The sequence below is a fragment of the Nocardiopsis sp. NPDC058631 genome, assembly GCF_042716955.1.
GTDB lineage: Bacteria > Actinomycetota > Actinomycetes > Streptosporangiales > Streptosporangiaceae > Nocardiopsis.
The window spans coordinates 1-54,870 of sequence record NZ_JBHXQY010000031.1 but is presented as its reverse complement, the minus strand read 5'-3'; the positions used below and the strand labels follow the sequence as shown (position 1 = coordinate 54,870).

At 72.5% G+C, this 54,870-nt stretch carries 53 protein-coding genes, 2 pseudogenes and 2 CRISPR repeat arrays (1 of these 57 only partly in view); of the genes and pseudogenes, 15 read left to right on the top strand and 40 right to left on the bottom strand.

Annotated elements, in window-relative coordinates:
- The 8 genes from cas6e to ACFWTE_RS13040 all read right to left on the bottom strand — a co-directional run.
- Positions 1–16 carry the 5' end (the start) of a type I-E CRISPR-associated protein Cas6/Cse3/CasE gene (cas6e, locus tag ACFWTE_RS13075; protein WP_378779563.1) on the bottom strand. Its footprint begins 731 nt before the window's first position, so the window shows 16 of its 747 coding nt (coding positions 1–16); it begins with the start codon at positions 14–16; its stop codon lies beyond the left edge, outside the window.
- Positions 16–735 carry a type I-E CRISPR-associated protein Cas5/CasD gene (cas5e, locus tag ACFWTE_RS13070; RefSeq protein WP_378779561.1) on the bottom strand — a complete coding sequence of 240 codons (720 nt, stop codon included), beginning with the start codon at positions 733–735 and terminating at the stop codon, positions 16–18. Before cas5e ends, cas6e begins: the two co-directional genes overlap by 1 nt.
- Positions 732–1,919 (bottom strand): type I-E CRISPR-associated protein Cas7/Cse4/CasC, encoded by a 1,188-nt coding sequence (gene cas7e, locus ACFWTE_RS13065; RefSeq protein ID WP_378779560.1) that lies wholly within the window; start codon positions 1,917–1,919, stop codon positions 732–734. The genes cas5e and cas7e overlap by 4 nt, the downstream gene beginning before the upstream one ends.
- Before the next feature lie 145 nt (positions 1,920–2,064).
- The gene (casB, locus tag ACFWTE_RS13060) at positions 2,065–2,706 is read right to left on the bottom strand and encodes a type I-E CRISPR-associated protein Cse2/CasB (RefSeq protein ID WP_378779558.1); all 642 of its coding nucleotides are present in this window, start codon (positions 2,704–2,706) and stop codon (positions 2,065–2,067) included.
- On the bottom strand, positions 2,703–4,424 hold the full coding sequence (gene casA / locus ACFWTE_RS13055) for a type I-E CRISPR-associated protein Cse1/CasA (RefSeq protein WP_378779557.1): 1,722 nt from the start codon (positions 4,422–4,424) through the stop codon (positions 2,703–2,705). Before casA ends, casB begins: the two co-directional genes overlap by 4 nt.
- Positions 4,414–7,320 carry a CRISPR-associated helicase Cas3' gene (gene cas3, locus ACFWTE_RS13050; RefSeq protein WP_378779556.1) on the bottom strand — a complete coding sequence of 969 codons (2,907 nt, stop codon included), beginning with the start codon at positions 7,318–7,320 and terminating at the stop codon, positions 4,414–4,416. Before cas3 ends, casA begins: the two co-directional genes overlap by 11 nt.
- A 178-nt stretch (positions 7,321–7,498) precedes the next feature.
- A CRISPR array of direct repeats spans positions 7,499–9,602; the repeat unit is 28 nt; unit sequence GGTCCATCCCCGCGTGCGCGGGGAGCAG.
- A gap of 123 nt (positions 9,603–9,725) precedes the next feature.
- Positions 9,726–9,911, bottom strand: coding sequence for a DUF397 domain-containing protein (locus ACFWTE_RS13045; protein ID WP_378779555.1), 186 nt, complete (start codon positions 9,909–9,911; stop codon positions 9,726–9,728).
- A 2-nt stretch (positions 9,912–9,913) separates the two neighbouring features.
- Complete coding sequence (locus ACFWTE_RS13040) at positions 9,914–10,753, bottom strand: helix-turn-helix domain-containing protein (RefSeq protein WP_378779568.1); 840 nt, start codon at positions 10,751–10,753, stop codon at positions 9,914–9,916.
- Positions 10,754–10,917: 164 nt separating this feature from the next.
- On the opposite strand from ACFWTE_RS13040, the gene ACFWTE_RS13035 reads away from it, so the two are divergent.
- The 3 genes from ACFWTE_RS13035 to ACFWTE_RS13025 all read left to right on the top strand — a co-directional run bounded on the left by ACFWTE_RS13035 (position 10,918) and on the right by ACFWTE_RS13025 (position 12,873).
- Complete coding sequence (locus ACFWTE_RS13035) at positions 10,918–11,859, top strand: Scr1 family TA system antitoxin-like transcriptional regulator (RefSeq protein WP_378779554.1); 942 nt, start codon at positions 10,918–10,920, stop codon at positions 11,857–11,859.
- Between the two features lie 112 nt (positions 11,860–11,971).
- Positions 11,972–12,502, top strand: coding sequence for an ATP-binding protein (locus ACFWTE_RS13030; protein ID WP_378779553.1), 531 nt, complete (start codon positions 11,972–11,974; stop codon positions 12,500–12,502).
- Positions 12,499–12,873 carry a hypothetical protein gene (locus tag ACFWTE_RS13025; protein ID WP_378779552.1) on the top strand — a complete coding sequence of 125 codons (375 nt, stop codon included), beginning with the start codon at positions 12,499–12,501 and terminating at the stop codon, positions 12,871–12,873. Before ACFWTE_RS13030 ends, ACFWTE_RS13025 begins: the two co-directional genes overlap by 4 nt.
- Before the next feature lie 249 nt (positions 12,874–13,122).
- On the opposite strand, the gene ACFWTE_RS13020 is transcribed toward ACFWTE_RS13025, so the two are convergent.
- The 6 genes from ACFWTE_RS13020 to ACFWTE_RS12995 form a co-directional block, all read right to left on the bottom strand.
- The gene (locus ACFWTE_RS13020; RefSeq protein ID WP_378779551.1) at positions 13,123–13,947 is read right to left on the bottom strand and encodes an SAM-dependent methyltransferase; all 825 of its coding nucleotides are present in this window, start codon (positions 13,945–13,947) and stop codon (positions 13,123–13,125) included.
- Between the two features lie 367 nt (positions 13,948–14,314).
- Positions 14,315–15,247, bottom strand: coding sequence for an aldo/keto reductase family oxidoreductase (locus ACFWTE_RS13015; RefSeq protein ID WP_378779550.1), 933 nt, complete (start codon positions 15,245–15,247; stop codon positions 14,315–14,317).
- A gap of 49 nt (positions 15,248–15,296) precedes the next feature.
- The gene (locus ACFWTE_RS13010; RefSeq protein WP_378779549.1) at positions 15,297–15,632 is read right to left on the bottom strand and encodes a transcriptional regulator; all 336 of its coding nucleotides are present in this window, start codon (positions 15,630–15,632) and stop codon (positions 15,297–15,299) included.
- Complete coding sequence (locus ACFWTE_RS13005) at positions 15,622–16,092, bottom strand: hypothetical protein (protein WP_378779548.1); 471 nt, start codon at positions 16,090–16,092, stop codon at positions 15,622–15,624. The genes ACFWTE_RS13010 and ACFWTE_RS13005 overlap by 11 nt, the downstream gene beginning before the upstream one ends.
- A 280-nt stretch (positions 16,093–16,372) precedes the next feature.
- Positions 16,373–17,353, bottom strand: coding sequence for a DUF6924 domain-containing protein (locus tag ACFWTE_RS13000; protein WP_378779547.1), 981 nt, complete (start codon positions 17,351–17,353; stop codon positions 16,373–16,375).
- Positions 17,354–17,690: 337 nt separating this feature from the next.
- Positions 17,691–18,936: direct repeats of the CRISPR family, unit length 29 nt; unit sequence GGGTCCATCCCCGCGTGCGCGGGGAGCAG.
- Between the two features lie 283 nt (positions 18,937–19,219).
- Positions 19,220–19,816, bottom strand: coding sequence for a TetR/AcrR family transcriptional regulator (locus ACFWTE_RS12995; RefSeq protein ID WP_378779546.1), 597 nt, complete (start codon positions 19,814–19,816; stop codon positions 19,220–19,222).
- Between the two features lie 252 nt (positions 19,817–20,068).
- Here ACFWTE_RS12995 and ACFWTE_RS12990 point away from each other — a divergent pair, with 252 nt between their 5' ends.
- The gene (locus ACFWTE_RS12990) at positions 20,069–21,031 is read left to right on the top strand and encodes an alpha/beta hydrolase family protein (RefSeq protein ID WP_378779545.1); all 963 of its coding nucleotides are present in this window, start codon (positions 20,069–20,071) and stop codon (positions 21,029–21,031) included.
- Between the two features lie 65 nt (positions 21,032–21,096).
- On the opposite strand, the gene ACFWTE_RS12985 is transcribed toward ACFWTE_RS12990, so the two are convergent.
- The gene (locus ACFWTE_RS12985) at positions 21,097–21,579 is read right to left on the bottom strand and encodes a hypothetical protein (RefSeq protein WP_378779544.1); all 483 of its coding nucleotides are present in this window, start codon (positions 21,577–21,579) and stop codon (positions 21,097–21,099) included.
- 20 nt (positions 21,580–21,599) lie between these two features.
- Positions 21,600–23,072 carry a helix-turn-helix domain-containing protein gene (locus tag ACFWTE_RS12980; protein ID WP_378779543.1) on the bottom strand — a complete coding sequence of 491 codons (1,473 nt, stop codon included), beginning with the start codon at positions 23,070–23,072 and terminating at the stop codon, positions 21,600–21,602.
- A 308-nt stretch (positions 23,073–23,380) separates the two neighbouring features.
- On the opposite strand from ACFWTE_RS12980, the gene ACFWTE_RS12975 reads away from it, so the two are divergent.
- Both ACFWTE_RS12975 and ACFWTE_RS12970 read left to right on the top strand, forming a co-directional pair.
- On the top strand, positions 23,381–24,514 hold the full coding sequence (locus ACFWTE_RS12975) for a protein-L-isoaspartate(D-aspartate) O-methyltransferase (protein ID WP_378779542.1): 1,134 nt from the start codon (positions 23,381–23,383) through the stop codon (positions 24,512–24,514).
- Positions 24,515–24,604: 90 nt separating this feature from the next.
- Entirely contained in the window at positions 24,605–25,096 is a 492-nt protein-coding gene (locus ACFWTE_RS12970; RefSeq protein WP_378779541.1) for an ATP-binding protein, read from the top strand.
- 114 nt (positions 25,097–25,210) lie between these two features.
- Here the strand turns inward: ACFWTE_RS12970 and ACFWTE_RS12965 are convergent, their stop codons facing one another.
- Positions 25,211–25,915, bottom strand: a complete 705-nt coding sequence (locus ACFWTE_RS12965) for a TetR/AcrR family transcriptional regulator (RefSeq protein WP_378779540.1) — start codon at positions 25,913–25,915, stop codon at positions 25,211–25,213.
- A 109-nt stretch (positions 25,916–26,024) separates the two neighbouring features.
- On the opposite strand from ACFWTE_RS12965, the gene ACFWTE_RS12960 reads away from it, so the two are divergent.
- Positions 26,025–26,390 (top strand): VOC family protein, encoded by a 366-nt coding sequence (locus ACFWTE_RS12960; RefSeq protein WP_378779539.1) that lies wholly within the window; start codon positions 26,025–26,027, stop codon positions 26,388–26,390.
- Positions 26,391–26,434: 44 nt separating this feature from the next.
- A complete protein-coding gene (locus ACFWTE_RS12955) occupies positions 26,435–27,295 on the top strand; it encodes an alpha/beta fold hydrolase (protein ID WP_378779538.1) in 861 nt (286 codons plus the stop codon).
- Between the two features lie 85 nt (positions 27,296–27,380).
- Here ACFWTE_RS12955 and ACFWTE_RS12950 read toward each other — a convergent pair.
- Positions 27,381–27,485, bottom strand: a pseudogene (locus ACFWTE_RS12950) (RNA polymerase subunit sigma-70); the annotation flags it as partial.
- 237 nt (positions 27,486–27,722) lie between these two features.
- On the opposite strand from ACFWTE_RS12950, the gene ACFWTE_RS12945 reads away from it, so the two are divergent.
- Positions 27,723–28,772: an NAD(P)-dependent alcohol dehydrogenase gene (locus ACFWTE_RS12945; protein ID WP_378779537.1), complete on the top strand. Its 1,050-nt coding sequence runs from the start codon at positions 27,723–27,725 to the stop codon at positions 28,770–28,772.
- 108 nt (positions 28,773–28,880) lie between these two features.
- On the opposite strand, the gene ACFWTE_RS12940 is transcribed toward ACFWTE_RS12945, so the two are convergent.
- Positions 28,881–29,441, bottom strand: a complete 561-nt coding sequence (locus ACFWTE_RS12940; protein WP_378779536.1) for a CGNR zinc finger domain-containing protein — start codon at positions 29,439–29,441, stop codon at positions 28,881–28,883.
- 280 nt (positions 29,442–29,721) lie between these two features.
- Between ACFWTE_RS12940 and ACFWTE_RS12935 the strand changes: the two genes are divergently transcribed.
- The 5 genes from ACFWTE_RS12935 (at position 29,722) to ACFWTE_RS12915 (ending at position 33,545) form a co-directional block, all read left to right on the top strand.
- Positions 29,722–30,174: a VOC family protein gene (locus ACFWTE_RS12935; RefSeq protein WP_378779535.1), complete on the top strand. Its 453-nt coding sequence runs from the start codon at positions 29,722–29,724 to the stop codon at positions 30,172–30,174.
- A gap of 77 nt (positions 30,175–30,251) precedes the next feature.
- A complete protein-coding gene (locus tag ACFWTE_RS12930; protein WP_378779534.1) occupies positions 30,252–31,190 on the top strand; it encodes a pyridoxamine 5'-phosphate oxidase family protein in 939 nt (312 codons plus the stop codon).
- The gene (locus ACFWTE_RS12925; protein ID WP_378779533.1) at positions 31,187–31,384 is read left to right on the top strand and encodes a ferredoxin; all 198 of its coding nucleotides are present in this window, start codon (positions 31,187–31,189) and stop codon (positions 31,382–31,384) included. Before ACFWTE_RS12930 ends, ACFWTE_RS12925 begins: the two co-directional genes overlap by 4 nt.
- On the top strand, positions 31,381–32,652 hold the full coding sequence (locus ACFWTE_RS12920; RefSeq protein ID WP_378779532.1) for an FAD-dependent oxidoreductase: 1,272 nt from the start codon (positions 31,381–31,383) through the stop codon (positions 32,650–32,652). Before ACFWTE_RS12925 ends, ACFWTE_RS12920 begins: the two co-directional genes overlap by 4 nt.
- Positions 32,653–32,759: 107 nt before the next feature.
- Positions 32,760–33,545, top strand: a complete 786-nt coding sequence (locus ACFWTE_RS12915; RefSeq protein WP_378779530.1) for an SDR family oxidoreductase — start codon at positions 32,760–32,762, stop codon at positions 33,543–33,545.
- A 106-nt stretch (positions 33,546–33,651) separates the two neighbouring features.
- Here the strand turns inward: ACFWTE_RS12915 and ACFWTE_RS12910 are convergent, their stop codons facing one another.
- The 5 genes from ACFWTE_RS12910 to ACFWTE_RS12890 are packed head-to-tail and all read right to left on the bottom strand — an operon-like array spanning position 33,652 to position 39,188.
- Complete coding sequence (locus tag ACFWTE_RS12910; protein WP_378779567.1) at positions 33,652–34,398, bottom strand: DUF1295 domain-containing protein; 747 nt, start codon at positions 34,396–34,398, stop codon at positions 33,652–33,654.
- 56 nt (positions 34,399–34,454) lie between these two features.
- The gene (locus tag ACFWTE_RS12905) at positions 34,455–35,804 is read right to left on the bottom strand and encodes a class I SAM-dependent methyltransferase (RefSeq protein ID WP_378779529.1); all 1,350 of its coding nucleotides are present in this window, start codon (positions 35,802–35,804) and stop codon (positions 34,455–34,457) included.
- On the bottom strand, positions 35,801–37,069 hold the full coding sequence (locus ACFWTE_RS12900) for a class I SAM-dependent methyltransferase (RefSeq protein ID WP_378779528.1): 1,269 nt from the start codon (positions 37,067–37,069) through the stop codon (positions 35,801–35,803). Before ACFWTE_RS12900 ends, ACFWTE_RS12905 begins: the two co-directional genes overlap by 4 nt.
- Positions 37,066–37,827 carry a DUF1365 domain-containing protein gene (locus ACFWTE_RS12895; protein WP_378779527.1) on the bottom strand — a complete coding sequence of 254 codons (762 nt, stop codon included), beginning with the start codon at positions 37,825–37,827 and terminating at the stop codon, positions 37,066–37,068. The genes ACFWTE_RS12900 and ACFWTE_RS12895 overlap by 4 nt, the downstream gene beginning before the upstream one ends.
- Complete coding sequence (locus tag ACFWTE_RS12890; RefSeq protein ID WP_378779526.1) at positions 37,824–39,188, bottom strand: NAD(P)/FAD-dependent oxidoreductase; 1,365 nt, start codon at positions 39,186–39,188, stop codon at positions 37,824–37,826. Before ACFWTE_RS12890 ends, ACFWTE_RS12895 begins: the two co-directional genes overlap by 4 nt.
- 316 nt (positions 39,189–39,504) lie before the next feature.
- Between ACFWTE_RS12890 and ACFWTE_RS12885 the strand changes: the two genes are divergently transcribed.
- Complete coding sequence (locus ACFWTE_RS12885) at positions 39,505–40,983, top strand: bifunctional phosphatase PAP2/diacylglycerol kinase family protein (RefSeq protein ID WP_378779525.1); 1,479 nt, start codon at positions 39,505–39,507, stop codon at positions 40,981–40,983.
- Between the two features lie 38 nt (positions 40,984–41,021).
- Here ACFWTE_RS12885 and ACFWTE_RS12880 read toward each other — a convergent pair whose 3' ends face one another.
- The 16 genes and pseudogenes from ACFWTE_RS12880 to ACFWTE_RS12805 all read right to left on the bottom strand — a co-directional run.
- Positions 41,022–41,474 (bottom strand): hypothetical protein, encoded by a 453-nt coding sequence (locus ACFWTE_RS12880; RefSeq protein ID WP_378779524.1) that lies wholly within the window; start codon positions 41,472–41,474, stop codon positions 41,022–41,024.
- 192 nt (positions 41,475–41,666) lie between these two features.
- Positions 41,667–42,278 carry a DeoR/GlpR family DNA-binding transcription regulator gene (locus ACFWTE_RS12875; protein WP_378779523.1) on the bottom strand — a complete coding sequence of 204 codons (612 nt, stop codon included), beginning with the start codon at positions 42,276–42,278 and terminating at the stop codon, positions 41,667–41,669.
- 662 nt (positions 42,279–42,940) lie between these two features.
- Positions 42,941–46,168: an OmpA family protein gene (locus ACFWTE_RS12870; RefSeq protein ID WP_378779522.1), complete on the bottom strand. Its 3,228-nt coding sequence runs from the start codon at positions 46,166–46,168 to the stop codon at positions 42,941–42,943.
- 16 nt (positions 46,169–46,184) lie between these two features.
- Positions 46,185–46,586 carry a TadE/TadG family type IV pilus assembly protein gene (locus ACFWTE_RS12865; protein WP_378779521.1) on the bottom strand — a complete coding sequence of 134 codons (402 nt, stop codon included), beginning with the start codon at positions 46,584–46,586 and terminating at the stop codon, positions 46,185–46,187.
- Positions 46,583–47,017 (bottom strand): TadE/TadG family type IV pilus assembly protein, encoded by a 435-nt coding sequence (locus ACFWTE_RS12860; RefSeq protein WP_378779520.1) that lies wholly within the window; start codon positions 47,015–47,017, stop codon positions 46,583–46,585. Before ACFWTE_RS12860 ends, ACFWTE_RS12865 begins: the two co-directional genes overlap by 4 nt.
- The gene (locus ACFWTE_RS12855; RefSeq protein WP_378779566.1) at positions 47,014–47,340 is read right to left on the bottom strand and encodes a TadE/TadG family type IV pilus assembly protein; all 327 of its coding nucleotides are present in this window, start codon (positions 47,338–47,340) and stop codon (positions 47,014–47,016) included. The genes ACFWTE_RS12860 and ACFWTE_RS12855 overlap by 4 nt, the downstream gene beginning before the upstream one ends.
- Positions 47,341–47,378: 38 nt before the next feature.
- A complete protein-coding gene (locus ACFWTE_RS12850) occupies positions 47,379–47,588 on the bottom strand; it encodes a hypothetical protein (protein ID WP_378779519.1) in 210 nt (69 codons plus the stop codon).
- 27 nt (positions 47,589–47,615) lie between these two features.
- Positions 47,616–48,509, bottom strand: a complete 894-nt coding sequence (locus tag ACFWTE_RS12845) for a type II secretion system F family protein (RefSeq protein ID WP_378779518.1) — start codon at positions 48,507–48,509, stop codon at positions 47,616–47,618.
- Positions 48,506–49,396: a type II secretion system F family protein gene (locus ACFWTE_RS12840; protein ID WP_378779517.1), complete on the bottom strand. Its 891-nt coding sequence runs from the start codon at positions 49,394–49,396 to the stop codon at positions 48,506–48,508. Before ACFWTE_RS12840 ends, ACFWTE_RS12845 begins: the two co-directional genes overlap by 4 nt.
- Positions 49,384–50,742: a CpaF family protein gene (locus ACFWTE_RS12835; protein WP_378779516.1), complete on the bottom strand. Its 1,359-nt coding sequence runs from the start codon at positions 50,740–50,742 to the stop codon at positions 49,384–49,386. The genes ACFWTE_RS12840 and ACFWTE_RS12835 overlap by 13 nt, the downstream gene beginning before the upstream one ends.
- Positions 50,739–51,509 carry a hypothetical protein gene (locus ACFWTE_RS12830; RefSeq protein WP_378779515.1) on the bottom strand — a complete coding sequence of 257 codons (771 nt, stop codon included), beginning with the start codon at positions 51,507–51,509 and terminating at the stop codon, positions 50,739–50,741. Before ACFWTE_RS12830 ends, ACFWTE_RS12835 begins: the two co-directional genes overlap by 4 nt.
- Positions 51,509–52,180, bottom strand: coding sequence for an SAF domain-containing protein (locus ACFWTE_RS12825; RefSeq protein ID WP_378779514.1), 672 nt, complete (start codon positions 52,178–52,180; stop codon positions 51,509–51,511). The genes ACFWTE_RS12830 and ACFWTE_RS12825 overlap by 1 nt, the downstream gene beginning before the upstream one ends.
- A gap of 21 nt (positions 52,181–52,201) precedes the next feature.
- A complete protein-coding gene (locus tag ACFWTE_RS12820; protein ID WP_378779513.1) occupies positions 52,202–53,062 on the bottom strand; it encodes a hypothetical protein in 861 nt (286 codons plus the stop codon).
- Positions 53,056–53,523: a hypothetical protein gene (locus tag ACFWTE_RS12815; RefSeq protein WP_378779512.1), complete on the bottom strand. Its 468-nt coding sequence runs from the start codon at positions 53,521–53,523 to the stop codon at positions 53,056–53,058. The genes ACFWTE_RS12820 and ACFWTE_RS12815 overlap by 7 nt, the downstream gene beginning before the upstream one ends.
- A 489-nt stretch (positions 53,524–54,012) precedes the next feature.
- Entirely contained in the window at positions 54,013–54,186 is a 174-nt protein-coding gene (locus ACFWTE_RS12810; protein WP_378779569.1) for a hypothetical protein, read from the bottom strand.
- A gap of 62 nt (positions 54,187–54,248) precedes the next feature.
- Positions 54,249–54,479 (bottom strand): annotated as a pseudogene (locus ACFWTE_RS12805) (DeoR family transcriptional regulator); the annotation flags it as partial.
- Between the last annotated feature and the right edge of the window lie 391 nt (positions 54,480–54,870).

Below are 54,870 nucleotides of genomic sequence, written 5' to 3'. Positions count from 1 at the left end.
ATCGGGTGAGGTACATCAGCTGCCTCCCAGTGCGGACACGGGGTCGTGGTCGGGGGGTGCGGTGCGGCGGACCGTCGGGTTCGGCACGCGGACCGACCCCGGGCTCACCGACCGCAGGGCGTAGCGCCGGTGCAGGGGGTTGAAGCTCAGCGGCAGGTCCCGCAGGGAGTCCGCCCGGGTCTGTCCCGGCTCGGCGTCGACGAGGGTGCTGAGCTCCACCCGTTCCTCTCCCCTCCAGCGGCGCTGCCGCTGGAACCACCGGGCCGCCTGCCAGGGCGTCTGCTCCAGAACCTCCTCGACCGTGCCCTCAACCGGGGCGCCCAGGTCGACGGGCCGCGCGGGCGGGCAGGAGCGCCTGCCCAGGTAGGGCAGGTACACGGGGTTGCGCACGGCCCGGTACAGGTCGGCGACCAGCTCGGAATCGCCCTCGACCGCCGCCACGAACACCGCGTCGGACAGGTAGTAGCGCTCCGACACCGGCATGGACACGCCTGTGACCAGGTGTTTCGCGGTCTGGTAGTCGCGGACGCGCACGCCCGGCTGGTCCACGCGCACACCGAACCTCAGTGCTGCCAGGTCGGAGAGGTCGGCGGTGCGGTCGCGTCCGAGGGCGGCGGCGAGCAGGCCGAGGACCCCGCTCTTGGTGGGCGCGTGCTCGGTGCCGCGCCTGGCGAACCGGGACGCCGAACCCCACGACTGGAGCGGGCCCGCCAGGACGAGGGGCAGGGCACTCATGCCGTCGGCGCCTGACGCTGGGCCACCGCCGCGCCGACCTGGGAGACCAGCTCGGGGAGGGAGACCACGGAGCCCAGGCCGGAGAGCTTGGCGGTGCGCTCCCCCACCTGCACGACCCAGGTGTCCACGCCGTCCTCGGCGCCGTAGGCGCGCTCGACCTGGGAGACGTGGTCGGCCAGGCGCGCGCTGGCCTCGGCCACGTGCCCGGACGCGGCGGTCACCGGCTCCTCGAACGCCCCCACGAAGCTGATGGGCCGGGAGTCGCGCAGCTTGACGACGACCGCGTCGGGCAGGGTGTGGTTGCCGAAGGTGTTGATCTTGCCGGTGGGCAGCGACTCCACGAACCCGCGCACGAACGCCTCCACGGCGCGGCGCAGCGGTTCGGTGACGGGCTCGTCCTCGCGCAGCCCCTCCCCCAGGTTCTTGCGGAGCAGGTCCACGTCCACGGCCGCGTACCGGTACAGGGTCGCGGAGTTGAACTCGACGGTGCCGATCATGCCAGCGCCGGTGTCCTCTTCCGGGTTCTGGTCGTCCACGGCCGTGTAGTAGTCGGACTCGTTCTCGACGGCGTGGACGCTGATGGCGTGCGCGACCTGCGCGGCGGCATCCACGTTGATGTCGGCGCCGTCGGCGACCATCCGCCCGAACAGGGCGATGTCCACCGAGTGGCGGGTGTCGGCGACGGACTTGGCGCGCGCCTTGTTGTCCTTCTCCTTGAGGAACGCCTTGATGTCCTCGCGTCCCTCCAGGGCGAGTGCGGCCAGGCCGTCGCGCTGGCGGGCACTGAGGAACATCAGGTACGCGGACTCGGGGGCGGGCTCCTTGTCGCCCTTCTTCTTGGCGGCGTCGGCCTTGCGCTTGGGCACCTCGATCTTGGAGCCGGTGGCGGTCTGCACGGTCTCCGCGGCGAGGGTGAGCGCCTCGGCCTCCTGCACGGAGGGGTCGAGTTCGCGGATGCGGGCGGCGATGAGCTCGGCGACGCGCTTGGTCCTGGTGCCCAGTTCCTGGGGGTCGAGCAGGGACTCGAAAGCGATCCTGGTGGCGCGCTTCCACGCCTGGCTGGAGACGCGGGACCGCTTGACCCCGCCGTAGACGGCGGTCTTGGGGGCGCCGGTGTCGTCGCGGTTGATGTTGCTGGGCGGCACGGTCTGCAACACGTGCACGTCGAGAATGGTGCGGCTCATGGTGTGTCCTCGTCGTCTTGTCGGTGCCCGTCAGGGCACGTGGGAGGGGCGTGGCGGGAGGGCGGGGCCCGGCGCGGGGCGGGGCCTGGCGCGGCCCGCGCGGGTCGGCGCCGGTCCCCGTTCCGGGTCGGGGCCCGGTTTTTTGTCAGGCGGGGGTGCCCGGTTCGGCGTCGGGCGGCGTGTCGTCGGTCTGCTCGGACCGGTAGGCCTGGAAACCGCGCCCCCATGCCCGGCGCACCCGGGCGGCACCGGCCGGTGTGCGGGCGTCGTGGAGCTGGTCGGCCAGGAGCCCGTAGTCGAGGGGGATGTCCTGGGCGCGCAGGAGGCTGACGATGCCGCGGAGGCGGTCCAGGCGGGTGGCGTGGTCGGCGGCGCTGCCGGCCTGCACGAACCTCTTGCGCAGTGGTTCGTCGATGTCGCCGCCGGGCATGAGGCGTCGCACCGCGCCGCCGAGCCCGCTGCCCCGCTTGTGCATGCCCCGTTCCCTCTTGGACTGCTGGTGCAGCGCGTAGAGGGTGAGTGCCTCGTGGGCGGCGGCCTCGGCTGCTTCGGTGCGCGGGTCCTGCGGTGCGAACGCCTCGTAGAAGCGGTGGTCCAGGGTCAGCCCCACCAGTTCGGGGACCGCCTCGATGGGCTTGCCCGCGCCCCGGCGCAGCTTGGCCAGGGTGGCGACGGCCGCGGAGAGGTCCTTGAGGTAACCACCCTGGAGTTCTCGGACGCGCTCGTCCACGAGCGCGCCGACCTTCCTGAGGTCGGGCACGTGGGCGGTGGTGTTCGCGGTGGTCACTGCGGTGCCTCCGGGTCGTCGGGGGTGGCCATGGGGAGTGCCTTGCGCAGGCCTGAGCGGAAGCGCAGGTCCGCGCGGGAGGCGTTGAGCCAGACAGAGCCGTTCTTGGCGGCGACGACCCGGCCGGTCCAGGCGGCCTCGGTGGCGGAGCCGAGGAGGTCGTCAGCGACACCGGACACGACCAGGCGTGCCGTGAGCTGCCACTGGCGGCGCTGTTCGCCCGGGTAGAGGGGGTCGTCGGAAGGTTCCAGGTCGCGCAACCACTTGCGGAAGGGCTCGTCCAGCGCGGCGAAGCCCCGGTCGCGGGCGGTGGCCCGGGGAGCCTCGGTCTCCGCCCCCGCCGCTTCGGCCAGGGCGGTGGCCAGGTCGCCCAGGACCATGACCGCCTCCTCGGCGTCGTTGACCGCGTCGACCGCCGTCTGGCCGAGGGAGCTGTCCTGCTCGTGCAGCAGGACCACGGGCATGGCGACGGTGTCGTCCACGATCTCGTCGATGACGGACTGCTGGGTGCCGTAGACCGCGCCGACCAGGCGCGTACGGATGAGGAAGTCCTTGTCCAGTGCACCCTCCACGGTCAGGCGCGCGATCCAGTCCAGGACGCGCGGCCGCACGATCTTGGCGGCCTCGCGTCGCTGTTCCGCTCCCCGGACCTGGCCGGTGACCAGGGCTCCGAGCCCGCGCCAGGCGCTGCGGGCGGGGTCGTGGTCCCGGGGCAGGTAGACCTGTTCCTCACCGAGCTTCTTCTCCTGGGCGGGGCTGCGCCGCCATGCGGTCATGGGCTCGCGGTCGTGCTTGTTGCGCGGGGTGAGGGGGTCGCCGTAGGCGAGCAGGACCCCGTGGACCGCGTCGCCGTCGTGGTGCAGGCGGACGCGGCGGCTCTGCCAGGTGTAGAGGTCACGCAGGCCGTGGGGCCGGGTCTGGGCCTGCGCTCCCGTCAGGGCCTCGGCGGTGGCGGGCTCATGGCGCCAGGCGGGTCGGTCGTCGGGCCGAAAGCGCAGGTTGTCGGTGTCGCGGGGCAGCAGGTTGAGAAGAAGTGTCGCGCGCAGATCGTCGCCCTCCACGAAGACCCCTCCGAGGTTCCCGGCCCAGCCCACCCCCTGCGGGTAGACCTTGCCGCCCTTGACCCGGGGGTCGCCCACCACACCGGACTTGATCCCGGAGGTGTCGTAGGCGTGGGCGTGCAGGAGCCAGCGGGCGGCCTCGGCGAAGCCCAGGCGCTGGGCACCGTGCGCGCGCATGGTGAAGAAGCGCGCGTTGTTGGGCACGTCGGCCACGATCGGGTCCAGCGCGGAGTACTCGCCCTTGGCCGTGCGCAGGTCCGGGACCTGCAGGAAGGGGGTGGAGGGGTGCAGCAGGTCGAGGCGGCCCCGGTGTTCGCGCAGGTAGTCGCGGACCCGGTCCGCCGGGATGTCCCCGTCACCGTCGTTCCACAGCTGCGCCCAGTCCTCGATGTCCTGCGGCCCGTCGAGCGCGTCGTGCAGGACGGCCAGGAGCAGCCGCAGGAGGGCGAAGTCCTGGGTGGGCACGTCCCCGACCAGGCGCCGGACCTGCGAGGCCTGCTCGAAGACCTCGGTGAGGGAGAGTTCGGCCTCGGTGCCGTCGAGCCGCTGGACGGGTATCCACGGTCGGCTCGTCAGGTCGAAGGCGGCCGGGGGCGGGTGCGGCGGGGACGCCTGTGGCGGCGGGGGTGACGCTGACCCGGAGGCGTCAGTCGGCACGGTGGACCTCCAGTCCGTCGGTCGGGGTGTAGTGGAGTCGGAATCCGGCCAGTTCGGCGCGGTCGTCCTGGTCCAGGAAGAGGACGAGTTCACCGGCGACCCAGTGGGCGTCCTTGGTCTGCCAGGCGAGGACGACGTCGGCTTCGAGTTCGGTGATGGCCTGGTCCAGCTCCTTGGGGAAGGTGAACTGGTAGGGCAGCCGCAGAGCGGAGGCCGCGAGAGCCCGCGCGGCGGCGGGCGGCGGCGCGGTGCCGGTGGGCAGGGCGAGCCCGCCCCGCCCGTCGGCCAGCCAGGGGACGGTGGTCACGGTGCCGTCGGCGGCCCGGCGGGCGACCAGGACCTCCAGGCTGTCGCGGGTGTCGCGGACCTGGGCCTTTCCGGCCTGGGTGTCGTCGGCTTCGCCGACCCCGGCCTCGACCCAGCCGATGAGGGCCCGGCCGTCCCGGGCGGCCGGTTTGAGCAGGAAGGTCTGCGCCTTCTCGCCCTTGCGCGCCTGCTCGGTCTCGTGCGCGTCCAGGGCCCGGGCCATCGCCTCCTCCCAGGTGAGGGGGGCGGTGGCCGCGTCGTCGTAGGCGTCCTGGACCAGGGGGCTGATGTCGTCGGGGAGACGGACGGTGCGGGCGGTGTCCCCTTCCGCGGCCTCGGCCTCCAGACGGGTGCGAAGGACCGCGAGGGAACGCAGGAGGGCGTGCTCGCCGTAGACCGTCCGCGATCCCCGCACGGGCTTGGGAGGCACTTCGCCCCAGTCCACGCCGGTGACCAGGCAGCGGGCCCGGCGCACGCGTTCGGGCCGCTCGCTCTGGTGCTGTCCGCGCGGGTGGCGGTGCAGGCGCCCCATGCGCTGGAGCATGAGGTCGACGGGGGCGAGGTCGGTGACCAGGAGGTCGAAGTCCACGTCCAGGGACTGCTCCACGACCTGGCTGGCGACCACGATGTGGCGGGTGGGGCGCTTTCCCACGAGTTCGGCGACCTTGGCGGGCGGGCCGTAGTCGGCCACGAGCGCCTCGTCGTTGGCGGCGCGGTCCAGGGCGAGGAAGCGCGAGTGCGTGACGGTGACCGTGTCGGCGCCGAAGTGGGCGCGCAGGTGCGCGGCGGCCTCGTGGACGCGCGCGACGGTGTTGCGCACGACCAGGGCGCAGCCGCCGCCGGCCAGGGCGTGCTCCAGTCGGGCGGTGAGCGCGCCGAGGTCGTCGGACAGGGGTTCCACGACGACGTCGGTGGCCCGGCCGGAGGCGGCGGGGGCGTGCAGGCGCGGTTCGGCACCGGTCTCGGCGGTGGTGATCAGGGGGTAGGCGCGGGCCTTGCCGATCTCCTCGTACCCCTCCCCCGACGTGCCGGTGTAGGCCTCGGCCAGCTCGCGCCTGCGCCGGGCGGGCAGGGTCGCGGAGAGGACGACGACGGGGACGCCGTACCTGCCGAGCCAGGACAGGGCGCGGTCGAGGTAGGCGTTCATGTACGTGTCGTAGGCGTGGGCCTCGTCGATGACGACGACCTTGCCCGCCATGGCCAGGTGGCGCAGGGCCAGGTGCTTGCTCTTGAGACCGGTGAAGAGGAGCTGGTCGACGGTGCCGACGGCGAAGGAGGAGAGCATGCCCTTCTTGCGCCCCCGGAGCCAGCGGTGGGCGGTGAGGGCGGCGGGGGTGTGGGGCGTGTTGCCGGGGCCCTCGTCGGCCGCGTCGCGGTCGGTGTCGGTGGCCAGGCGGCGCCCGCCGCCCATGAGCTGGGTGAACTCCTCGTTCAGGTGCGCCTTGGAGTGGGCGAGGAACACGGAGGCGGCTTGGGCGGGCATCCCGGGGAGGTGGTCGAGCCAGGTGAGGTAGCGGCCGAACATGGCGTTGCTGGTGGCCATGGTCGGCAGGGCGACGAAGCAGCCGCCCGCGCCGGAGCGGGCCGCGAAGATCTCGGCGACGGCGAGGGCCACCTCGGTCTTTCCCTCGCCCATGGGGGCCTCGACGATCATCAGCCCGGGGCCGGACATCTGCCGGGCGGCCTCGACGGCCTGCTCCTGGACGGGGCGAACGGTCGCGCCCTCGGGGAGGGCGAAGCGTTGGGCGAAGAGTTCGGCCGCGGTGCCCTCGGGTTCCTCGGCCTTCCACTGCGCGGGGAGGTCGAGGAGGCGCCAGGCCTCCCTGGTGCGCTCGGGGTCGGTGCCGCGCTCGCCCGGGAAGTAGGGGAAGAAGTCGGGGTTGCTGGCGATCCAGTCCGCGACGATGACGAGGGCGGTCAGCAGGACCTGCACGGTCTGCGGAAGCTTGAGCGACTTCCAGTCGCAGAGGCGGTCGACCGCTCCGGTGATCCGGACGGCGGTGTCCAGGAGTTCGGTCTGGGCGCAGATCCAGGCGCTCTCGTGGCCGGGGGTGCGCAGAAGCTGGGGGTGCTTGTCGAGTTCGGCTATGGCCGAGTAGCCGGGAGGGACGCCGTGGTGGCCGCCGGCGACGATGGTGAGCTGGTGGGTGTCGCGGGGCTTCCAGCCGTGGTGCTCCACGAGCCAGTCCCGAAGGATGAGCTGTCCGGCCAGGCCGTGGGGGGCGAGGTTGCGGTCGGGCATCTGCTTCTGGAGGGGCATCTCCAGGCCCTCACGGCGCATGTCGTCCGCGAGGTGCTCGACCTGGCAGGCGAAGGCGGGGGTGGCCTTGCCGATGTCGTGGGTGGCGGCGAGCCAGACGGCCAGACAGCGGGCGTCGTCGGCTCCCCGGGGCAGGACATCACCGATGTGGTCGCGCACCTGGGCGGGGAGCCATGCGTCCCAGAGCTTGCCCGCGACGGCGGCGCTGTCGGCCATGTGGCGGTGGAGCGGAAGCCAGCCGTCGGAGTCGCGGTCGTGCTTGGCCCACACTGCGCGAGCGGCCGGGGACAACGTGTCAGCCCAGGCCACGGGCTTGACGTGAAAGGTCATGCCGGATATTCAACCGAACTTGCGGTTGATCTCGCGGCGTTTTTCGAACATTGTTCCGACCGAATGCGGTCAGTTGTTACTCACGGGTTCTGCCGCGAAATTGGGACTCTTGTGGTATTTGGTACCACCCTTTGCAGGCGCGCCAGAGGTCACAGGGGGTGGTGGCGGGGGATGGGTGGTGACGATCCCCGCAGACGCGGGGAGCAGGTGGAGCTGCCCGGCGGTACCGTCTGCGAGCTGGGTCCATCCCCGCGTGCGCGGGGAGGCAGGTCGACGTGCCCGAGTCGCGGCTCATCAAGCGGGGTCCATCCCCGTGTGCGCGGGGAGCAGCCCATCCATCCGTGGCCGAGGCCATGGTGCAGGGGTCCATCCCCGCGTGCGCAGGGAGCAGTTCTCACCCCACCCCGGCCGGTGGCCTGTGGCGGGTCCATCCCCGCGTGCGCGGGGAGCAGACGCACGATTTCGGGGTCTACGCGGAAGGGGCGGGTCCATCCCCGCGTGCGCGGGGAGCAGGGCCAAAGCGCGCAGCGGGTGGCCACCCGCGGGGGTCCATCCCCGCGTGCGCGGGGAGCAGATGTCCCACAGGCCGGAGAAAATCCCGATGATGGGTCCATCCCCGCGTGCGCGGGGAGCAGCGCCCACGTGGCCAGTTCCGCCAGGGAGAGCAGGGCCCATCCCCGCGTGCGCGGGGAGCAGTCGCCAGCGCCTTCTTGTTGCCCATGGCCAGGGGGTCCATCCCCGCGTGCGCGGGGAGCAGTGGGCCGCCCTGGTCGACCGGGGCGTGGTCGGGGGTCCATCCCCGCGTGCGCGGGGAGCAGGTACTGAAGGCGGAAGCGCTCGGTGAGCTGTCGGGTCCATCCCCGCGTGCGCGGGGAGCAGCCCCCTCAGGGACACGGAGACAGGGGCGGGACGGGTCCATCCCCGCGTGCGCGGGGAGCAGGACGGCCCGTTCGCCAACCTGGACCAGGTGCGGGGTCCATCCCCGCGTGCGCGGGGAGCAGCCTTCGGGTCGGGCGGGCTGGGGCCGTGTGGTGGGTCCATCCCCGCGTGCGCGGGGAGCAGAACTACGTCGAGTTCCGCGCGGAAGCGATCCCGGGTCCATCCCCGCGTGCGCGGGGAGCAGGAAGACGTGAGAGTCGGAAGCCAAAGATCCCGGGGTCCATCCCCGCGTGCGCGGGGAGCAGTTCCCATTGACCCAAACCAGTTCCCATGTCCAAGGTCCATCCCCGCGTGCGCGGGGAGCAGTACGTCTCTTGTCTCTTGGAACGACGTATACGGGGTCCATCCCCGCGTGCGCGGGGAGCAGCTGACGACAGTGATGTCGCCGTCGTCGGTGACGGGTCCATCCCCGCGTGCGCGGGGAGCAGGTCGGCGCGGACAGGGCCGAGGACGCGCCGAGGGGTCCATCCCCGCGTGCGCGGGGAGCAGCCGGGGCGGCCGTCGCGGACGACGTGCATGTCGGGTCCATCCCCGCGTGCGCGGGGAGCAGGCGGCACGCTTGACCGCTTCGGCGACCTCGGGGGGTCCATCCCCGCGTGCGCGGGGAGCAGTCCTGGCCGGAGCCCGCCCCGTAGACGATGTAGGGTCCATCCCCGCGTGCGCGGGGAGCAGACATGCGAAAACCCCGCTTCGAACGAGGCGGGGGGTCCATCCCCGCGTGCGCGGGGAGCAGCGCACGCGGAGCGTGGTCTCCGAGATGACCTCGGGTCCATCCCCGCGTGCGCGGGGAGCAGGGAGACAAGAGTGCCGGCGGCAAGGCGGCCGTGGGTCCATCCCCGCGTGCGCGGGGAGCAGTGCGTCAGTGCCTCGCGCGCGCGTGCGCGCGGGGGTCCATCCCCGCGTGCGCGGGGAGCAGGTCGTGGTCGCCCTGAGTGCCCACTCAGCGTTGGGTCCATCCCCGCGTGCGCGGGGAGCAGTTCATCCTGCCATTTCTTCCGGAGCTTGTAGCTGGTCCATCCCCGCGTGCGCGGGGAGCAGTGAACGCTATCAAGCCTGCCGTGGACGGTATTGGGTCCATCCCCGCGTGCGCGGGGAGCAGAAGAACCTGGGGTCCAACCTCCAGCAGTTGACGGGTCCATCCCCGCGTGCGCGGGGAGCAGTGCCCGACCTTCGTTCCCGGGCCCTGACCGCCAGGTCCATCCCCGCGTGCGCGGGGAGCAGATGTCGTTGAGGATGGCTGCTCGGGTTTCGTCGGGTCCATCCCCGCGTGCGCGGGGAGCAGAGGACATCGGGACCATCGCCGAGACCGCCGTCGGGTCCATCCCCGCGTGCGCGGGGAGCAGACTCAATGACCTGGCAACTTACCAGCGGAAAACAGCCGATTTTGCAACTTGTCGAGAACCAGACATCAAGCGCACCGACACCCATACGTCAACTTTTTCAACATAAGACAACAAAATCACCCCTCAACCGCCCTCCCGCACATCACGAATGAAGGCATCCCATTCCCTGGCAGGGAAGGCCAGGAAACCGAGCTCCCGATGCTTGGTGTCTCGCACCGCCGTGGCGTCGCCCAGGTCGGAGACCTCCACGCAATTGGACGAAGTTCCGCTGTAACTCGACGTGAACCAGGTCGCGGCGTGCGGCTGCATTGCTACTCCTTCTCCAGGGCCCGGGTGGCTCCTTCCAGGAAGCTGATCGTCTGCGTCGGACGCCAGGCATCCGCGAGCAGGCGCTCGAACACTTCCTCGTGACGCCCCACTGAGCCCTGATCGTCCCAAAAGAGACTTGTGTTATCAGTGACAGTCACCAGCACCGTCAACTCATCCAGGGTGAGCAGGGTGAAGTTGCCGATCTCCAGAGCCGCATGGGCACCCGCCTCGAACGGCAAGACCTGGAGAGTGACGTTCGGCCGCTCCGCAGCCCGGATGAGATGGCGGACTTGCTCAGCCATCACCTTAGGGCCACCGACAGTGGTACGGATCGTGGCCTCACTGACGATGGCCCACAGGCGAGCCCCATTGGCCGACCATGCCTCCTGTCGGCTGAGTCGAACTCGCACCCCGGCGTCGACAGCCTCAGGCAGCGCGCTGGGCATAGTGCCCTTGAAGAGGGCACGCACGTAACCCTCGGTCTGTAGAAGGCCAGGAATGAGAACCGGTTCATACGTGCGTAGACGCTGCGCAGCGCTTTCGAGGCCGATGTAGGTGCCGTAGTCCTCAGCGACACCATTGGACTGCCACCAACCAGAGGAGCGGGCTTCCTTGCGCATGCCGAGGAAGCGCTGGATGACCTCCGGCTTCAGCTCGTAGTACTCCAGCAGGCGCTCAAGGCTGCCTGGCCCAGGGACCACGCCTTCCACACCTGGCGTCTCCCAGCGAGACACAGTGGAGACGTTGACCCTGACGGCTCTAGCCACGTCAGCAAGCTTTCGATCTCCGCGCAATTTGCGCATCTCGGTAGCAAGCTGCCATTGAGCGACAGTCGGACTCATAGTCATACAGTCCATAGTGCCTTGCCTGCAGAAGACCCACAAATAAAGCAAGGAATTCTTAGATGCGGATTGCATCTGCGGATTTCATAGGCTCTACTTGTCATCAGCCTCAACCTCTCCGTAACGAGCGAGGCGCATGTCTTCCACGGCACAGGAGGTACGTCATGGCTGCAATCCGTCAGACACGGACCGGAGCGCCCGACACGGAGGCTTCACTGAAGCGGGTCTCGGGATGGGCTCGGTACGGCGAGCGGGTGCGGGCGGCGCGGGAGCGGCTCGGTATGTCCGTCGAGGACCTCGCGAAAGGGGCCCTGACGTACCCCGACCTGGTCCACGACATCGAGACCGGCTCCTCCGAGCCCGACAGCAAGGTCATCCGTCACCTGGACAAGGCCCTGGAGGCGGAAGGCGTCCTGTGGGACGCCTGGGCGCAGACCCTCCTCAGCTCCCGGTTGCAGACCGGGGCGACCGTGGCCGACCTCCTGTTCCAGACCTACCAGGTCCGCCACTACGCGCCCCTGGTCCTGCCCGACGGCTACCTCACCAAGAAGTACGCCCGCGCCCTGCTCCGGGCGGAGCGCCCGATGGAGTCGAGTTCCTTCCTCACGGACCGCCCCGCCGTGCGCGAGATCTCGGGACTGTTCTCCGGAGCGCCCTACTACTACCTGATCGTCGACGAGGCCGCCCTCACCCGACCCGTCGCCCCACCGGAGGTCATGCGCGAACAGCTGTCCCACCTGCGCGATCTCGCCAGGACGGACAGTGTCACCGTCCACGTCATCCCGGAGGGCACGGCACCCCACCCCGGCCTGCGCGGCGCGTTCTGGACCCTGTCCTTCTCACCCCGGCACAACCTGGCCTACGCCCCGCTCCCCCACGGCCCTGGCCACCTCGTCACCGACGCCACCCAGGTCAAGAGCTACGGCGACCTCTTCGCCACCCTCCAGGGGGTGTCCCTGTCCGCCGCGAGTTCCCTGCGGATCCTGGAGCAGGCCGCCGAACGCTTCCCGGACAGGCCCGAACCGCGCGCCCTCACCACCGGCTCCGCCACCGACCGGACCGACCCCTCCGCCCACACCGCTTCGAACACCACTTCACCGGCCTGACAGCCGCTTGCCCACGTGTCCCTGACCGGACACACGAATGCCCCGGCGGGTGATGACAACACCCCCAGGGCTCGGCCAGCACCCATTTGTTCTTAACCAAGGAGATGCCGACATGACCATTGTGCCGCAGCCCCCTACCGCCTCCCCCACACCCGCCGCACCCGGTCCCCGCTGGGAACCGCGCCTCTACGCCGGAACCCTGGCGACCACCAGCCATGTCCGCTCCGATCTGCGCGCCGACCTGGCCCGGCTCGCCGGGATCGGCTCGGACCTGGTGGAGACCGTCGTGCTCTGCGCGAGCGAGATGTTCGCCAACGCGGTCGCCCACTCGCGGTCGGGCGAGGACGAGGGGCGGGTCATCCGTACCCTGGCGGTTCCCGCAGCTTCCCGGGCCGGGGCCGCTCTGCGCCTGTCCGTCATCGACGACGGCGCCCGGGGCAGCAGGCCCCGGATCCCCCGCCAGCGCACCCCGCAGGAGTGGCAGGACGCCGAACGCGGTCGCGGCCTGCTGCTCGTCGACCACCTGGCCACGGCGTGGGGAACCCGCCGGGTGGTGGACTTCCCCTTCTGCGAGGGCCTGGGCACCGTGGTCTGGGCCGAGTTCGCCCTCGACGCCTCTGCGATGAGCGGAGATGCCCGATGAGCGCGTCCGCCCCACCCCTGTCCATCGGGATACGCACGGTCCTGGACGCGCCACGGGGTCATCGCTTCTCCCGCCCCCAGCACCCGCCCGCCCAGACCAGGGAACAGCGTCTTCTCAACCAGATGCGGGGCAACCCCAGGGTGGACTACCGCCTGCGCCACGGTGTCCTGCCCGCCTGGATGGAGACCCACGACGCCCGGCTCACGCAGTCCGCCCGGGTCTCCCGGTCCGCTGCCCGTCCGCCTCTCCCCCGTCCCCGTTCCCACCGCCGGGTTCGCGAGGGCGGAGGGCTCGGCCTGGCCCTGTGCTGCCACACCCTGGCGGCGGCGCTCGGGGCCTTCGCCCACCACGTGCTGTCGCCCCTGCTCTGACGGCACCTCATCCGTACTCGCGGGCCCGGGGCCCACGAGCGCCGGAAACCGCTGGGCTCTCCATGGACCTTGCGAAAGGGAGGAGTCCGCCACCACGAGGACCGCTCCACGACAAGGCCTCCCCGGGCCGGATTCGCATCCGCCGGGGAGGCCTTGTCGTGTTCGGGGCCGACCGGTCAGGGGCTCGCGTCCGGTCCCCCGAGCGGGCGCCATTCCCTCTCGGGAACGGGCCGGTGGCGCCTCAGCGCATCACGGCTTGCGCGCCACCCCGCCGTACTGGTCCATGCCGCGGCGGGTGCCGACCTCGATGGGGGCGGGGCGCCACAGGGGGCAGGGGACGACGCCGGGCTCCAGCAGCTCCAGGCCCTCGAAGCGGGCCGCGATCACCTCAGGGCTGCGCAGGAGGTAGGGGACCGCACCCTGCTTGTTCCCGACCTCGATGGCCGCGTTGTAGGCCTCGCTGGTGTTGGAGCCGTCGTAGCTGGCCAGGTAGCTCCCCGACGGCAGGGCGTCCATGAGCCGGCGGACGATCGGCACGATCTCGTCCTCGGGGACGTGGCCCAGGATTCCCATCAGCATGAGCGCGACGGGCTGGTCGAAGTCCAGGGTCTGCGCGGCCTGTTCGAGGATCCTGTCGGGGTCGCGCAGGTCGGCGTCGATGTAGTCGGTGACCCCCTCGGGCGTGCCGACGAGGAGTGCGCGCGCGTGCGCGAGCACGAGCGGGTCGTTGTCCACGTAGACCACGCGCGATTCCGGGGCGACCGACTGGGCGACCTCGTGGGTGTTGTTGGCGGTGGGCATCCCGGTGCCGATGTCGAGGAACTGGCGGATGCCCGCCTCGCCCGCCAGGTGCGTCACGACGCGGATCAGGAAGTCACGGCTGGTGCGGGCCAGGTCCCTGATCTCGGGGAAGAACTCGGCCACCTGGTCGCCGGCCTCGCGGTCGACCGGGTAGTTGTCCTTGCCGCCCATCCAGTAGTTCCAGATCCGGGCCGAGTGGGTCCGCGTGGTGTCGATCTGCGGGGGCCGCTCGGAACCCGGGGCGGAAGTGGCAAGGGACGGGTCGTCAGTCATCGGAACATCTACCTCTGTACGCAGGGGGCCGCCGCAAAGTTGAGAATCCAGCGTTCACACTCCTGGAATCCCACTATTAGCCGGGATCTAGTGGCACTGATGATAGACGACACGACCCCCTGACGAGCCGAGGCGCGGCGCCCGGCACCTGCGATTCATGCCGGTGTGGCAGGGCTTTTGGGGCCTGTACACCGGCGCCCCGCTCTCGCTCCCGATCACCTCCCGATCACCTCCCGCGCCCGTCGCGGCGCGGGCGCGGGAACGGAGGCGTCGATCGTGCGCGGGAGGCCGGTCGACCGCCGGAGCGGCCTCCCGAACGGACGGGCAAAAGGCACTGCACCCGTTCGGCAGGCCGCTGCGTGTGGACCTACGGGACGGTGTACCCGGCGGCGCGGAACACCTCGTACCACTCGGCCCTGGTCAGCGGCACGTCCGAGCCCTGGGCGGCGGCGGTGACGCGCTCGGGCGTGGTGGTGCCGATGACCACCTGCATCTGCGCGGGGTGCCTGGTGATCCACGCGATCGCGATCGCGATCGGCGGCACGCCGTACTTGGCCGCGAGCCGGTCGATGACCGCGTTCAGCTCGGGGAAGCGCGGCGAGCCGAGAAACGGCCCGTCGAAGAAACCGGCCTGGAACGGGGACCACGCCTGCATGGTGATGTCGTGCAGGCGGCAGTAGTCGACGAGGCCCTCGTCGCGGCTGAGGGACTGGTCCAGCCCCTGCATGTTCGCGGCCACGCCCTGGGCGATGAGTGGGGCGTGGGTGACCGAGAGCTGCACCTGGTTGGCCACGATCGGCTGCGTCACGTAGCGGCGCAGGAGGTCGATCTGCCTCGGGGTGTGGTTCGAGACGCCGAAGGCGCGGACCTTGCCCGCGTCGGCGAGCTCGTCGAACGCGCGTGCCACCTCCTCCGGTTCCACGAGTGCGTCCGGGCGGTGGAGCAGCAGGATGTCGATGTAGTCCGTGTCGAGCGCCTGCAGCGATCCGTGCACGGTCTCCATGATGTGCTCGTAGGAGAAGTCGAAGTACGGACCGTCGGGGACGATCCCGGCCTTGGTCTGGATCACCAGCTGTTCGCGCTCGGCGGGGCTCAGCCGCATCGCCTCGGCGAAGCGGCGCTCGCAGCCGTGCGGCTCGCTGCCGTAGACGTCGGCGTGGTCGAGAAAGGTGATGCCCGAGTCGATCGCGGTGCGTACGAGGGTGCGTACCTCCTCGTCGCTCTTCTCCTGGATGCGCATCAGGCCGAGCACCACGTTGGGTGCGGTGATCTCGGTGCCGGGCAGAGTGAAGGTCTTCATCGTCAATTCCCTATCACGTGCGGGAGGCGGAGGGTGTGTGCGCCCTGGCTCAGCCGTCGTGGCGATCGACGGAGGGAGAGAGCCGCCCCTCCGCCAGGTCGCGCAGTGCGGCCAGATGGGCGTCGAAGGCCCGCTTCCCGGCGGAGGTCAGGGAGACCGTCGTGGTGCGGCGCGCGTCCTCACGGGAAGGCGACGCGGACTTGGCGGTGCGCACGTAACCGAGATCGGCCAGGCTTCGGATCGTTTTGGACAGGTTGGCCTCGCTCAGTCCCAGAGCCGAGCGCAGAACCGCGAAGTCGGCGCTGTCGACCGGGCGCAGCAACCCGCAGATGCGCAGGCGGTTGGGCGCGTGGATGGCCTCGTCGAAGCGGGGGTCAGCGGCCACTGCGCAGCTCGGTGTCGTAGACGCGGTCGTAGACACGGCATCCGGCCAGCATCGTGACGTAGGTGAGGCCGGCGGTGACGGCCACCCATGGCTTCCCCTCGAAGAGAGCCAGTGCCAACGAGGCCACGAGCAGCACCGCCACGAGTGCGCCGAGCACGAGCAGCACCCCCAGGCTGCGGGGTCCGGCCGTGCGGCTGATCGCCAGGCCGGTGCGCTTCTGGTAGGCCAGCACCAGGAAGACCAGGGCGATGCTTGCGGCGGCGACGACCATGAGCTGCACGAAGGGTGTGGGGGAGGCAGGGGCGGCGACGATGACCGTGGTGATGGCCGCAAGAGCCGGATAGAACCAGGGTGGCGTGACGATGTGGTCGGCCAGGGCGGAGCGGTCGGTGTTCAGGGAGTCGAGGGCGGCTTGGGCGTCCTTCGGGGTTCTGCCGTGGGGCGACTCATGACTTTCCATGGAGTTAAGCGTTTCACTTTCCTGCGAGTTAAGCAAGATCGGGACCGCCTTGGTCTGACGGCCACCCCCTCCCGTCTCAGGGCAGCGGTCAGCGCACCTTCGGGGCAGGCACGAAGGAGAGGGTGGTCCGGGGAGGAGCGGTCTTCCGATCGAGGGCGGCCGGTGAGCTCCGACCGGGCCCATCCCCGCGTGCGCGGGGAGCAGTTCCAGGCCCCGGACAACTCGGCGTCGACGTGCGCGTGCCGGTCAGCCCGTCGCCGTTTGCGGGCTGATCACCGCCCTAGCCGCTGATGGCCTTCAGGGTTTCGTCATCCATGAAGTCCTCGATGTCCATGTTGCCGATCGCGAGGTTGACCGCCATGTTCCCGACCTGGTCGGGGGCCAGGCGGAACGCACACCCGATTCGGCCCTCCAAGGGCACGACCAGGACGGGGTGGCCGGGGTCGCGCATGGTGGCCCCGTCCGCGATCATCACGAAGTCCGGCTGCCCGGAGTCGTCCGGGCTCTCGCGCAGCACCGCCAGGACCTGTTCCGGGGTGGCGCCCTCGAATACCGAGTCGTGCACCGTGTCGATGTAGTCACTGAAGTCGTCGATGGGGTTGCCGTCACCCGGGCGGTATGTCATTTCGAGGAGCGTTTCCCAGGCGGTGTCGTCGCTGAAGTCGGTGCGCACGATCAGGCCCTCGTTCTCCTGGGTGAGCAGGGGAAGGGGGCGGGCCGGGGGCGTGTAGCGCGGGACGGGGTCCAGCCTCTCCAGGTAGGCGCCTACGGGGTCGGGCAGGCCGGCCTCCCATTCATCGAGGTCCTCGCCCTCTTCGGGCTCCCATTCAGGGGCGATGGGCGACCACTCATAGAAATCGTCGAAGGTGCTGTCCACGTCGTTGAGGTGCAGTACCAGGTAGGTCAAGGCGGCTTGGAGAGGAGTGATCCGGAACAGGTACAAGTCGTCATCACCGTCGTCGCGGAACGCCCGCAACGGGCGCGAATGCGGAGTGGCCGCGGTCCGCTCGGTGGCCATCAGGACCAGGTCGGGGACCCACGTCCCGTCTTCGCGCAGAGCCTCGCGCACCTCCTCGGGGGTGGCGCCCCGCCAGGCAGGATCGTCCACCACCACCAGACGCCGGGGAATGATCTCCTCCTCCGGCGCGAGGGCGGGTGCACCGTCGCCCGAACCTGGGGTGACCAGGCCGGGCAGTTCGCCCATGCGGTGGAGCACGTCGCGCCAGGCGGCGTCGTCGTTGTCGGTGCGGATCAGCAGCATGCCAGGCACCGGGGTGCCCTCATCGGCCGGAGGTAGGGGCAGGGCGGGACGCATCAGGGGTACCTCGCAGTGGGTGACGGACAGATCGTTCGTTTCTATCCGCCCGGACCGACAAAAAGCCGCTCCGCTCCGCCCTGCCGCTCGACGCGGTTCTGCCCTCAGGGCCCTTGCCCCGTCGCGGCTTGCCCGGTCTACGTGCCGCTGTGCCCTCGACCGCGCGGCTCCGGACCGGTTCTGCCGCAGAATCTCATGGACATTCCCTGGCCGCGTGCCTCGTGGGTGTTCCTTGAACACGCGAACGAGTGTTGACGCTTCTGATCGACGTCATCACTGATGGGTCCATCCCCGCGTGCGTGCGGGGAGCAGCGAACTTTGCTTGACAACTGGCGGAATCTATGGGGTCCATCCCCGCGTGCGCGGGGAGCAGAGGACGGCGGCGAACGGGTTGGTGGTGCCGTAGGGTCCATCCCCGCGTGCGCGGGGAGCAGCTCCGTCGGCGCGGGCAGCACCTCCTTGCCTGGGGGTCCATCCCCGCGCGGGGAGCAGCGCAGCACCGGGCGCGTTCGCGGGCGGCGGCGGGGTCCATCCCCGCGTGCGCGGGGAGCAGACGAGGGCCGCGTCCACGTCCGCCCCAGGCGCGGGTCCATCCCCGCGTGCGCGGGGAGCAGACCTGGGTGTTCTCCGCCAGGATCGCACCGACGGGTCCATCCCCGCGTGCGCGGGGAGCAGGGCGCTCCGCTCGACCAGGGCCTGGGTGCCGCGGGTCCATCCCCGCGTGCGCGGGGAGCAGTCGCTGTTGACGCTGATGGTGTCCAGGGGCTCGGGTCCATCCCCGCGTGCGCGGGGAGCAGTTCGTAGGACCGAGTCCCGGCACCGTGATCGTGGGTCCATCCCCGCGTGCGCGGGGAGCAGCGCGGCGCGGCCACCGGCGACGGCAAAACGACGGGTCCATCCCCGCGTGCGCGGGGAGCAGCCTTCCTCAGTGAGGCGCAGGGGCGCGGCAACAGGTCCATCCCCGCCTGCGCGGGGAGCAGCTGCGCAAGATCCGCAACATCAACCAGGCCGCGGGTCCATCCCCGCCTGCGCGGGGAGCAGCGGAGTCTCCGGAGTCGCCCGGCGGCGGTGGCGGGTCCATCCCCGCCTGCGCGGGGAGCAGCCAGTGACGCCGTTGATGATTCCGTTCACGATAGGTCCATCCCCGCCTGCGCGGGGAGCAGTCCTCGTGGGCGGTGCGGATTCTCAGGGTCATGGGTCCATCCCCGCGTGCGCGGGGAGCAGCTGTTCCCCATCCCCGAGGGCGACCCCGCCCCGGGTCCATCCCCGCGTGCGCGGGGAGCAGGCAGTGTTGCTAACGTGCGGTTGTTTTCGCGCAGGTCCATCCCCGCGTGCGCGGGGAGCAGTATCCGGTCCATATTCGCCGTCAACACCGTACGGGTCCATCCCCGCGTGCGCGGGGAGCAGTGCATCAACAGAGTTCGTTTCTACGGATTCGAAGGTCCATCCCCGCGTGCGCGGGGAGCAGCAACAACGAATACGCCCGTAAGTACGGCCATAGGGTCCATCCCCGCGTGCGCGGGGAGCAGACTCCATGACCTGGCAACTTACCAGCGGCAAGCGACCGATTTTGCAACTTGTCGAGAATCAGCCATGAGGCCCACAAGAACCCAAAAGGGACACACTGGCGACGCGAACCCCAACCGACGAAACCGGGCCTCAACCATTCTCGCGCGCACCGCCTCTGTCACACATCCTCTTCCACACGTCGTCCATGGAAGCGCCCCGGCCCCCGGCCCCCGGCAGACACGTTCGGCTCACATCAGCCTCAACTCAACGCACACCGCGACTCCCCCGCCCTGCCCGTGGGCCTCAGGAAGCGTCCGGTTGCTGGAGCCCCTGGAGGAGCAGCGCTACCAGTCTGCGCGGATCGTAGCGCGGGTCGCCCTCGGATCCGATGCAGAGGTTGCCGACGCCGCGCATCAGTTCGTAGGCGCCCACGCCCGACCTGACCTCTCCCGCCTCGACCGCAGCGCCGAGCAGCTGCTCGGCGACGGGCAGCAGCCGGTCGAGGAAGTAGGTGTGGAGCGCGGTGAAGCCGCTGCTGTCCGGTTGCAGCGTGTTGGCGAGTCCGTGCTTGGTGACGAGGAAGTCGACGAACAGGTCGATCCACTGGCGCAGAGCCGACATCGGGGAGTCGGCCTCGGCCAGCAGGGCCGGCCCGGCTTCGGCGCAGGCTTCGACCTGGTGGCGGAAGACGGCGACCACGAGGTCGGCCCGCGTCGGGAAGTGGCGGTAGATGGTCCCCATCCCGACCCCCGCCCTGGCGGCGATCTCGCGGATCGGCGCGTCGACGCCCGAGGTCACGAACACCTCGGCGGCGGCGGCCAGGAGCTTCTGCTGGTTGCGCACCGCGTCGGCCCGCTTGCCCGGCCCCGGCGCCTTCCCTGCGTTGTCCGCTGTGGGCATCACACCCTCCTTCCTTCCTCCAGCCGCCAATGAAGCAGAGCGGCGTTCCGCTTGCAAAACGGAACTCTGCTCCGTATATTAAGCGGAGCGACGTTCCGCTTGCTTATACCCTACGTCGGAACCAATCCGCCCGACCCGCACCCCTCCCGACCCGCACCCCTCCCGACCCACACCCCTCCCAGCCCACGCCCCACCGGCGCCACCAGAGCGGCGGCCGGAGCTTCCGGCAAGAACCGAAGGACAGGACACACCATGAGTTCAGCGGCCTCCACCCGCGTCACCGTCGACCCGCCCGCCCCCGTGCTGTCGTTCGGCCCCGTGGTCCTTCCCGTCCCCGGGCGCCCCGTGGTCCTGCAGGTACGTGTCACCGCTCCCGCGAGCGGGACCGACCTGCCGGTCATCCTCCTCTCCCACGGCCACGGCTTCTCGAACAACCTGTCCTCGCTCAACGGCTACGGCCCCCTCGCCAACCTCTGGGCGGCGCTGGGCTTCGTCGTCGTCCAACCCACCCACCTCAGCTCCAAAACACTCCAGCACGTGCTCGCGGACACTCCGAGAGAGCCCATGTCCTGGCGCTCACGCGCCGAGGACATGACCCACGTCCTCGACCGGCTCGACGTGATCGAGAACGCCGTGCCGCAGCTCGCCGGACGCGTGGACCACGGCAGCGTCGCCGTGGCCGGGCACTCGCTCGGCGGCTTCACCGCTGCCCTCCTCCTGGGCGCCCGCGTCACGGACCCCGATACCGGGGAGGAGGTGGACCTGGCCGAGCCGCGGATCGGGCAGGGGGTCCTGCTGGCCGCGCCGGGCAGGGGCGGCGACGCCCTGACCGGCCCCATGGTCGAGCGGATTCCGGTCATCCGCAGCATCGACTTCTCCACGATGGCCACGCCCGCGCTGGTCGTGGCCGGCGACAAGGACGACCCCCGGCACTTCACGGACATGGGACCGGACTGGTACGCCGACCCGTACCACCTCGCCCCCGGGCCCAAGACCCTGCTCACCCTGTTCGGCGCCGAGCACGGACTCGGCGGGATCGCCGGGTACGACGCCGCCGAGACCACGGACGAGAACCCCGAGCGGGTCGCCGCGCTCGGGCGGCTCTGCGCCGCCTACCTGCGCAGCCGGTTCCGGCCCGGTGACGACGCGTGGCCCAGGGCGCAGGAGGCACTGACGGGCGGCCCCGACGGGTTCGGACAGGTCGAGTCCAAGTAGCGGAGGACGGGCCGGGTCCCGCGCGGGGCCCGGCCGGGGTGGACTCCGGCCGGGTCCCGCGCGAACTAGTCCCGGCTGGCCCCCTCGGGCCAGATGACGTTGACCGGGAGTCCCCGCTCCGTGGCGACGCGCACCGCGTCCGCCGTCCCTCCCCCGCCTCCGGAGGGTTGGCCGTCCCACACCGCGAAGAGCATGTCGACCCCGCCGAGCACCGCCTCGTTGGCGTCCTCGTAGGCTCGGCGTCCCGCGGTCAGGTGGCGCATGTACCGCACCATGTGCGCGCGGACCAGCAGTCCGTCGAAGCCCTCGCGGTTCTCCGGCTTGACCTTGGCCTCCCGGTAGTCGGCCGAGGGCAGGACGACCTCCAGGGTTCCCCCGGCGGCGAGGACCTCCTCCGCGAAGAGCTGGTCGGCGCCGCGCGCCAGGCAGGAGACGCCGATGAGGTCGTCGTCGTTGTAATCTTCCAGTGCGTCCACCAGGGCCTTTCGTACCAGTTCCGCACTGTCAGCGGAGAGGTTCGAGTGGCCAGTGATTCCGATCCTTTTCACTTGTTACCATTCCTTTCCGTCTACTGGGCAAGCAGAGTACGCGATAATTCGTCACGCGTTTCGGCCACGGCGGGCTCACGGTGGAAGGCGGCCGACTCGGTGTACCAGTCGTGTATGCGCCGGCGCACCCTCCCCGAGTCGAGCGAGCGCTGGATCGCCGCGGCCTGGCGGACGACCCGCACCGACTCCTCCGGTTCGTCGAGCAGCAGGTAGGTGCGCCCGAGCCCCACGAGGTCGAAGGCCCGGCTGCGTTTCTTGGCCGGGTCGCGCAGCCGGAGCGCCCGGCCGATGTGCTGGGCGGAGGCCTCCGCGAACCTGCGCCGTGCCGCCCCGTCGTTCTGTCCGCCCGCGAGGTCGCGGTAGCGGGCACCCACGACCCCGGACAGTTCGGCGCGGTCGAAGTTGCGCGCCCACTCCGGGACCTCCCCGCCCTCTCCCCCGTCGAGCAGTTCCTCGGCCTGGGAGACGGTGCGCCGGTAGGCCTCGGTCCGGCCCATCCGGGCGTACGACCAGCCCTCGCGGGTGCGCAGCATCGCCAGCACCCGTTCGGGGGCGCGGTGGGCGTGGGCGCTGTCCAGGGCCAGCCGCGAGATGTCGAGGGCGTCGTCGGGACGGTGGAGGTCCAGCATCTGGCGGGCCATGTCGGCGAGTACCCCGACCCCGTACAGGCGGTGTTCGGGCCCCGCCTGGTGGATGGCCCGCAGGGAGAACGTGTAGTACTTCTGCGCGGTGGGGTGGTCCCCCGCGTCGTAGGACATGGCCGCGACGATCTTGGACAGTTCGGCCATGACGGCGAACAGTCTCGCCTGGACGGGTGCCGGCTGGGTCTCCTCGACCAGTTCGGACACCTCCGAGAGCTGTCCGATCACGGCCTTGCGGCGGATGCCCATCCGCCACCGGTCGTCCCAGTGGCGCAGCGCCACGGTTGCGGCCTCGATCCTCCCCAGTTCCGATTCCCCGATGTTGCTCGGCCCGTGGCCGGAAGTGGCCAGTGCGGGGAGCAGCCAGTGTTCCAGTACTTCCGTCAATGTGGCGCCCATGATGAGAGCGCCACCGACCGCGAAAGCATCCCTGCGTTTCATCAGATCCCTCAGCGTGATCTCGGCGATGTCCTGCGCTGTTCTCGGCGCAGACCACAATTCGTCCATGCCGTGCGCTGAAGAGCCTGTACCCCGATCCGCGCCGATATCGCCCCCTTCCGATTCGGAGAGGCCGAGAACGCGTCGGGCGTCGGTGGGCATGGACAGCCCGTCGGCCACCCGTTGCCAGGTCCGCAGGGCGGTCACCGAGCGCCGTCCGGACATGATCGCGCTGACGTGGGGCTGTGCGAGGTCGGTGGCCGCGCCGATCGCCTGCTGGCTGGCGCCCGTGTACTGCCTGACCAGGCGCAGCAGAGCCCCCGCGTCCTGGTCGGCGAGGGATCGGCGCACGTCGGCGCGGGACCAGAAGGAGGGTGGCGGGGTCGGTCGGGGGGTGACCGGTAACTCGGGCATTCATACCGCCGGTGTATATCGGCTCGGAATTCCAGGGGCAGGGGCGGACGGCGTTACATCTCCATAGACATCCTTACCCGGAATCGCTAGCCCCCGAAATGGGCGGAAGACCCTGTTTCCGTCTTCTTCGACGGTGCCACGAGGAGCGTGATCATGAATCCCACCCCCCACAATGGTCACAGGAGGAACGTCGACGGCCACGAACCCGGGGCCGTCGTTTCCCCCACGGGCACCCGCGTCGTTTCCTCCACCTGCGCCTATCCCCTTCCGCCCTGTGGCGAAGGCGCCGATTCCGGCGGGGTCGACCGGTGATCCCCGCGCACAGGAGACTCGTCGCCCGCCTGTCCGTGGACGGCGATCTGACCCCCGCGTGGCGGCGGGCGTTCGAGATGGTGCCGCGCCACCTGTTCCTGCCGGACGTCATCGAGGGGGGCGGATCCCCTGTGGACCGGCGCGAGGACGAGCCGGGGTGGTGGGAGGCCGCCTACGCCGACCTCCCGGTGGCCGTCGGGGTGGGAGGGGGCGCCCGGGAGGGCCCCGCCCATCCGGTGACGGACTCGCCGGCGCCGTCGGGGCTGGCGCGGGTGCTGGACCTGCTGCGGGTCTCCCCCGGTATGAGGGTCCTGGAGGTGGGCACCGGGACGGGCTACGGCGCGGCGCTGCTGTCGTACCGGCTCGGGGACGACGCCGTGACGTCGGTGGAGATCGACTTCGCCCTCGCCGAGAACGCCCGGGTCTCGTTGATGGCCGCCGGGTTCGCCCCTCTGGTGGTGAGCGGGGACGGCACGCAGGGCTGGGCGGCGCGGGCCCCGTTCGACCGGGTGCTCAGCTGTGTGGCGGTGCGCCGGGTCCCCTACTCGTGGGTGGCGCAGACGCAGCCCGGCGGGCGGGTGCTGACCACGTGGACCAACTCCTTCCACGACGGGGTCCTGGTGGACCTGGAGGTGGGCGCGTACGGCACGGCGCGCGGGCCGGTGGTGGGGAGCGGGCACGCGGGGGCGCGCCCGGTCCGCGACCCCCTGTCCATGGTGGAGACCTACGTGCGCCCGGACTCCGATTTCACGGTCACCCGGACGCGTCTGGGGCCGGAGGAGCCGATCCGGAACCCCGACGGTGCGTTCGCGGTCGGGGTGCGGATGCCCACGGTGGTGCACCGGACGCGGTTCGCCGCGGACCCGGCGGACCCGCGGTACACGGTGTACCTGATCGATCCGCACACGTGGTCGTGGGCGTCGTGGCACATCGACCCCGAGCAGCGGGACAGCGGGTACGAGGTCCGCCAGCACGGTCCGCGGCGGCTGTTCCACGAGCTGGAGGCCGCGCACGAGCTGTGGGTGGAGGCCGGCCGCCCGGAGCGCACCCGGTTCGGCCTGACGGTGTCCTTCGACCATCAGCTGGTGTGGCTGGACGAACCGCACGCCGTGTTCGCGTCCAGCCGGTAGCCCCCCGCCGGGAGGGGCTCTCCGTCCCGGCACGTGTTCGACCGCCCCCAGGGCCACTGCCCGAAGCACCGCTCCAGAGGGAGAAGCCGCATGTCCATCACGCCGTACAGCCCGCAGACCGCCGCACCCGGCTGGAGGTGGAGTCCCCGTGTGTACCCTCGCGTCCCCACCGGGGCGAGCCGGGTCAGATCCGAGCTGCGCACCGACCTGGAGCTGCTCACCGACGTCACGGAGGACCTGGTCTCGGACATGGTGCTCTGCGCGAGCGAGATGTTCTCGAGCGCGGTGGAGCACGTGGGGCCCGACCCCCGGGGGGGCCGTATGCTCCGCACGCTGACCCTGTACGGGGTGCCCGACCGCGGGTCGGTGCTGTGCCTGTCGATGGTGGGTGAGGGTGCGCGCAGCGCTGTGCCGCAGTTCCCGTGCGAGGGTCTGCCGGGGGTGTGGCCGGATGTGTCCCTGGGTCAGGGGCTGGTCCTGATCGACCGCCTCTCGGAGCGCTGGGGTACGCGCCGGGCCCTGTTCCCCGACGAGGGGGTGGGCGCCGCGATCTGGGCCGAGTTCACGGTGCCCGCGCAGTGACACGGACTTTCCCAGCGCTTCCGGGCGTGCCGGAGCCACCGGTCGGCGGAGCCGGACTCGGTGGCGGCAGGGGCTCCGGGCCGGCGCGGCCCCGCCGGTAGCGCCGCCCGGCTGCTACCGCGGAGCGTGTCCCGCCCCGGGTCCGTACGCCGCGAGGAAGACCCGCACGCCGTCGGCGGCGTGGCGTCGAAGCTCCTGCGGGGAGGGGATGGCCTCGTCCCCGAGCAGCATGGCCCGGTTGACCGGTTCGGCCATGACGAGCCAGTTGAAGTGGGAGGCGGCGGTCCGCGGATCGTCCACGGTGAGGCGGCCCTCGTCGGCCAGGCGCTCGAACAGGGCGGCCATGGAACGCATGGCGCGCGCGGGCCCGCCCTCGTGGAGGACCCTGGCGAGTTCGGGGAACCGGGGCACCTCGCCGATGACGAGGCGGCGCAGCCGCATCAGGTCGGGGGTGAGCACCACGGTGAGCTGCCGGTACGCGTACTCGCGCAGGTACTGGGCCAGGTCGTCGCCTCGGGCGGGCTGGGGCAGCTGGTCGTGGACGGTGTCGCCCGCGCCGGAGGTCATGCTGGTGACGATCTCGACGAACAGCGCCTCCTTGCTGCCGAAGTGCTTGTAGACGGTCTGCTTGGACACCTCTGAGAGCGCGGCGATCTCGTCCATGTTGGTACCGAGGTAGCCGCCCCGGAGGAAGACCTCCCGCGCCGCGTCCAGGATGGCCCGGCGCTTGCGTGCCGAGCGGCCCCGGCCGCCGGTCGCCCCGGGAGGGTTCTGTGTGTCCGCCACCGTCGTGCGACCGCCCGTCGTCGAAGTCGTCATGGTTGACCCATTGGTACTGCACGGTCTAGTTTGGTGCAAGTGCGGTACTGGACAGTCTAGTTTGCTTCCGGTTCACCGCGGAGAACCGTTTCGAGGAGAGGTGACGACGGTGCACGTACAGTTCGCGGAGCTTCCCGTGTTCGACCAGGACCGGGCCAAGGCGTTCTACACCGGCAGGCTCGGCTGCCGGGTGGTGGCCGACGCCCCCATGGGGGACGACGGGTGGCGGTGGATCGAACTCGGCTTCCCCGGTGCGGCCACGTCCCTGCACTTCGTCCGGCGCGCCGACGAGGCCCACTCCCCCGAACCCGTCATGGTGCTGGTGGACGAGGACGTGGCGGGGACGGTCGCGGCGCTGGAGAAGCAGGGGGTGGAGATCGTCACCGCACCGCAGGAGGCCCCCTACCAGCCGGGGCTCACCGTCGCCGAGTTCCGTGACAGCGAGGGCAACCGCATGGTGGTCAGCAGCACGTGACCGTTCCCGCGCTCCCAGCCGTCCTTCGAGGAGGAGACCCAGCCATGTCGACGCACGAACCCGAGGTCCGCACACTGAAGGTGCCGGGCGCACGCATCCACCACGAGGTGCGCGGCTCCGGCCCCGTCCTGCTGATGATCCCGGGCGGCCCGCAGGACGCCGGGGTCCTCGCCGGGATCGCCCGGCTGCTCGCCGACCGCTACACGACCGTCGCCTACGACCCGCGCGGCAACTCGCGCAGCACCCTTGACGGCGAACCCGTCGAGCAGCGGGTGGACGTGCACGCCGACGACGCGGCCCGCCTGGTCGAGGAGCTCGGCGGCGGCCCCGTGGACGTGTTCGGCACCAGCGGCGGCGGACAGGTCGGGCTCGCCCTGACGGCTCGCCGCCCCGACCTCGTGCGCGTTCTGGTCGCCCACGAACCGGCCTGTGTGCCCGTGCTCGACGACCCCGCCGCGGCCGAGGCCAGGGACCGCCACGTCTACGAGACCTACCTCCGCGAGGGTGTCGACGCGGCGATGGGCGAGTTCCTGGGGCTGAACGGCCTGGACTCCGGCGAGGAGGCGGAGGGCGAGGGCCTGTGGGGCCATGACGCGCCCCCTCCCGGCGAGGAGGAGCTCGCGACGTTCGAGCGGGTCAGCGGGAACTTCGACTACTTCCTGCGCCACGGACTCCTGCCGATCTCCCTGTACCGCCCCGACGTGGAGGCCCTGGCCGGGGGCGCGCCGAGGGTGGTGGTGGGGCTCGGCACGGGGTCCGAGGGCGAGCTCATCCACGACATCGGGCTCGCGCTGGCCGCACGGCTGGGGTCGGAGCCGGTGGCCTTCCCCGGCGACCACCTGGGGTACGAATCGCACCCGGACGAGTTCTCGCAGATCCTGCACCGGGTGCTGAGCCGGGACTGAACGCCCTGGGCCGTCCCGCGCGCCGGGGTGCGCAACGGCCCCGGTCGCGGGACGCGTGGGTGCGGTGCCCAGTTCCGGGAACGGGCGGTTCCGGCCAGGGCACCTCCGGGCGTTCGGCGAGCTCTCCGTCGGGTGAGGAGGGGCCGCCGAGCCCGGTGGGCAGCGGACGCCTGCGGCGCCGCTCCATGGCGGCGCTTCTCCTCGCTGAGCTGGATGGTCTGGACGAGGTTGCCGTCGGGGCCCTCGCCCGTACCGATCCGGTCGGGGCTCAGGACTCATCGGGCGGGTCAAGAACAACGAACGCTTTTCGGGACGTTCATTGGCAGACATCCCCAACCCGCGTTGATAACGTCGAGCGGCCGATCGGACACGGAGAGTCTCACCCGTGGGCGCCGACGTGTCCCTACGACAGTTGGGGGAGCACCCTATGCGAGCCGTGGTCTTCGAGAACTACGAGCAGTTCCCGTCACTCACCGACGTCCCCAGGCCCTCGCCCGGCCCGGGGCAGGTCCTCCTCCGGGTGGCCGGGGCGGGCGCCTGCCACTCCGACGTGAGCGTCTACCGCCATTTCAAAAAGGGGCAGGCGGGTGCGCAGAAGCCCCCGTTCGTGCTGGGCCACGAGAACGCCGGATGGGTCGAGGAGCTCGGTGAGGGCGTGAGCGAGCGCGTGAAGGTCGGTGACGCCTACCTGGCCTACGGGCCGATCGGCTGCGGCCACTGCCGTAAGTGCGCCAAGGGCCAGGACACCTACTGCGAGAACGTCGCGACCATGCCCTACCTGGCGGTCGGGCTGGGCCGCGACGGCGGCATGGCCGAGTACGTGACCGTGCCCGCCCACCACCTCGTCCCGCTCGGCGACGCCGACCCGGTGGAGGCGGCGCCGCTGTCCGACGCCGGGCTGACCCCGTACCACGCCGTCAAGCAGGCGTTGCCGCACCTGAACGGCGGCGGGCGCCATGCCCTGGTGATCGGCCTGGGCGGGCTGGGGCAGATCGGCGTGCAGATCCTGCGGGCGCTGACCGGTGCCACCGTGATCGCCACCGACGTCAAGCCCGAGGCCCGTGCCCGGGCGGAGCAGAGCGGGGCGGTCACCGTCGGGGCGGGCGACCGGCAGGTGGAGCAGATCCGCGAGATCACCGGAGGCCGGGGGGTGGACGCGGCCTTCGACTTCGTGGGCATCACACCGACCATCGCGACGGCGGCATCGTCGCTGGCCCAGGGCGGGAGCCTGACGGTGGTGGGCATCGCGGGCGGCACCCACGAGTTCTCGTTCTTCACCAACCCCTACGAGTCCTACCTGACCAACAGCTACTGGGGCACGGTGGAGGACCTGTGGGAGGTCGTGGACATGTACCGGGCGGGGCAGATCCGCCCGGAGGTGGAGCGGTTCGCCATGGAGGACGCCCTGGAGGCGTACCGGAGGCTGGAGGCGGGGGAGGTCGCCGGGCGGGCCGTCGTGGTCCCGAACGCGGGCTGACCCCCGCAGGGGTCCGCCGGGAGGGGGCGGTGCCGGGGCGTTCGCCCCGGTACCGCCCCCTCCCACTGGGCCGGGCCCCAGCACCCGGCCCCCGGCATCCGCGCCGGCTCAGCCCGTTGTGCCGCCGTCCCGTTCCCGGGCGTGGTGCCGGGCGGCCTTCGCCCGGTTCCCGCACCCGGCCATGGAGCACCAGCGCCGGGTGCCGTTGCGGGAGGTGTCGTAGAAGCGCAGGACGCAGGCGTGGCCGGCGCAGCGGCGGATGCGGTCGGGGGCCGCGGAGAGCAGGTCGAGGTAGTCGGCCGCCGCCGACCAGGCCGGCGCCCAGGCGGGGTCGTCGAAGCGTGTGACGGCGTCCGCCCGGTCCCCGTCCAGGAACCGGTACACGGCGCCGTGGCCGAGCACCCGGTTGAGGACGGCGGCGGCCTCGGGGTCGGGGTCCCCGGGGGTGTCGGCGAGGCGGGCGAGCGCGTCGCGGGTGAGGAGAAGGTTCTCGCGCGCGGCTTCGTCGGCGGTGAACCGGTCGGCCCCTCCGATCTCCCCGAACCACTGGCGGAGACCGTCCAGGGAGTCGAGCAGGTCGTGGTCGGTGCCGCCCGCGACCCAGCGGGTGTTGAGCAGGTCCATCGCGAGCGGTTCGCCCACGAGCGGGCGTGTGCGCCCCGGTTCCATCGTGTACCCCTCCGTGTGGTCCGGTCGGCCCGTCCGGCGGTTGCCCGCCGTGCGGGGCGGGCGCGGTCGGGCCGGTCGTGTTCGCCGGGACGGGGCCGGGCGCCGCCGCACCCGCCTCGGTGCGCCGGACCGGCCCCGTCGTCGTTCCCGCTATGTGTACCACCCACCAGCACTAACCCTTGAAATCTATTTCAAGGGTTGCACTTTGCGCAACTAACCCTCTACTGTCGCTTTTGGCGGTTACATCTTCGTGCCGCCACCGACAGGAACGGGGTGCGCCATGGCGCCGACCATCAGCAGGACCGGCCACGTGGGCCTGAACGTCACCGACCTCCGCCGCTCGCTGGACTTCTACCTGCGCGTCCTCGGTCTGGAGACCATGGGCGAGGGGACCGAGGAGGGGCGCGAGTTCGCCTTCCTCGGGCACGAGGGCACGATCGTGCTGACCCTGTGGCAGCAGAGCGGCGAGGCGTTCCGCAAGGACGTCGCCGGACTGCACCACCTGTCCTTCCAGGTGGACACCGTGGAGGAGGTCCGTGAGACCGAGGTACGGCTGCGCGAGACCGCCGTGGAGTTCGCCTACGACGGCGTCGTCCCGCACGGGGAGGGCGCGGAGTCCGGCGGCGTGTTCTTCTACGACCCGGACGGCATCCGGTTGGAGATCTACGCACCCACCGGGGCCGAGAGCGCCCAGGCACCCGTCGCCTCCGCCCCCACCTGCGGGTTCTTCTAACCGCACGTCTACGCGGCATCCATCCCACGCGGTGCTCCCCCACGGGGGGCACCGCCCCACTCCTGGAGGAGAAGGGCATGACCTACCACCGGGGAGAACGAGAGGTCCAGGCCAGGGCCGCCCTGTCCGACCGGGCCGCGTTCTCCGAGGGGGCCGTCGGCGACGCGATACCCGACGTCGCCGCCGAGTTCCTGGCCACGCAGCCCCTGCTCGTCGTGGGCGCCGCCGACGACCGGGGCGACCTGTGGTGCTCACCGGTCACGGGGCCGCCCGGGTTTTTGCGGGCCCGCGAACCGCGCACCCTCGACGTCGGCGCGACCCCGCACACCGGCGACCCGCTGGCCGGGGTCCTCGGCCGGGCGGCCCCGCCCGTCCCGGTCGGGGCCCTGGCCATCGAACCCGCCACGCGTCGGCGCATGCGGATCAACGGCACCGCGAGCCCCCGCGGCGGCGGGCTGCGGATCGCCACGGAGCAGGTGTACGCCAACTGCCCCAAGTACATCCAAAAGCGCGAGGTCCTCCCCGCGTCCCCGTGGAGGGCCGGGCCCCGGGACGGGGGCGGGGCGGGCGACCCCGCGCGGTCGCAACGTCTGACCGGCGGGCAGCAGGACCTCCTGAGGCGGGCGGACACCTTCTTCGTCGCCACCGCGAGCGACACCGGTGACACCGACGCCAGCCACCGGGGCGGCGCCCCCGGCTTCGTGCGGGTGCACTCCCCCACCCTGCTCAGCTGGCCCGACTACGTCGGAAACGCCATGTTCATGACGCTGGGCAACCTGGCGCTGAACCCGCGCGCCGGCCTGCTGGTCCCCGACTGGGAGACGGGCGGCCTCCTGTGGCTCACGGGGAGGGCCCGCGTGCTGTGGGGCGAGGAAACGGGTGAGCGGACGGTGGAGTTCGCGGTCGAGGGGGTGGTGGACGCGGTGTCCGGAGGGCTCCTGTCCCCCGGTGTTCCGCAGTACTCCAAATTCAATCCGCCGGTCGGTCCGGCGGCGGTCACGGGAGGGGTCCGATGAGGGTTCGTGTCGACAGGGCGTCGTGTGAGAACCACGGGCAGTGCGTGTTCGCCGCCCCCGGGGTCTTCTCCTTCGACGACGACGAGGAACTGCTGTACGAGGAGTCACCCGGCCCCGAACACGGGGAGGCGGTGGCGCGGGCGGCGCGGAGCTGCCCGGTCCGGGCGATCACGGTCGGGGAGGGCGCGGTATGAGGGGACGGCAGGGGCCGGGCGCAGCGGTCGTCGTGGTGGGCGCGGGCCTGGCGGGGCTGCGCGTGGCGACGGCCCTGCGGGAACGGGGCTTCGGCGGGCGGATCACCCTGGTGGGCGACGAGCCCCATCTGCCCTACGACCGTCCGACCCTGTCCAAGGACCTGTTGACGGGGCGCCGGACGGAGGCGCAGAACGCGCTCCCCCTCCCCCCGGACCTGGACGCGCGGTGGCTCCTGGGAAGGTCCGCCGTGGGCCTGGACCGGGCCGCGCACCGGGTGGCGCTGGACGACGGCTCCGTCCTTGACTACGACGGTCTGGTGGTCGCCTCCGGCGCCTCGGCCGTCCCCTGGCCGGGCCCCGGCACACCGCCCGCCGGGGGAACGCACCTGCTGCGGGGGCTGCGGGACGCGCGCGGCCTGCTGCGCTCGCTCGAACACGGCGGCCCGCTGCTGGTGGTGGGTGGCGGGTTCCTCGGCGGGGAGGTCGCCTCGGCCGCCCGCGCCCTCGGGGTCGCGGTGACGCACGTGTACCGGGCACGGCTGCCCCTGGAACGGGCGGCGGGGCCGGTGGTGGGCGGGTTCGTCGCCCGCGCCGGCGCCGCGGCCGGGGTGGACGCACGGCCGGGGACCTCGGTGGCGGGTTTCCTGGGCGGCCGGGTGCTGGAGGGCGCCGTCCTGTCCGACGGGACCCGGGTGGCGGCGGGGGCCGCCGTCCTGGCCCTGGGGGCGAGGGCCGACACCGCCTGGCTGGACGGCTCGGGGCTGCGGTCGGCTCCGGACGGCTCCCGCGCGCTGGTCGTCGACCACCGGCGCAGGCCGCTGGCCGACGACGGCACCCCGGCGGACGGGATCGTGGCGGTGGGCGACGCCGCGGCCTCACCCCACCCGTACTCGGGGGACGGCGCACCCGCCCACCTGGCCCTGGGCCACTGGAGCGAGGCGGTCGACCACGCCGACACGGCTGCGGCGACCCTGCTCGGACAGGACGCGGCGGCGGGGACCGCGGTGCCCTCGTTCTGGTCCGACCAGTTCGGGCTGCGCCTGCGTTCGGTGGGGCTGCCCCGGCTGGCCGACCGGGCCGAGGTCCACGACCACGACCCCGCCCGGGGAAGGCTGGAGGTTTCCTACCACCGGGGCGGGCGCCTGGTCGGCGCCCTCACCGCGAACCGGACCTCGCGGCTGGCCGCCTACCGCGACCGCCTCCGTGAGGAGTGGTCCGGCCCGGACCGGGAGCTTCTGCACGCCTGCCGGGCGCCGGGCTGTGTCTGATCCTCCTGAGGGCCCACCGTGCGCGGACTGGGCGACCCCCGGTTTCGCGGCGGGCGCGGTCTGCTGCCAGGATGCCGTCAGCACTGGTAGGAACCGTGAGGAGAGACATGGATCTGGGGATCGCGGGAAAGGTCGCTCTGGTCACCGCGGCCAGCTCCGGCCTGGGACGGGCCATCGCCGTCGCGCTGGCGGCCGAGGGCGTGCACGTGGCCGTGACCGGCCGTGACCGGGAGCGCCTGGAGGCCACCGTCGCGGCGTGCACCGAACACGGCGTGTCCGCGCTGGCGGTGGAGTGGGACCTGGCCGACCACGGGGGCGCGGCCGGGGTCGTGGACCGGGTGGCCTCCGTCCTCGGCCCGGTCGACATCCTGGTCAACAACACCGGCGGCCCGCCGCCCACCTCCGCTCTGGGCCAGGACGCCGGGGTGTGGGAGGACATGTACGGGTCCATGGTCCTGCCCGTCATCCGGCTCACCGACGCCGTGGTCGGCGGGATGCGCGAACGCGGCTGGGGCCGGATCATCACCAGCACGTCCTCCGGGCCGATCACGCCGATTGCGAACCTGGGGATCTCCAACACGCTGCGGGCCTCGCTGCACGCCTGGTCCAAGACGGTGTCCAACGAGGTGGCGGCGGACGGGGTGACCGTCAACGTCATCGTCCCGGGCCGGATCACGACGCCGCGCACGGACTCGCTGGACCGGGGCCGCGCCGAGCGCGAGGGCCGCCCGTTCGAGGACGTGCGGCGCGATGCGAGCGCCCAGATCCCCGCCGGGCGCTACGGCAGCACGGAGGAGTACGGGGCGGTGGCGGCGTTCCTGGCGAGCCGCCAGGCCGCCTACGTCACGGGTTCGACGGTCCGGGTGGACGGCGGGCAGATCCCGTCGGTGTGATCCGCCGGGCGGCGGCCGTGTCCCGGCCGCCGCCGAGGAGCCCGGGGCGCGGCCCGGACACGCTGCCCGTGTGACGCCGGGACCGCGCACCCCTGCGGTCACCGCACTACGGTGCCCCGCCGCTCCCGGGCCGCTTCGGCGGCAGGGGGACGAAGGCACTGGTGCGCTCGGCGTACTCGGCCCATCCGGGCCGCCCCGCCATGTGCTCGTCCAGCAGCCGCTGGCCGGACCCCCGGGTGAGCAGGTAGGTCATCACCAGCGGCGCGGGCAGGGTGAGCAGCACCCACCACGAGCCGCCCGCGGCGACCAGGAACAGCCCCCACCACACGCAGGCGTCACCGAAGTAGTTCGGGTGGCGGGTCCACGCCCACAGCCCCCGGTCCATGATGCGGCCCCGGTTGGCCGGATCGCGCTTGAACCGGGCCAGCTGGGCGTCGCCGACCGTCTCGAACGCGAACCCCGTCAGCCACAGGAGCACGCCGAGGGCGGTCGTCCAGCCGAGCGGGGCCGTGGTGTGCGCGGCTGTCTGGACCGGCAGGGAGATCAACCAGACCAGGGCGCCCTGGAGCAGGTAGACGATGCGCAGAGCGTAGAGGTCGGGGTTGCCGGGGGCTCTGGCGAGGAGGCGTTCGTAGCGCGGGTCCTCGCCCCCGCCCCGCCCGCGCAGTCCGATGTGGACCGCCAGGCGCCCGCCCCACACCACGGTGAGTCCGAACATGAGCCAGGCGCGGGCCGGGTCACCGGTCGCCGTCAGGGCGCTGACCGCCGCGACCAGGGCGAATCCCGCACCCCAGGCCACGTCCACGACACTGTGGCGTCCGGCGCGCAGCCCGATGGCGAAGGTCGCGAGCATGAGTGCGGCCACGGCCGCGGCGGACACGGCCAGGGTGGTGAGAAGTGCGGCGGTGTTCACCGCAGACCTCCGGCGCGGGTGCCGGTCCGGTCCGGGCCGCCGGTGGGGCCGGGGCGGTCGGGCCGCACGGCCACGATCTGGTCCACGCCCATGCTCCCGTCCTCGAAGGCCAGCGCTCCCCCGGCCAGGTAGAGCCGCCACACGCGCGCGGACTCCGCGCCGACGAGCCCGACCAGCTCCTCGAACCGGCGCTCCAGCTCGGCCGACCAGGCGCGGGCGGTGCGCACGTAGTGCTCGCGCATGGCCCGGACGCCCCGTACCTCCAGTCCGGCGTCCTCCAGCAGGCCGACCGTCTCCCCGAGCGGGCGCATGTACATGTCGGGCGCGATGTAGCGCTCGATGAACGCTCCCCCGCCCGGACGCGGACCGCGCCGGGACATCTGCTGGACGAGCAGGCGTCCGCCGGGCCGCAGCCGCGTGCGCAGGGCACGGGCGAAGGGCGCGTACCCGTCGCGCCCCACGTGCTCGCCCATCTCGATGGCTGCCACGGCGTCGAAACCGGTGTCGGCGACCTCGCGGTAGTGCTGGAGCCGGACGTCGACCAGTCCGCCCAGGCCCTGTGCGCGGGCGCGTTCGGTCACGTGGTCGCGTTGGCGGGCGGACAGGGTGACGGCGGTGACCGCGACCCCGTGGTGCCGGGCTGCGTGCAGGGCGAGGGAGCCCCAGCCGCAGCCGACGTCGAGGAGGCGGTCCCCCTCGGACAGGCCGAGTTCGGCGCACACGAGTTCGAGTTTGTCGCGTTGGGCGTCGGCGAGGGTGTAGCCGGGGTCGTCGCTGGTCCAGTACGCGCACGAGTAGGCCATGGACTCGTCCAGGAGGAGTTCGTACAGGTCGTTGCCGGCGTCGTAGTGGTGGGCGATGGCGGCCGCGTCGCGTTCGCGCGAGTGCGGGCGCCCCCTCATGCGGGCCTCGGTGTGCGGCGGGGGCGGCGGCGGGCCGACCACGCCCAGGGTCACCAGCACGCGGGCGGCGCGGGCCGCCTCCACGGGGCCGGGGAGGGAGGTCCCGTGCTCGGCGATGCCCGCCCACACGCGGCGCAGGCCGTCGGTGAGGTCGCCGTCGACGTCGAGCGACCCGGTGACGTAGGCGCGTGCGAGTCCCAGTTCTCCGGGGCGGGCCAGGAGGTGGCGCACGGCGTCGCGGTCCCGCAGGACCACGCGGGGCGCGTCAGTGGGGCCGGCCTCGCTGCCGTCCCAGGCGCGCAGCCGGACCGGCATGATCCCGTTGAACAGGCCGGCGACGAGGGGCGCGAGGAAGTGGGCGGCTCCGCGCGGGGCGGCCGGGGGTTGCGCGCCGGCGGTTCCGGCGGTCGTCGCGGTGTTCGCGGTGGTGGACTGGGTGGTCACCGGGCACGCTCCATGATGATCTGCTCGACGTCGATGATCCCGGACCGGAATCCGGCCTCGCAGTAGGCGAGGTAGAAGAACCACATGCGGCGGAAGGTGTCGTCGAAGCCGAGTTCGCCGACCCGGTCGGCGGCCCCGGTGAAGGCCTCCCGCCACACGCGCAGGGTGTCGGCGTAGTCGCGGCCGAAGGACAGCCGGTCGACGAGGGTCAGGGAGGTGCGGGCCCGCAGCTGCTCCTCGACGGCCGTGACCGAGGGGATGAGTCCGCCGGGGAAGACGTACTTGTGCATCCAGGTGTAGGAGCCGCGCGAGGCCCGCATCATGGCGTGCTCCATGGTGATGCTCTGGAGGGCCACCCGGCCTCCGGGCCGGACCAGCCGGTCCAGGGCCGTGAAGTAGACCGGCCAGTAGCGCTCGCCGACGGCCTCGACCATCTCCACGCTCACGACGGCGTCGTAGCTGCCCTCGACGTCGCGGTAGTCGCGCAGTTCGACGTCGACCAGGTCGGCGACCCCGGCGCCGGCGACCCGTTCGCGGGCCAGGTCGCGCTGCTCGGCGGAGAGGGTGACGGTGGTGACGCGGGCTCCCCTGTGTGCGGCCCGGATCGCGAGTTCGCCCCAGCCGGTGCCGATCTCCAGCAGGCGGGTCCCCCCGGTGACCCCCGCGCCGTCCAGCAGGCGGTCGATCTTGCGTTCCTGGGCGCGGGCGAGGGTGTCCCGGTCGCGGGGCTCGTCCTCGGCGAACAGGCCGGACGAGTAGGTCATCGTCCGGTCCAGGAACACCGCGAACAGGTCGTTGGACAGGTCGTAGTGGTGGCTGATGTGGCGGCGCGCGCCCGCGCGGGTGTTGCGGTCCGAGGGAGGGCGCCGCGGGAGGGCGACGTGGCGCAGGGGCTGGAGGGGGCGGGGCACGAGGTTCTCGTAGTCCTCGGCCAGGCGGGTGAGCAGGGCGACGGGGTCGGGCGAGTCCCACTCGCCCGCCATGTAGGACTCCCCGAAGCCGATGAGGCCGTCGGCGGCCAGGCGCCGGTGGAAGGCGTCGGGGTCGCGCAGCCACAGGACCGGGGCGTCGCCGACCGCGGAGGTGGCGGTGCCGGGCACCGGCTCCTCGGGGCCGGTGTGCACCCGCACTCCCGCGCGCGCGGCGGCGTACCCGGTGACCGCGCGGGCGACGAGGGCACGCAGGTGGCCGCCGGGAACCCTGGCCACGTCGGGCCATCTGCGGGGGTCCAGGGCCTGCGGCGAGTGGGGACTGGTCGTGGTCATGACCGTGTTGCCTTCCGTTCCGTGGTGCGGGGCGGCGGCCCGTCGGGGCGGGGCAGGACGGGCAGGCCGCGCAGGTGGAGTCCGATGCCCTGGATGCGGATGCGCAGTGCGCCGACCAGGGGTGTGAGGGGGTGGCGCAGCGCCCTGAGGAGCAGGGACGCCGCGGTGGCGGGGCGCCGCACCCCGCGCACGGAGGCCGTGAAGGGGGGTCGGCCCTCGCGGTGCAGGGCGATGGTGAGGGCGAGGCGGTCGCCGGGTTCGGGGAGGCTGATCCGGTAATGGCCGTCGACCTCGTTGAACGGCGACACGAACAGCGCCTTGTCGGTCCGCGCGCGACCGCGCCCGTCCACCTCCAGCAGGTAGCGGTGGCGTTGGCCGTAGGTGTTGTGGACCTCGGCGACGACGCGGCTGAGGCTGCCGTCGCGGTGGTGGCACCAGTAGACGGTCAGTGGGTTGAAGACGTGGCCGAGGACGCGGGCGTGGGCGAGCATGAGCACGCGGCCGCCCTCCAGGTCGACCCCGTGGTCGGCGAGGTAGGCGTCGATGGCGGCGCGGAGCGAGCGCGCGGGGGAACCGCCGGCGGCCGGCCCGTGGTCGGCGGCGCGGAACCCGGCGAGGAGGCGCAGGGGCAGCGGCGGGCGCGGCAGGTCGTCCAGGTCGACGAACCAGTAGTAGGTGTCGTAGGCGAAGGAGTTGCGCACGGGTTCGACGCGCACGTGGCGCACGGTCGCCTCGTACAGCGCGGGAACGGGCCTCACCAGAGGCTCCCCAGCGAGGCGGCGGCCCGGACGCCCGACGCGCACCCGTCCTCGTGGAACCCCCAGCCGTGGTGGGCCCCGGCGAACGCGACCACGCCGTCCTCCAGCTCGGGCAGCCGCCGCTGCGCCGCCAGGGACGCGGGCGTGTAGACGGGGTGGGTGTAGTCCATGGCGGCCACGACCCGGTCGGGGTCGACCCGGTCGGTCCCGTTGAGGGTGACCACGTACTGGTTGGCGGCGTCCAGGTTCTGGAGCCGGTTCATGTGGTAGCTGACCCGCACGGGTTCCCGGTCGGGCTCGCAGGAGGCCAGCCGGTAATTCCAGCCGGCCCAGGCGGTCCGGTCCCGGGGCAGGACGGAGGCGTCGGTGTGCAGCAGGGTCCGGTTGCGGGAGTAGCCGAAGGCGCCCAGGACCTCGCGCTCGGTGTCGGTGGGGCGTTCGAGCAGGGCGAGGGCCTGGTCGGCGTGGGTGGCGACGACCGCCGCGTCGAAGTCGAGGGTCTCGGTGGGGGTGCGCACGCGCACGCCGTTCGCTGTGCGGGCCAGGGAGCGGGCCGGGCTTCCGGTCCGCACCGCGTGGAGGTTCTCGGCGACGCGTTCGACGTAGGAGCGGGAGCCGCCCACGACGGTGCGCCAGCGGGGTGAGCCCCACACGCCGAGCATGCCGTGGTTGGCGAGGAAGGCGAACAGGTAGCGGGCGGGGTAGTCGGTGGCGGTGCCGGGCGGGCACGACCAGACCGCCGACACCAGGGGCAGGAGGAAGTGCGCCGTCATGTAGGGGCTGAACCGGTGCCTGCGGACGAACTCGCCGAGCGTGGGTTGGGCCGCTTCCGTCCGCCCCGGGGCCGGGCCGGGTTCCCCGGGCCCGACCGCCCCGGTGGCCTGCGGGGCCCCGGCCCCGGTGGCGGCCCCGTCCGCGCCGGCGTCGAGGAGCCGGCGTGCGGCCCGGTGGAACCGGGGGATCTCGGCGAGCATCCTGAGGTAGTCGGGGCTGCGCCGGGAGCGGTTGGGCAGCATGGCGCGCACCCCGCGCGCGCCCGCGTACTCCAGACCGCAGCCCTCGCAGCTGACCGACATGCTCATCTCGGTGGGCTGGGTGCGGACGCCGAGTTCGTCGAACAGGCGCAGCAGGTGGGGGTAGGTCCGGCGGTTGTGCACGATGAAGCCGCTGTCGACCCACAGCTCCCCGTCGCCCCCGTCGGCGATCCGGTGGGTGTGGGCGTGCCCTCCCAGGCGGTCGTCGGCCTCCAACAGGGTGACGTCGTCGCCCCTGTGCAGGATGTGTGCCGCCGTCAGTCCTGCGACCCCGGACCCGACGACCGCGACTCTGCGCCGCCGAAGGGTGTGCTGCCCTGTGCCCATGCGTCCTCACTCACGTGTGCGATGTGGTGTGGGTGATTCGGCACGGAGAGGACCGCGGATTGCCCCGAATGGTGACGAAGGGGTAACGAACACGGGTGCCCGGAGAGGGGGACGGTGGTGCGGGGCGTGCCCCGGTGAGGGCGCCGGGCCCCGTGGGATACGGCACCACAGCCCCTGGAAGCACCCTGTACGCCGCGCCCGTCCCGACCCTCGCGACCACTCCGGCGGGCTGCGCCGCCCCCGCGTCCGATGTGGCGGAGGCCACGACGTGCGCGTTCTTATGGACATCTCACCCCGCGACCACCACCCTGGGGCCATGAGGCTACTGAGGCGTCTACAGACAACGGACAAGAAGGCCTACGACCGGGTGACCGGGTTGGGTCTACCCTTCCTGGACCCGTACACGCCCAAGTTCGTGCAGGCCACCGACAACATGGCTCCCTGGTTCGTGATCTCGGCGACCCTCGCGGTCAGCGGCGGCCCGCGCCTGCGGCGCACGGCGCTGCGGGCGATCATCGCCGCCGGGACCGCCAACGGGGTCTCCGCGGTCGTCAAGCAGCTCACCGGGCGGAGCCGACCGGACAACTCCGCGATACCGAGGGCGCGCACCCCCCTCAAGGACTACGCCAGCTCGTCGTTCCCGTCCGGGCACACCGCTGCGGCGGCCGCGTTCGCGGGCGGGATCATGGCGGACGCGCCCCGGCCCCTGTCGGCGCTGGCCGTCCTCCTCGCGAGCGGGGTGGCGGGCTCCCGGGTGCACAGCGGCGTCCACTATCCGGGGGACGTCCTCGGTGGGATAGCGATCGGCGCGGGCGCCGCCCTGCTCGCCCGCACCATGCTCCCGCCCCGCCCCGAGCTGGTCTTCGGCGCCCACACGGTGCCCGACGGCGTGGCGGACGTGGACTCCGAGGGCGCCGGGCTGACCGTGGTGGTCAACCCGCGTTCGGCCTCGGGCGCCGTACCGGGCCTGAGCAACGCCGACGTCACCAGCCGTGTCGCGCGGGCGCTGCCCAAGGCGCGGATCATCCCGATGTCGGCGGAGGACGACGTCCCCGCCGTCCTGGACGAGGCCGCGCGGGCCTCGGACGTGCTGGCGATCGCGGGGGGCGACGGAACGGTCAACGCGGCGGCCAAGGCCGCCCTCGACCATGACCGCCCTCTGCTGGTCCTCCCGGCGGGCACCCTCAACAACTTCGCCCGCACCCTGGGGCTGACGTCGGTCGACATCTCGTTGCGGGCGTTCTCCGACGGACGGCTGGCGCGGGTGGACGTGGGCGAGGTGGACGGGCGGATCTTCCTCAACACCGCCTCGTTCGGGTCCTACCCGCGCATGGTGGAGCGGCGGGACGAGTGGGCGGGCAGGATCGGCAAGTGGCCCGCGTTCGCGCTGGCGCTGTGGCGGGACCTGTGGGAGATGAGCCCGACCCCCGCGATGGTGGACGGGCGCCCGACACGGGTGTGGTGGGCGTTCGTGGGCAACGGGCGCTACCGCACGCACGCCCGGCTGCCGGCCCTGCGCGAGCGGCTCGACGACGGCTGCCTGGACGTGCGGGTACTCAGCGCGCGGGAGCCGTTCCCGCGTCTGCGCGGCCTCGTGGACGTCCTCCTCGGTGAGATCACGCAGCGTGACGGCTATGTGGAGCGGCTGACCACCGAACTCACGCTGTCGATCCCGTCCGAGCCGAGGCGGCTCGCCGTGGACGGCGAGGTGCTGGAGGGGTCGGAGACGGTCAGGTTCACCAAGCGGCCGGGGGCACTGCGGGTGTTCGTGCCCGCCGTGGGCCCCGGTATCTGAGCGGGCGGAGCGGCGTCGGCGCCCCGGCGCCGACGCCCTCAGCCGCGGCGGGAACCGCAGCGGGGACCGGGGTCGCCGGAGGAGTCGCCGTTCAGGAGCAGGCTCAGCCCGGCTCCCAGGAGCCACGCGTCCTTGGACAGGGGGAGCCCGTCCTGGGTGGGGCGCAGGCTCTTGGGGCGGCGCATCCCCGGGGTGCGCAGGTACAGGCCGAGGAGGGACGCGCTGAACGCGGTGAGCCCGGCCCCCGCGAGGCGGCTGGGCACGACCGGTACGAGCAGGGCGGCACCCAGGGCGATCTCCCCGGCGGAGAGCAGCCGCACGAACGTGGTGGGGTCCAGCTTGCTCAGGAAGGGGTAGGTCCCGACCGCCATGCCGTGCATGCCCTCGGCCACCTCCCCCTCCGCGCCTCGCTTCTCCAGCCCCGAGTTGAGGATGAACGCCCCCGTGGCGATACGCAGGGGCAGGTCGCGTGTTTTGAAGGGCAGCCGCATGGTGTCTCCGTGCCTGGTCGGATTAGTTACCCTGAGTCACGAAAATGCTACCTATGGGTGAACGCGGAGTGCGGTGCGACCCGCCGGTCCCTGCCCGCCGGAGGGCGGCTTCCCCGGGTGCGCGTGGTCGGTCCGCGGTTCGGGGCGCCAGGGCCCCTGGCCCGGGGGCGGCCCTGTGTGCTGCCGGAGGCGTCAGACGACGACCAGGCGGAGAACGCGGTCGCGGAGCTCCCACAGGTGACCGGGGCCGACACCGCTGTCGGTGACCAGGCAGTCGACGTCCGCCAGGCCCGCGAACCGCGCGAGGTGGGCCCGTCCGATCCGGGTGTGGTCGGCCAGGACCACGGTGCGCCGTGCGGCTGCGACCATCATCCGCTTCGCCGACGCCTCCTGCGGGTCACGGACATAGAGCCCCTGCCCCGGCGACACCCCGTCCGCCGAGACGAACGCGAGGTCCACACGCGCCTCGCGCAGGGCCCTCCCCCACTGGTCGGCGGGCCCTGACGTCGCTCCCGTCCCTGGCACGCACAGTCCTCCCATGAGGAGCAGCGTGATGTCGGAGCGGTGTGCGAGCACCGCGGCCGTGCGGACCGCGTTGGTGACGACGGTGTAGTCCCGGCCCACGGGGAGAGCGCGGGCGATGCCGAGCGCGAGTGGACAGCCCTCCAGGAGGATCACCCCGGCGGGAGGCAGTTCCTCCAGCGCCGCAGCGACGATGCGGTCGCCCGCGGGCATGTCCGGACCGGCGGTGAGGGTCGTCGGACGGCCCGGGGACAGGGGTGCGGGGCTTGCTGCGCGATCCACCTGGGTGACCTCACAATGCTGGACTCTGCGGGCACCGGCGCGCCCGGTCGGGACGGGCGACACGGCGCCGGACGGGCGGAGCCGACGAGACGGGCAGGACGAGGCGCAGGGCGGACCCGGCCGCGCCCGCACGGCGTCCGTCCGCCCCGCACGAATACGCGCTCACGGATTCCCCCTCCGGAAAAGGCGGACAACGGACGCTCCCACCGCTCACACGGGAAGAACAGAACCACACAATACACAGCAGGGATATCTCGTACGACACCACTCCCCGGGCACCATCCGTCACCGCACGACCCCGTCACGGCGCGCGCCCCTCCCCGCCCGGACCGGGGGTGACACCCTCCGGGACCGCGTCTTCGCACCGGCGGAGCAGACGGGGAAAAACCACCGAGAAACGGTGACGCCGCCGCAACCGCGACGTTGTCCGGGGCTCCGCACACCCGATCCGCGACGGACCCGCAGACGAAGTCGAACCGAATTCCAGGCGAATAGTTTCTCCAATGGCCGAATGCCATCGAACGCCGCCCCGAATTCCAACGCGGCGCGGGGTCGCCGCGGACCCCGCGCCGGGCAGGAAACGGCCGGAGCCGCGCACACTGTTCGCACAGTGCACGGAGTCGGCTCCGGCCGTCCGCGCCGCGACACCTGGGAACCCAGGGTCAGGAGTTCTCCCGGGGGCGCCAGCTCCTTCCGCGTCCCGCCTTCTTGGGCTTGCGCGGCAGGGGCCGCGACGACTGGGCCTCGTCGGTCTCGCCGCCCTCGGCTTCCGTCGCCGGGTTCTCGGCGACGGCTCCGGCGCGGGCGGTGGCCTTCTTGCGTTCCGCCCTCCTCGCCCCCTCCACGCGCTCCGCCCTGCTGGTGACGGCGTCGGCGCGGGCTGACCCGGACTCCGCCGCGCGCTGGGCGCGGGCGAGCGCCCGCTCGGGGCGTGCGGACCGCTCGGTGCCGGCGGCCTGCTCGGACCGCCCGGTCGGGGCGGTCGGGGCGGTCGGAGCGGCCTCGGTCTCGTCCGGCCTGGGGAGGCGGGACCGTACGGCGCGTTTGGCGGCCTTGCGAAGGGGTGCGGGTTCTTCCTCGGGGGTCTGCTCCTGCGGGGCAGGCGCCGTGCGCTTCTCCTGAGCGGGGCGCTCCGCGCGGGCGGGAGAGGAGACCACCGAGGGGACCGTGCCCGTGCTCGGACGCCCGGGTGCGGGCCTCCCGGCGACGGGCTTCCCCGCGGGGGTGAACTGCGCGGGCACGCCCCCCGGAGGTACGGAGGGCTCGGACACGGTCTCCTCCGCCGCACGCTCCTCGGATGCGTTGCCCGTGGACGGGGACAGCTCGGAGGCGTACTGCTCGGCGGAGGGCCGTTGGGGTTCGGCCGCCACGGGGACGGGCTGCTCCGGGGCGGACCGCTCCGGGGCGGACCGCTCCGGCGCGGACCGCTCCGGCGCACGCTGCGCGGACACCGGTTCCTCGGGGGCGAGCTCCTGGGGGGCGGGTTCGGAGGTGGCGGGCGCGGTCGAGGACGGTTCCGCCACGGCCTCCGGGGACACCGGTTCCTCGGGGGCGGCCTGCCCGAACGCGGACGACTCCGGCGTCTCCTCCCCGGCGGCGGACGGCTCGGGGGCCGCCTCCTCGTGGACGGACAGCTCGGACGAGGACGGTCGCGCCGCGGTCTCCTCGACGGAGGACGGCTCGGATGAGGACGGCTCGGATGAGGACGGCTCGGCGGCGGCGCTGTCCGGGCGGGTGCCCGGCTGCGCGGTGTCCGCCGACACGGCCCAAGGCTGCTCCACGTCGGTCAGCTCGGCCTCGGACCACGCGTCAGCGGTCTGCTCCGATGCGGACGGCACCGCGTCGGCCAGTTCGGCCTCGGGCTGTACGGCGTCGGCCTTCCTGGCCGCGCGCGTGTCGCCCTCCCAGAAGTCGGTGTTCCAGACGTCGGCGTCCCAGAAGCCCTCCTCCGAGACGTCGGCCTCCTTGGCCCTCCTGGTCTTCGCGACCCTCTCGGCCCTCCGGTCCGTCTCCTCGCTCACGGCCGTCTCAGCCGACTCGGCCGCTCCGGCCTCCTCGGTCGACTCGGCTTCTTCGGTCGCCTCGGCCGGCTCGGCGGCGGTCTGCTCCACCAGAGCACCGAGGAACGGCTCCGCGAAGGAGCCGGTCTCCTCGGTCACGTCCTCCGCCGTGTCCACCGAGGCGGCCTCCGTGCTCACCACCCGGTCGTCGGTCTCCGCCATGGCGGGCGAGGAGTGGCGGTAGGCGCGCACCGCGTCCATGACCTCCTCGGCGGACGCGCCGGGCCAGGAGCAGTGGAAGACCGGGTTGAGCGGAGGACTGGTCTCGGTGATGAGGCCGTCCTCCTCGATGACACAGCTGCCACCGAGCGGCCAGCGGCCCAGGATCACGGCCGTGATGCCCTGGTGCTGCCCGTGCAGCAGCAGGCCCGACAGCGCGGTCTCGTGCTCGGCACCGGGCGCGGTCACCAGGGCCAGGGGGGTGTTCGGTCGCGGCTCCCGCTCCTCGGCGATCTGGTGCAGCTCGTGCTGGAGGGCGGTCAGGGCCTCCTCCATCGTGCCGACCATCCGCACGGGCTCGCAGGGGTGCGCGCGCAGCAGGTCGCGGCCGTCGTCGCCCACCAGACGGGCGGCGTCGGCCTCGGTGAGCAGCACGCGCACGGAGTCGTGGTTGAGGCGGTCGAGCGCGTTGACGATGAGGCGCCTGGCGGCTCCGGCAGCACCCGGACCGGTGATCCCGAGGCCGGGCACGTGGTCGAGTTCCACCGTGACGCGCTCGTCGATGTCCTCCCCGGGGGTGGGCCGGGGAGGTGTGGCGGGCAGGGCCAGGCGGCGGGGCGCCCTCGGCAGGCGGGGCAGGCTCAGCTTCACGCCGGGCATGCGGACGCCGCGCTTGCCCAGCAGGTATCCCCCGGCCAGGCCCGCGAACGCCACGGCTCCGGTGACTGCGCCGTCGGGGATCTCCACGACCAGCACCTCGCGGCCGTCCTCGGCGGCGTCGGCGGCGGCCGCCTCCACCGGGTCGGTCTCCTCGGCGGCGGCGGACTCCTCGGCCCCGGCAGCGGCACCGGTCTCCTCGGCCTCGGCCGCCATCACACGGGACTGGAGGGAGGTCGGCTGCGGGACGACGGTGTAGGTGACCTCGGCCCTGCGCTGTGCGGCGGCGCCGCCCTCGCGGGACTGCTCGGAGCCGACGCCCTCCACCGTCATCTCCGGGGCGTCCTCGCCCAGGGCGTCGTCGAGGTGGTCGGCGACCGCCTGGGCCCGGCGCTCGGACAGCTCCTGGTTTGCCTGGACGGTCCCGCTGGGGTCGGTGTGCCCGGTGATCCGCACGGGCGTCTCGGTGTCACCGTAGGAGTCGATCATGTCCACGACGGGTGCGAGGTCTTCGCGCATCTGCTCGGTGAGATCGGCCGAGCCGACACCGAAGCCGGAGACGGTGCGCACCCTCTCGACGGGCTCCGCGGACGGGGCCTCCTCGGGGATGGAGTGCGCGTCGCCGTCTTGTTCCCCGTCCGCCTCGCGGTCGTCCTGCGTGGTGACCGTGTCGGCGAACGCCGCGGTCGGGGCGATCGCCACGGTTCCCACGGCGGCGGCCGCCACCACCTGGAGCGGCCCCAGGGGGCGCAGCCTCCGGGGCACGCCGCGCAGGAGGGAGAGGGCCTCCACGGCCAGCCCGGTCGCGTACAGACCCCACAGGGCCCACAGCACGGTGATGAGCAGGGCGTTCAGCACGCCCGGTGGCAGCCGCCAGCCGCGCAGGTGCGCCGCGGCCACGGCCCAGGAGTCCGGTAGGTCCGGCCAGGGCAGGTGCCACAGGAGCAGGTAGGGGATACCGGTCAGGACCGCTGCGGCGAGCAGGAGTGCGCTCAGCCGTCGGATCTGGGACATGTCCGCCTCACTGGAGCTAGGGAGTCGGCTGGGTGTGGGGACGTGCGGTGGCCGTGGAGTCGACGGTAGTCGATCCCATCGGCAGGAGGGTGAAGGAGTAGCCCACCGAGCAGGTCACGGTCACGGTGTCGCCGCTGACCGAGACCGTCCCGGTGGCACCGGCGGCGTTGAGGAAGGACTGCGCGGCGGCGGACGCCGCCGAGGGGTCGAGGGCGACCTCGGTCGTGCCCTCGCGGTAGGAGGCCCAGTCGAGCTGTTGGACGCCCGCACGGGCGGCCTCCTGGGCCAGGGTGGCGGCTTCGTTGCGGGCGCGCAGCAGTCCGCCGCCGTCGGTGACCAGGCCCAGGCACATCAGGAAGGCCGCTACCAGAATGGCGACGAAAGCCGTGGTCTGGCCCCTGTCTTCCGTGCGTCTCACGGCTGCCCCCTGAAGGTGTCGACGACGACCGTGGCACTCCCGGAGACCGTGTAGGCACCCGGGACGCCCAATCCTGTCAGGCCGCTCAGTCCGACACGGCACTCGACCACGGCGGTGACCGCCCCTCCGGGGGTCAGGCCGCCGTGGTCGAGGGTGACGGAGTAATCGCCGCAGGCCAGACCGTTCTCGGCCAGAGAACTCGCAGCGGTGTTCGACGCGGCCGTCTCGGCGGCACCGACACTGCGTTCGAGGGAGGCCGCCCGGGCGGCGGAGTGCGCCACCTGGTCGGCGGTGGAGTTGGCGTCCGCCACCCTCCCGGCGAGCACCATGAGGAGTGCGAACGCCAGGAGGGCGGGGGTGAGGAGCGCCAGTTCCACCGAGGACGAACCGCGGTCCCCCTGACCTGTGTCAGCGGGCTGTCGAGAACTCACGGAGCGGCCTCCGAAGGGACGAACCGCTCGACGGGGGCGGTGACCTCGTGGCCCACCGGCCAGCTGAAGCCGGGGATGAGGCTGGGCACCTCGGCGTCCACCACCACGCGTACCTCCTCCGCACTGCGGTTGACGGACACGTCCAAGCCGGAGAGGAAGGAGCCTCCCCCTCCCTCGTCGACCGACGTGCCGCCGCCCGCCGTGCGCGACTGTTCAGCGGTCCTGCGCGCGATGTCGGCGACGACGTTGTCGCCGTGCATCCACAGGGCGGTCTGGATGACGAGCAGGACCAGGAGCAGCAGCGCGGGCGCGGCCACGGCCATCTCCGCGCTGCCGCGGTCCTCCCGGGGGATGCGCAAGGCTACTCGCCGCCTCCCCCGCCACCGCCGCTGATTCCGGCCATTTCGAGATTCACACGACCAGCAATAGCGCCGCCAAGCGCTACGGCCAGACCGACCAGGACAGCGGTGATGATGACCGTCTCGGTCGAGTAGCCGTCGTCCCTCCGGCTGAACAAGTCGTCCCTCCGGCTGAGCAACAGGGAGCTGAGGTAGGCGGTGATGCGCTGCATCGGGGGTCTCCAAAGCGGTTGGGGTTCTCATGCGCTGAACAGGATGTGACTCATGGCCGGATAGCCCAGGAGGGCGAGGAATCCGGCGAAGAGCAGGACCACCGGCAGGCTCATCCGCTCGGTCGCGGACTGCGCCTCGGCGTCCATCTCGGCCAGGAACTGGGTGCGCAGTGTCTTGGCCTTGGCGGCCAGGGAACTGCGGATGCGGGCGCCGTCGGCGCCGGCGAGCTGGAGGCTGGCCGCGAGTTCGGCGAACTCGGGGGTGTCGTAGCGCTCGCCGAGGTCGCGCAGCGCCGTCCAGGGCGACTGGCGCCTGAGCGTTGCCCCACGCAGGCTCTCCCGGATGCGGGCCATGGCCCATCCGTTGCCCGCGGCACCGGCGTCAGCCAGCGCTCCGTTGACGCCCGCCCCTCCGGCCAGGGACACCACGACCAGGTCGGCGAAGCTCGCCAGGGCGCGACGCATGCGCTCCCGACGTTTGTCGGCCTCGTCGCGCAGGGACATGTCCGGGGCGAACCAGGCGACCACAGCGAAACCCACCCACATGGCCCCCGCGATGGCCCCAGACGGAAGGACGCCCGCGAGGGAGAGCAGGCCGATCAGCAGCGGAGGGAAGGCGAGTCCCAGGACCAGAGCGGTGAACTTCTCGGCGAGGTAGGAAGCCGGTTCGCGCTCGCACACCCGCAGGTTGCGCCGGGTGCGGGGCCCGGGCATGTCGAAGCCCTCCAGGATCGGAACACCGATCTTTCCCAGGCGCGTCAGCACCCCGGTGCCCGGGCCCGCAGCCACGGTTGTCCGGGGGGGAGGCGGAGCGGCCAGGCGTTCGGCGAGCGTGGGCCCGGCCCAACGGGCGGCGAAGAGCGCCCACAGGGCCAGCCCGAGCGCGGCACCCGCGAGGGTGGCGGCCAGGACGGGGGTCATCGGACAGCCTCCGGGGTGCGGGCGGACGCGGGTTCGGGTGCGAGCACCCGCGGCCCCAGGTCGAAGCGGGACATACGGGACAGCCATACGAGAGCGGCCGCCCACAGGCCACCGATACCCGCGAGCACCACCTGACCGAGGAAACCGTCGAACGGCTCCATATACTCGCCGTTGAGCACCAGCAGGAACGCGGCCATGCCCACGGTCGTCCCGACGATGATTCGGGTGGAGGTGCGCAGCCGGGCGCGGCTGGCCGCCACGCGCACGAGCATCGCCGCCTGTTCGCGGGACGCCTCGGCCAGCGTGCCCAGCAGAACGCCCAGGTCGGTGGCGTGCCTCGTGGCAGCCGTACTCAGAGCGGCGGCCACCAGGTCCGCGGTGGGGTTGTCGACCTCGTCGGCGAAGGAGCGCAGGGCGGCCTGCGTGGACTGGCCCGCGCGCAGCCGTTCGGCCAGTCTGGCGACCGGCTCACGCACCGGCTCGGGCGCGATGGTCACCGTGGCGGCGACGGCCTGGTGCAGGCCGGCCGCACCGGCCATGAGGTCGCGCAGCATCTCGGTCCAGGCCGCGACGGCCTCGACCCCGTCCACCTGTTCCTGGTGGCCGCGGTCGGGCCCCAGCACGGCGGGCCCCCACCAGCAGCCCGCTGCGGCGAGGACGCCGGCCACCGGCCAGCCGGTGAAGAACCAGACGAGCAGGCCGCCGACGACCGCCGCGATCAGACGCAGCGGCCGCTGCCGGCCGAACAGGAGGGATCGCCAGCGCGGAGTCCGTGACCCGCGCGAGCCGTTGGACGCGGCCAGCGAGGCCAGGGCCAGCCACAGCCCCGCGCCGAGCAGGACGCCGGAGGCGGCGACAAGAAGGACAGGGGTCGTCACCGCGCCCACCCCACCGTGTCGGGGGACAGCATGGCGGGGTCGAACCCGGCCTCGGCCAGGGCGTCGAGCGTGTTGGGGCTGGGCGGCGCCGCGGGCAGGGGCCCGTTGCGGTCGCGCCGGTAGATCTCGTTGGACACCACGTTCTGGCCCTCCGCGCCCACCACCTCGCGCACGCTCGTGACCCTGCGCCCGCCCGTGGGCAGGGCGGACACGTGCACGACCAGGTGCACGGCGGCGGCCACCAGGGAGGCCGTGGCGTCCAGGGGCAGGCGCTCGGCGGACTGGGCGGCGTAGGCGCCCAGCTTGGTGAAGGCACCCGCGGAGTTGGCGGCGTGCAGGGTGGTGAGGCTGCCGTCGTTGCCCTGGCTCATGGCGTTGAGCAGCGGGACGGTCTCGTGTCCGCGCGTCTCACCGACGATGACCCGGTCGGGCGACATGCGCAGGGCCGTGCGCACGAGGTCGGCGATGGTGATCTCGCCGACGCCCTCGACGTTGGCCGGGCGGGCCTGGAGGGCGACGCAGTCGGGGTGGGCCTCGCGGTCGCGGTCCAGGCCGAGCTCGAAGACGTCCTCGATGGTGACGAGGCGCTCGTCGACGGGGATCTCGGCGGCCAGGGCCCGCAGCAGGGTGGTCTTTCCCGCGCCGGTGCCGCCGGTGATGACCATGTTGCGGCGGGAGCGCACCCCCGCGCGCAGCAGGGCGACCAGGGGGTCGTCGATCGTGCCCAGCTCATGGAGCTGTTCGAGGGTGGTACGGCCGTAGCGGTGGCGGCGGATGGACACCGAGGGCTGCCGGGCGACCTCCATGACCGCGTTGAGCCGCTCGCCACCGGGCAGCTGCATGTCGAGGATGGGAGCCCCCGGGTCGAAGCGGCGCTCCCCCGTCTCGGACTCCGACGCCAGGCGCCGGACGAGGGCAACGACCTCGTCGGGGTCGTCGAAGAGGGAGTCGTGCCGCTCGCGTCTGCCGTCGGCGCGGCGCACCCACACGTGCACGCCGTTGATGTTGATGTTCTCGATCCCGGGGTCGTCCAGGAGGGGCTGGAGGGGACCGAGTCCGCACACCCTGGCCAGGGCGCCCGCGGCGACGGAGGCCTCGGTGGTGGCGTCGAGCACCTGCCTGCCCTCGGACAGGGCGCGGCCCGCGTCCTCGTCGAGGATCTGGGCGATGACGCGCTCGGCGCGGGCGCGGTACTCCTCGGGCGTGTCCTCGGGGGCGCCCCGGGTCTCCTCGCTCAGCCGCCGGGTGGCCTCGCTGACGGTCCGCTCCACGCGGGCGGCCACGGTGCGGGCCCGGTCGGTGTCCAGGAAGTAGCCGTCGGTGATGTCGTATCCGGCGTCGTGTCCGCTGCTCATGCGCGGACCCCCGTCGCCTCTGTCGCGTACACCGGGGCTCCGGTGCCGTGCGCGGGAGCCTGGCCGGCGCCCTGGGCGAGGTCGCCCGCCAGGCGTGCCGCCGCCTTCAGCAGCGGCCTGCGCTGCGGCTTGCGCGGGTTGGTCTCCCCGCGCAGGAAGGACGCGGAGCGCCCGTCTGCGGGAAGTCGTCCCCACACGCTCGGGCCCAGGGCGTTCTCGACCTCGCGGACGCCGCCGCTGCCGCCGACGACGACGGTGCGCAGGTTCGGAAGACTGCGGGTCAGGGCCTCGGAGGCCTCCTTGGCCCGGCGCAGCTGCGCCAGGTCGTCGGCGACCAGGAGCAGGGCCTCGTCGGCCCACGTGGCCAGGGCCGAGGCGGCCGCGCCGGGGGTCAGGCGGCCCAGGTCCAGGACGACGGCGGGGCCGTCGGCGGAGGCGAGCACGCCGGGGTTCTGGGCGAGCAGGCGCACCGCGCCCTCGGCGCGGTCGGCGGTGACGGGCGCATGGCACACGGACAGTCCTCCGGGGAGGACCTGGGTGTGCACGGCCAGGTCGGCGGAGGCGCCGCCGTGCCTGGCCGCTGCGGCCAGGCCGGTCAGGCCGGGGTCCGGCTGGAGGCGCCGCCAGGTGGCGATGTCACCGCCGGAGGCGTCGGCCTCCACGAGGACGGCCCCGGCCCCGCCGGGCCAGACCGCGGCCAGTGCCATGGCCGCGCAGGTGACGCCGGGGGCTCCGCCCAGGGAGAAGAGCGCCACGGTCCGAGGCATCAGGCGCCTCCCCGCGGGTTGACCTGGACCACGCTGACGCGTTCGGCGGCGGCCGCCGAGGCGATGGCTGCGGCGTCGGTGGAGGAGGCGACGAGTTCGAGCTCCACCGAGCCGTCCTCGGCCGCGGAGGGGAGAACCTCCCGCACGAGCGCGCGGTAGGCCTCCACACCGGTGGTGGCGCCCTCCTCGGGGTGGACCACCACGGACACCGCGGTGCCCGGGCCGAGTGAGGAGGGGAAGCGGCCGGGGCGCAGTGCCACGCCGAGCACGGCGCGGTCGGGCTCGGGGAAGGCCGCCTCGGCGCCCAGGGCGGCCTCGGGGAGGAGCCCGCCCTCCGTGACGGGCACGGTGAGGGTCTGGCCGACCGTCGCCTCCAGGCGCTCGGCGCCGACGAAGGAGACCCCGTCGGCGACGGAGATCCGCGCGACCCGCAGGTCCTCCGCGGCCACCACGTGGCCTGCGGGCAGGTCGCCGTCGGCGACGAGCACCCCTTGTTTGTCGTCCATCTGCTCCAGGGCCACAACGCCGCTCAGGCCGCCTGCGGCCATCATGCCCAGGGCCAGGGCCAGCCACCGCCAGCGGCGGGGTCCGCTGCCCAGGAGCCGCACCGGAGGGGTCTCCCCCTGCCGCGGGGAGGCCGCGGGTGCCGGTGCCGTCTTCGTGTCCACCACGTCTGTCGTCTTCTTTCGCTGTTAGCGGTTGCCTGTGTCGGTGACCAGGCCCTGGGATTCGGCCACCTGGAGTTCGACCTGCGAGGTTGTGGCGAGCGGGGCGAACTCGCCCGCCGCACTCTCGGCGAACTCACCCTCGGTGATCTCCCAGCCCACGTCCCAGCCGACCTGGACGGTGACGGGGTAGGCACCGCCGGGCTGGCTGTCGGAGGGCAGGGCGTAGACGTGACCGCAGTCGGGGGAGGCCGAGTCGGGGTCGTGCACGGCCGGGTCGAAGGGGGTTCCGGGGCCCTCGCAGCGGATCTGCGTGCCGTCGCCCAGCGTCCAGACGGTGGAGAGGGGGGTGGCGGTGACCTTGAAGGAGGAGTCCTGCAGTTCGGCGGAGGCCTCTTCGACATCCCAGTCCTGGGACTCCACCCACAGCCACACGGGGGTGTTGACCAGGACCAGGGAGTCGACGCCCGGGGAGGTCTCGATCTGGGGCGGGGGCAGCTCGAAGGAGGCCATGGCCTCCTGGAGGGCGGTGACCGCGTCGGTGCCGTCCTCCCCCTCGGTCCCGTAGTCGATGGAATCCCAGTCGATGGCGTCCCAGTCCACCTGGGACCAGTCGATCGCGTCCCAGTCGATGGCGTCCCAGTCGACGCCGTCGGAGGAGCCGGCCGGGGCGCCCGGGGAGCCGGAGCCGTCCGAGCCGCCGGAGCCCTGCTGGCCCGCCTGGCTCTGCCAATAGCGCAGCAGGATCGAGCAGCCGAGGCCGCCCGAGCTGCCGCACTCGATCTGGCCGAGGAAGGAGCTGTCGTCGGCGTGGGCCGGGGTGGCGACCCCGACCGTCAGCAAGGTCAGTACTGCGGCCGTGGCCGCGGGTCGTACGAGTCTCAGCATGATCCCGCTTCCCAGATCCTGAGGTCGGACACGCGCCAGGCGAGTCCGTCGTGAATGAGTGTGGCCTCGACGAGGCGCGGGCCCTGCCCGGAGGAGGATCCCATGCCGAGGTTCCAGCCGGAGTCGTCGAGGCAGTCCTCGACCGTCGCGCTGTCGGGTCCCTCGACCGCGGCGACGGGGGCGAGGACGGGTTCCCCGGTGACCTGCGCACCGGAGCCGGCCCCTTCCAGGGCCGCGCTCATGAGGGCGTAGGCACCGCCCACGGCGTAGTCCTGAAGCTCGGGGGGAACCTCGCCTCCCTCGTGGGAGGCGGCCACGACCGTGTCCCACATGCCGGTGTAAGCAGCGAGCGCCGCGACCTCCTCGTCACTGGACGGGGTGGTCGAGGGGCTCGGTGCCGCCCCCGCCTCGGAGGCCGCGTCCTCGGAGGAGGCGCAGCCCGCCGCCAGGGCGAGGGCCACGCAGCATCCCGCGGCCGCGGCCGCTCGCCGGACAGCGCCGTTTCTTCTCGCGGCTGTCGTCATTGGTGCGTTCTCCACTGCCATGGAAGGGGAGGATGGTGCATGGCGGAACCGGCCCGAGCGAGCGGGCCCTTTCCCTTCCGACGAGGGTCAAGGGGGGTCCTCCCCGCCCGGGAGGTCACGGGACCGGGTGGGTGGTGAACGGAGGAGGGTTCCGACCGGGTTCCGGTCCGCCGCGAGCCAGCCGCGGGGGAAGGAGTCCCGGGCCCGACCGAAACAGAGTGGTATTGGTTGGGTTTTTACCTGCCCTTGCGTGAGCTTATAGAGAAGTTGCCTGCCATAACAACCCCTCGTGCCCCTTCTGTGACTGTGATCCGATCGACTTTCCGGACATCACCCCCAGGAGAGCACGGGGCCGAAGCTCGCTGACAAACACACGCGAAACAACAACTGAACGGACATCACAGGCGCGGGCCGGGGCCGCGCGGGTCAGACCACGAGCACGCGCGGGCCGCGCCCGCGCAGCCTTCGGATGTCCTCGGGGTCGGTCCCGGTGTCGGTGATGAGGCAGTCCATCTCGCGCAGCAGCGCGAAGCGGGCGATCCGGTCGCCGCCGATCCTGGTGTGGTCGGCCAGCAGTACGGCCCTGGCCGAGGCCCGCACCGTGCCTGCCTGGCCATCACCTCAGCGGGGTCGGCGCAGGTCAGGTCTCGCTCGGGGGACACCCCGTCAGCGACCATGAAGGCCACGTCGACGTGGAGCTGCTCCCACAGGCGCACGGAGGAGGGCGTGGTCCCGACCCCCGTGCTCGCCCGGCCTCCCAGCAGGTGCACGGAGAGGTCGCGGCGCGAGGCCAGCCCCAGCGCGACGGGAACCGAGTTGGTCAAAACGTTCAGCCCGCACCCGGTGGGCAGCAACCACGCGATCCGCTCCGCCATCGGCCCGGCGTCGAGCATGATCACCCCGGCCCTCGGCAGTTCCGCCCGGGCGGCCCTGGCGATCCTGCCCTCGGCGGCCGAGAGCCGCCCCGTGACGCCTCAACAGGTCCCGAGCAGGGCCGTTCGCCAAGTGGAGCGGGCGCGCCGGACTGCATACCAGAGCGAGTGGGAACACAAGGCAACACACAGGAACGAGAACAGAAACATCAGCGCAACCACTTCCGTGTCGAGGCAGGGCGGTGCTAACTTCATCCATCTTGCTGGCGGGGGTGGAGGGGTCGCTGGTAGTGGCGGCGTCGAGGGGTGGAGGGGGAGACGGGTATGTCGCTGGACCCGAACATGTCCGACTCCTCACGCAACGCCATCAAAGTCCTCACCGGCATCGAGGTCCCCACCGCCGGACTCCTCC

What these genes read in the sequence shown, in the direction of transcription:
- cas5e (WP_378779561.1), bottom strand. Translation starts at nt 735, where the DNA reads ATGAGTGCCCTGCCCCTCGTCCTGGCGGGCCCGCTCCAGTCGTGGGGT.
- cas7e (WP_378779560.1), bottom strand. Translation starts at nt 1,919, where the DNA reads ATGAGCCGCACCATTCTCGACGTGCACGTGTTGCAGACCGTGCCGCCC.
- cas3 (WP_378779556.1), bottom strand. Translation starts at nt 7,320, where the DNA reads ATGACCTTTCACGTCAAGCCCGTGGCCTGGGCTGACACGTTGTCCCCG.
- ACFWTE_RS13045 (WP_378779555.1), bottom strand. Translation starts at nt 9,911, where the DNA reads ATGCAGCCGCACGCCGCGACCTGGTTCACGTCGAGTTACAGCGGAACT.
- ACFWTE_RS13040 (WP_378779568.1), bottom strand. Translation starts at nt 10,753, where the DNA reads ATGAGTCCGACTGTCGCTCAATGGCAGCTTGCTACCGAGATGCGCAAA.
- ACFWTE_RS13035 (WP_378779554.1), top strand. Translation starts at nt 10,918, where the DNA reads ATGGCTGCAATCCGTCAGACACGGACCGGAGCGCCCGACACGGAGGCT.
- ACFWTE_RS13030 (WP_378779553.1), top strand. Translation starts at nt 11,972, where the DNA reads ATGACCATTGTGCCGCAGCCCCCTACCGCCTCCCCCACACCCGCCGCA.
- ACFWTE_RS13025 (WP_378779552.1), top strand. Translation starts at nt 12,499, where the DNA reads ATGAGCGCGTCCGCCCCACCCCTGTCCATCGGGATACGCACGGTCCTG.
- ACFWTE_RS13020 (WP_378779551.1), bottom strand. Translation starts at nt 13,947, where the DNA reads ATGACTGACGACCCGTCCCTTGCCACTTCCGCCCCGGGTTCCGAGCGG.
- ACFWTE_RS13015 (WP_378779550.1), bottom strand. Translation starts at nt 15,247, where the DNA reads ATGAAGACCTTCACTCTGCCCGGCACCGAGATCACCGCACCCAACGTG.
- ACFWTE_RS13005 (WP_378779548.1), bottom strand. Translation starts at nt 16,092, where the DNA reads ATGGAAAGTCATGAGTCGCCCCACGGCAGAACCCCGAAGGACGCCCAA.
- ACFWTE_RS13000 (WP_378779547.1), bottom strand. Translation starts at nt 17,353, where the DNA reads ATGCTGCTGATCCGCACCGACAACGACGACGCCGCCTGGCGCGACGTG.
- ACFWTE_RS12995 (WP_378779546.1), bottom strand. Translation starts at nt 19,816, where the DNA reads ATGCCCACAGCGGACAACGCAGGGAAGGCGCCGGGGCCGGGCAAGCGG.
- ACFWTE_RS12990 (WP_378779545.1), top strand. Translation starts at nt 20,069, where the DNA reads ATGAGTTCAGCGGCCTCCACCCGCGTCACCGTCGACCCGCCCGCCCCC.
- ACFWTE_RS12980 (WP_378779543.1), bottom strand. Translation starts at nt 23,072, where the DNA reads ATGCCCGAGTTACCGGTCACCCCCCGACCGACCCCGCCACCCTCCTTC.
- ACFWTE_RS12970 (WP_378779541.1), top strand. Translation starts at nt 24,605, where the DNA reads ATGTCCATCACGCCGTACAGCCCGCAGACCGCCGCACCCGGCTGGAGG.
- ACFWTE_RS12965 (WP_378779540.1), bottom strand. Translation starts at nt 25,915, where the DNA reads ATGACGACTTCGACGACGGGCGGTCGCACGACGGTGGCGGACACACAG.
- ACFWTE_RS12955 (WP_378779538.1), top strand. Translation starts at nt 26,435, where the DNA reads ATGTCGACGCACGAACCCGAGGTCCGCACACTGAAGGTGCCGGGCGCA.
- ACFWTE_RS12945 (WP_378779537.1), top strand. Translation starts at nt 27,723, where the DNA reads ATGCGAGCCGTGGTCTTCGAGAACTACGAGCAGTTCCCGTCACTCACC.
- ACFWTE_RS12940 (WP_378779536.1), bottom strand. Translation starts at nt 29,441, where the DNA reads ATGGAACCGGGGCGCACACGCCCGCTCGTGGGCGAACCGCTCGCGATG.
- ACFWTE_RS12935 (WP_378779535.1), top strand. Translation starts at nt 29,722, where the DNA reads ATGGCGCCGACCATCAGCAGGACCGGCCACGTGGGCCTGAACGTCACC.
- ACFWTE_RS12930 (WP_378779534.1), top strand. Translation starts at nt 30,252, where the DNA reads ATGACCTACCACCGGGGAGAACGAGAGGTCCAGGCCAGGGCCGCCCTG.
- ACFWTE_RS12925 (WP_378779533.1), top strand. Translation starts at nt 31,187, where the DNA reads ATGAGGGTTCGTGTCGACAGGGCGTCGTGTGAGAACCACGGGCAGTGC.
- ACFWTE_RS12920 (WP_378779532.1), top strand. Translation starts at nt 31,381, where the DNA reads ATGAGGGGACGGCAGGGGCCGGGCGCAGCGGTCGTCGTGGTGGGCGCG.
- ACFWTE_RS12915 (WP_378779530.1), top strand. Translation starts at nt 32,760, where the DNA reads ATGGATCTGGGGATCGCGGGAAAGGTCGCTCTGGTCACCGCGGCCAGC.
- ACFWTE_RS12910 (WP_378779567.1), bottom strand. Translation starts at nt 34,398, where the DNA reads ATGCTCGCGACCTTCGCCATCGGGCTGCGCGCCGGACGCCACAGTGTC.
- ACFWTE_RS12900 (WP_378779528.1), bottom strand. Translation starts at nt 37,069, where the DNA reads ATGACCACGACCAGTCCCCACTCGCCGCAGGCCCTGGACCCCCGCAGA.
- ACFWTE_RS12890 (WP_378779526.1), bottom strand. Translation starts at nt 39,188, where the DNA reads ATGGGCACAGGGCAGCACACCCTTCGGCGGCGCAGAGTCGCGGTCGTC.
- ACFWTE_RS12885 (WP_378779525.1), top strand. Translation starts at nt 39,505, where the DNA reads ATGAGGCTACTGAGGCGTCTACAGACAACGGACAAGAAGGCCTACGAC.
- ACFWTE_RS12880 (WP_378779524.1), bottom strand. Translation starts at nt 41,474, where the DNA reads ATGCGGCTGCCCTTCAAAACACGCGACCTGCCCCTGCGTATCGCCACG.
- ACFWTE_RS12870 (WP_378779522.1), bottom strand. Translation starts at nt 46,168, where the DNA reads ATGTCCCAGATCCGACGGCTGAGCGCACTCCTGCTCGCCGCAGCGGTC.
- ACFWTE_RS12855 (WP_378779566.1), bottom strand. Translation starts at nt 47,340, where the DNA reads ATGGCCGTGGCCGCGCCCGCGCTGCTGCTCCTGGTCCTGCTCGTCATC.
- ACFWTE_RS12850 (WP_378779519.1), bottom strand. Translation starts at nt 47,588, where the DNA reads ATGCAGCGCATCACCGCCTACCTCAGCTCCCTGTTGCTCAGCCGGAGG.
- ACFWTE_RS12845 (WP_378779518.1), bottom strand. Translation starts at nt 48,509, where the DNA reads ATGACCCCCGTCCTGGCCGCCACCCTCGCGGGTGCCGCGCTCGGGCTG.
- ACFWTE_RS12835 (WP_378779516.1), bottom strand. Translation starts at nt 50,742, where the DNA reads ATGAGCAGCGGACACGACGCCGGATACGACATCACCGACGGCTACTTC.
- ACFWTE_RS12830 (WP_378779515.1), bottom strand. Translation starts at nt 51,509, where the DNA reads ATGCCTCGGACCGTGGCGCTCTTCTCCCTGGGCGGAGCCCCCGGCGTC.
- ACFWTE_RS12820 (WP_378779513.1), bottom strand. Translation starts at nt 53,062, where the DNA reads ATGCTGAGACTCGTACGACCCGCGGCCACGGCCGCAGTACTGACCTTG.